The following is a 57,671-nucleotide window of genomic DNA, read 5'->3' as shown; positions in this document are numbered from 1 at the left end:
ACTGCAGCTTTCATATGTATGAGCCCCCTGATAATTGGAATAGATTGCTACTATTTATTATAATTTAAAAATATTAAAAAAGATAGTTAGAAAGTTCTGATTTTTGATTCTGACGAAATAAAAAGAAGCAGTACTCTACCTCCATAGAGTACTGCTTCTTTACTATTCATTGTCGTTAGACGATGTTTCTGTATCTTCACTGCTATTTTTGTTCTTATTTTTCACTTCATTGTTACTTGATTCGCGTTCACTTGAATTTTCAGACTTAGATTCTTTTGTCTTTTTCGAATCAGAGTCTGAGTCAGACTTTGTATATGCAGGTAGCCCAAGATGAGTACGAAGTTCATTTGTAACATTAGCTAATTCTTTTTTATCTGGATTGTAGTAGTAAGTTCGACCACCACCAGCAGATTTGCTACATGTATCGTCACCTTTTGCCATATAGCAATCATCACCTTGGATTTGTAATTTCTCAATTTCCGAATCCGATCCGTACTTATAGAATGAAAGCATATCATCAAATGTTAAGTTTGTAACGAATTGTCCGTTAATATCATCAATGATGTTGCCAACTTTTGTTACAGAACCAGCATTTGTTAGTTTCTTTAAAATAGCTTCGATAACGAGTTGTTGACGTTGTCCACGCATTGCATCACTATCGATGTGTCTTGTTCTAGCAAGAGCAAGAGCTTCTTCGCCATTTAACTTTTGAACACCTTTTTCTAGGTGAATTGCCTCAGCATTATCATTGCTATCTTGCTCAGTAAATTCAACTGGTACATCAACTTCAACACCGCCCAAGTCATCGACGATTTTTATAAATGATTTAAAGTTAAATTTGACAAAATAATCGACAGGAACATTCATTAATTTTTCAACTGCATCAATGCTTGCTTGTGGTCCACCATTTTTTCCGTTTTTAGCAGAACCGAATGCATGAGCATGTGTAATTTTATCTTTTTTCTTTTCTATTGGAATATAAGTATATGTGTCACGTGGGATACTTAATAGTTTAACAGTTTTGCTATCTTTATTAAATGTTGCAAGTAAAAGCGCGTCTGTTCTTATAGCTTCACCATATTCTTTTCCTCGGACATCGCTTTCATCAACACCCATTATTAAAACAGAGACGTTATTTGTAATAGGTTTAACAGCTTTATCTCGTAAATCTGATTTATCACCGCGTGCTAAATCGTGTGCGGCATTTCGAACAGCAGAAGATGCTTTATTTACTAAAAACCAAGTATAACCGCCACCTATTAATAAAACGAATAGTATAGCGCTTATAATAATTTTTATTTTTTTCTTATTTTTGTTCGGTTTACTGCGTGTATTTTCTTGCAAAGATGGGTTTTGCTCCATTTCCTGTACTCCTTCATTTGGATTGAAATACGACACTCATATCCACTTATTATAATGAAATTTAGCGAAAAAAAACATTACAAATCATTTACATTTCGTAAAAATTCAATTTATTTATAAAAAGTCAGATTTTCTATATATTCTTTTTTAGATGTAGAATAAGTATAAGGGCTTTTGGTAGAAATGAAAATATATATTATGAGAAAGTGATAGGGAAGTAAGATTTGTTGAAATATAGCCAAGAAGAAATGAGTAAGCTTACTTATTTCTTCTATATAATAAAGAAGAATTTGACGGATAAAGGAGAGAGCATAATGAATCATACATCATTCCGAGCAATCGTTGTGAACGAAACGGAAAATCATCAGTTTGTAAGAAAAGTTGTTGAGAGAGAAGTAAGTAGTTTACCTGAGGGAGACGTATTCATACAAGTTCATTATTCTTCATTAAATTACAAAGATGCCCTTTCAGCTACTGGTAATAAAGGTGTTACGAGAACGTATCCTCATACGCCAGGAATTGATGCCGCAGGAGAAGTTATGAGAAGTGAAGATAACTCCTTTAATGTAGGAGATCAAGTTATTGTAACGGGATATGACTTAGGTATGAATACCTCTGGTGGTTTCGGAGAATATATTCGCGTCCCATCATCTTGGGTCGTGCCTTTACCAGAAGGAATGTCATTAAAGGAAAGTATGATGTATGGGACAGCAGGTTTTACTGCTGCTTTGTCGGTATATAAGCTTATTGGAGCAGGAATTAATCCTGGTATGGGAGACGTTCTAGTAACTGGTGCTACAGGCGGCGTAGGGAGTGTAGCTGTTAGTATTTTAAGTAAGTTAGGGTTTAATGTAGTAGGAGCGACAGGGAAAATGGAAGAGGAACAGATGCTACTACGTCTAGGAGCGAAAAAAGTGATTCATCGCGCGGAATTGAATGATGAATCAGGAAGACCAATGTTAAAAGGGATATACGCCGGAGTTATCGATACTGTAGGTGGACATATGTTAGAAACAGCTTTAAAAACAGTAAAGTATGGTGGTTGTGTAACGACATGCGGTAATGTGGCAGGACAGGAATTACATACAACGGTATATCCGTTTATTTTACGAGGCATAAGCCTTTTAGGGATAGATTCCGTGCAATGCCCGGTGGATGTGAGAAGAGATGTGTGGACATTGTTAGCGGATGAATGGGAAAGTTCAAAGTTAGCGTCTTATACAGAAGAATGTACATTAGAAGAATTAGATGAGAAGTTTGCACTTATATTGCAAGGAAAGTTAAAAGGAAGAACAGTTGTTAAAATAAAGTGAAAAAAGAGACGCTTAATGTAGCGTCTCTTTTCTTCATTATAATGATTGTTTTAAATTGATTTTTCCTTGTTCACCTAAAACACCGTCAGCGATATTTACAGCGTGATCGCCAATGCGTTCTAAGTTACTTACCATATCGACGAAGATGATACTTGCATCACCTGAACAGCTACGCTCGTTTAGACGTAATACGTGACGTTTACGAAGAACACGTTCCATTTGGTCGATTTTGCGTTCTTTTGCAATAACAGTTTGAGCTAGTTCGGTATCGAAGTTTGTTAAAGCTTCAACTGAGTCTTGCAGTGTTGAAATCGTTAATTCCAGCATTTCGTTTAATTCACCTAATGCTTCGTCTGATAGTGAAACACGATTTGAAATTTGGAAATCTACAAGTTCTACAAGGTTTTCTACATGATCACCAACACGTTCAATATCTCCAACAACACCTGCTAAAACGGAATGTTTTTCAGAATCCGTAGGTGAAAGCGGCTTTTCAGATAGTAGAACTAAATACTCGGTAATTTTTTTATCTAAATTGTTAATAGCTCCTTCTAATTGAGTAGCCATGTCAGCGTGTTTTTTGTCTTGTGTATTTAAAAATTGATTTGCTTCTTTTAATCCATGTAATGAAAACTCAGCCATACGGATAATTTCTTTTTGAGCTTCTGTTAAAGCGATAGCTGGAGATTGCTCAATAAAGATTGGGTTTAAATGTTGCGGTTTGAAATCAATAGCAGAGTCTTCGCCGCGAATAAGTTTTGTTACAATCCATGCTAATACAGCGATGAATGGGAATTGAATAACTGCATTTGTTACGTTAAATGTTCCGTGTGCAAATGCAATTGTCATTTCTGGATTTAAGTTTAATGATGTTTGGAAATATTGAATTAAGCTTGTAAATGGTACTAATAAAATCGTAAATATAATTGTACCGACGATATTAAAGATAACGTGAACTAATGCTGCACGTCTTGCGGCAATAGAAGTACCGATTGCTGCTAATACAGCTGTAATTGTTGTACCGATGTTATCACCGAATAATACAGGAAGGGCAGCTTGTAAATCGATTGCACCTTGACCGAATAATTCTTGCAAAATACCGATTGTTGCGCTTGAGCTTTGTACAATTAAAGTGAAGACTGTACCGACAACAACTCCTAAAATTGGGTTATCACTCATACTAACCGTTAATTCTTGGAATGATTCTAAAGAGCGAAGAGGTTTCATACCTGCGCTCATTAATTCCAAACCGAAGAATAACATACCAAAGCCGAATATAACTTGACCTAAAGAATGTACTTTTTTATTTTTAAAGAAGAATAATAAGATAGCTCCAACTGCCATAATTGGGAGAGCGTATTCTCCGATTTTAATTCCGATAATAAATGCAGTAACTGTCGTACCGATGTTTGCACCCATAATAACACCGATTGCTTGTCTTAATGTCATAAATCCTGCGCTTACAAGTCCGACTGTTAAAGCGGTTGTTCCTGAGCTTGATTGGATTAATACCGTAACTAACATACCTGCTAGTACACCCATGAGTGGGTTTGTTGTAAAACGATCTAGAATATCACGAAGACGATCTCCAGCTGCTTGTTGCAGTCCATCGCCCATGTATTTAATCCCGAATAAGAAAATACCTAATCCACCAATGAACTGGAAGATCATATCTTGAACATTATATTCCACGCATTCCACTCCTTAAATTTCATGTACGATGTAATTATTAACTGAACCTTGAGTCACTGTAAACGGTTTGCTAGTAAAATTTACACTAAATTTACAAAGGGTAGAAAAGTTTACAATACCTTAAAGAAACAGCTGTATTTTATTGGTTTTCATCTTGTATAAATCTTAATTTTGTAAAGAAATCATACTTTTTAGAATAGTATTGTTCAGTTGAATATCAAGGAAAGCGTCTGCGAGTTCATCGTATATTTTTTGATGAAAGTTAAAAAAATATGTAGGAAAATGCATGTAGTTTTATAACAGCAAAACGAGAGAAAACAATTTTTTTAACACGATAAAAAAGCCACTGAATTATCCAGCAGCTTTTTCCGTGTTTTTATCGCCATACTTTTGTTTTCTTATGCTTGTAATGTAAATGAAGAGAAAAGCAATAAGTAATAGAGAGGAGTAACGATATACAGTTGCATAGTTTGTAAAATGAGCAATAAATCCAAATATAATCGCTCCAGCGCCGATTCCAAGGTCAAATGCGGAGAAGAATGTAGCTGTTGCTACGCCGCGTCGATGCGGTGCTACGCGGTCAATCATCCATGCTTGTAGTGCAGGTTGGATCGCTCCAAAACCACTTCCGTAACATGCTGCAGCAATAATTAAGCTCGGAATTGTCGTCGTATACGACAATAAAATAATGCCTGTAAACGTTATAATAACTCCCGGAATGATGACGAATGTATGGCCTTTCGCATCATATAGCCTTCCAGAGAATGGACGAGTTACAGCAATTGCTAGTGCATTACATAAAAAGAAGAGGCTAATATCAGCTATGCCGACTTCTGTAGCAAATAGTGTGATAAAACTTCCGATTCCTCCGTACATTAATGTAATACATAATATTAATAATGAAGGAAGTAAAGCTTTACGCTCAATAAATCCATCGAGAAAAGTACTAGATGATTGTTGTGGCGGCTGTTTCGTTTTTTGGATTTGAAGTAGTTTCGTTAATATTAATGAAACAATTGTGCACGATAGTGCACATAAAAAAAGAATTGTGAAGTTATATGTTTGCATGAGCCATAGTCCTATAAGTGGACCGAGGGCCATTGCAATTGTTCCAGAAAGGCCAAAATATCCCATGCCTTCTCCGCGGCGAGCTGAGGGAATTAAATCAGAAACGACAGTTCCATATGTAGTCGTTGTAATACCGAAACCAGCTCCGTGTAAAATACGAACAGCAAGCAAGAGAAAGATAGTTGAGGCGAAAAGGTAACTGCCCATAGCGAGTAAACAGATAGCAGTACCGATCATTAAAATGATTTTTTTATTAAATTTTTGCAAGGCGTTCCCAGTTAGCGGTCTAACAAAAAGTGCCGCAACGGTAAACATACCGACAACAAATCCGATATTGGAACTTGTGCCACCAATTTCTTTCACATAAACAGGTAAGGTTGGAATTAACATTTGAAACCCTAAAAACATACATAAGTTTGCAAAAATTAAAGCAACAAACTCTTTTGTCCATAACGGTTCTCGTTTTACGAGTATTGCTTCTCCCATATATTCATCCCCGATATAAAATTTTCCCGCTATTCACGGGCAGTAAAACTCCCACCTCAAAATCGGACTGGAGCAAAGAAGTTAGGTGGGAGATCAACTGCCCGTAAATGCCCGATTGGTTCAACTAATAATCAGTGGGGGATGAACACCCCCCTCACTGATTAAAGTTTCACTTTATCTCTTTTCTTTCGAGTATATGTATTGGCCAATGCAACAGTCAAGGAAGGTGTCTTGAAAACGGATAACAATTTTTAAGGCGAAAAAATGACAAATTTGTGTAAAAGCTACACAACTATGAAAAAAAGATGTAAAGTATAGATGTATAGACTTGTAGGTGTTAAGAATGATAGAAATTGTTTTTTCTTTAAAGAAAGCGGATTCAAAAGAGTAGTGAACAAGAAGGGGAGATATACTTTTTCACTACATATATTTGAAAAGGTTTACAATATGATGAAGAAAGAGGCGTGTACATATGAGACGATTAGGTATTTCTATTTATCCAGAACATTCAACAGTAGAGAAAGATAAGGAGTATTTAACATTAGCAAGTAAATATGGATTTACACGTGTGTTCACATGTTTATTATCTGTGGATGGAGAAAAAGAGAAAATTATTGAAGAATTTAAAGAAACGATCTCACATGCGAATGCATTAGGGTTCCAAGTATTAGTTGATATTAGTCCATCTGTTTTTGAACAATTAGGTATTTCGTATAATGATTTATCATTCTTCCATGAATTAGGTGCGTACGGTATTCGTTTAGATGTTGGTTTCTCAGGATTAGAAGAATCAATTATGACTTATAATCCGTATGGTTTGAAAATTGAGATTAATATGAGTAATGGTACGAAGTATGTAGATAACATTATGAGTCATAGACCAAATCGTGAAAATTTAATTGGTTGTCATAATTTTTATCCGCATCGTTATTCAGGGTTATCATACGATCATTTCATTAAATGCTCGAAACAATTTAAAGATTACGGTATGAGAACGGCTGCTTTTATTTCATCATTTGATGCAACATACGGACCTTGGCCAGTAACAGAAGGGTTATGTACATTAGAGCAGCATCGTGAATTATCGATGACAACACAGGCGAAGCATTTATTTGCGACGGAATTAATTGATGATGTTATTATTGCAAACGCATATGCGTCAGAAGAAGAATTACAAGCACTAGGTGCATTAAATAAAGAGAAACAAACATTTGATATAGAACTATATGATACAACGACAGAACTAGAAAGAATTATCGTATTAGACGAACCACATTTTTATCGCGGAGATGTATCTGAATATATGATTCGTTCTACACAAAGTCGTGTGAAATATAAAAAAGAAGAGTTTAAACCTCATAATACGCGTGAAATTAAGCGTGGAGATTTATTAATTGATAATGAACAATATGGCCAGTATAAGGGCGAATTACAAATTGCATTAAAAGATATGGTGAATACAGGAAAAACAAATGTAGTTGGTCGAATTATAGAAGAAGAAATTTTCTTATTAGATTATTTACAAGCATGGGATAAATTCGGATTCATATTAAAGAAATAGAGAGAATATAAAGGGGAAAAACTACTGATTTCAGCAGCTTTTCCCCCTTTATATATAAAGAGCGAGAGGAAGAGCTATGACAAAGGTGCAGCAGCGATTAATTTCTATTTTAGAGGAGTTTTTAGAAGAGAAATCGATGTTAAATCGAGCTTTTTTAGCGGGCCGTTTACATGTATCAACGAAGACGATTCAAAAGGATATAAAATTATTAAATGATATATTGGAAGAAAACGGAGCGAAAATCGAATCGCAAAGAGGGACTGGGTACGAATTAGAAATTATACAAACGAAGAAATTTGAAGACTTTTGTGTGAGTCTATTTCAAAAACAGACGGAAAAGATTCCAACTTCTTATGAAGAAAGAATAGCGTACATTCTGCAGCGTGTTTTAACGGCAGAGGGATATGTGAAGCTTTCAGAATTAGCGGAAGAGATTTATGTGAGCAAATCAACGGTTAATTTAATTATGAAAGATGTTACAGATATATGTGGTCGCTATAAATTACAAATTGAGAAGAGACCGTATTATGGTATACGTATTGTTGGAGAGGAATTTAATATTCGTTCTTGTTTATCACAATATGGTTTACCGCGTTATGACCATACTCCGTTTCATGAGCAATTTGAGCAGACGGAGACATATTTATCGCTACCTTATATATCACACATCCGTTCAATTATATTAAAGTATATTGAAGGTGGAACAATATATTTATCTGATATAGAAATTGATAATTTAGTCATTCATATTGCAATCGCATTAAAGCGTTGTCAAAGTCAACATTATATGAAAGAACTGCATACGGAGCAATCAGAACTTATAATAAAGAAAGAATATACAATTGCGAAGCAGATTTTAGGAGATTTAGAGAAAGAGTTGAAATTTTCATTTCCAGAAGAAGAAGTATTATATGTGACGATGCATTTATTAAGTACTGCTGTTACAACGAGAGATCGCTATGAAAATGTAGAAGAGCTATTAGGAAAAGATATATATGCATTTATGCAACATATTCTTTTTAAAGTAGCGGAAGAACGGAATCTTATTTTTTATTATGATGAAGAATTATTATTTGGATTTGGTATTCATTTAAAAACGTTATTAAATCGTTTGAAGTATAAGTTAAATACGAGAAATCCTCTTTTGGCAGAAGTGAAAAAGAATTATCCGTATGCTTTTGAAATTGCGGTTCTTGTTGGAGATATCATTGGTGAATATACGGGTGAATCGATCCCTGAAAGTGAAATTGGCTATATTGCAATTCACTTCGGCGGAGCGATGAGCCGTTTGCAGGAGCAAAATCAAAAGAAAAGATGCTTATTAGTTTGTGCGACTGGTCAAGGAAGTGCACAACTATTAAAATATAAAATTTTATCACAGTTCCGAGATAAATTAGAGATTGTAGGTATTACAGGCTATTATCAATTGAAAGTAGAAGATCTTTATAAAGAAAAAATAGATTGTATTATTAGTACGATTCATATACCGAGTGGCTTGCCTGTTCCAGTTATAAAAGTGAATTCAATATTTGATGATAAAGAGATTAAATTGATTGGTCAGCGGTTGTTTACGCATGTGAATAATAGTGTGCAGCCTTATATTAAGGAAGATTTAATTTTTTTAAATCATAGTGCTTCTACGAAAGAGGATGTTATTCAGTTTTTATGTGAGAAAGCTGCTGAGAAACATTATGTACAAGAAAACTTTTATGCTTCTGTTATGGAAAGAGAAAATACGTCTCCGACAGCGGTTGGGAATTCAGTTGCAATCCCGCATCCGATGCAGTTATTAAGTGAGGAAACTTTTTTGATGTTTTGCACACTTGAAAAGGCTGTTGATTGGGGAGATAAAAAAGTACAAGTAATTATTTTATTTAGTGTAAAGCGCAATAATAATGAAGATTTGCAAAGGCTTTATGATTTTTTATATGATATTATGTCTAGTCAAACTACGATAGAGAAACTTACTCAGACCGAGGTAATTGAAGATTTTCAAGAGATTTTATTATCATTTTGAAAAAGTATATAAAAACTTCCGTTACATAACGGAAGTTTTTTATGTTTAATTGTATGCGTTTTCATAATAAGATAAAAATATAGAAAACATATAGCTTGGGGGAATTTAAAATGGCTGATATGCAAACTCCATTTGCATTAATTTTACATGGTGGCAATGCGAGAAGTGCAGCGCTTGAAGCAATCGCTTTTGCAAGACAAGGAGATTTTGAGAATGCGGGTGAAAAGATGAAACTTGCTAGTGAGGAAATTTCAGCAGCACATCGTATTCAAACGGATTTAATTCAAGAAGAGGCAAGAGGAAATCATACAGAAATCAGTTTACTGTTAGTGCACGCACAAGACCATTTAATGAATGCAATTACAGTGAAAGAACTAGCTGAAGAATTTATTACTCTTCATAAACGAGTAGAAGAGAAAGTGACAGTATAAGATGTATATTTTATTATGTTGTGCAGCAGGCATGTCAACGAGTATGGTCGTAAGAAAAATGCAAGAAGAGGCAAAGAAACAGGGGAAGAATTATAAAATTAAGGCGGTTGATTCAGAACTTGTGAAACTTGAAATAAAAGAAGCCGATGTCGTTTTAATCGGTCCACAAGTGAAATATTTATTTCCAGCTGTAGAGTTTCTTGCAAACTCATACAACATACCAGTTGCAATTATAGACCAACGAGATTATGGCATGTGTGATGGTTTGAAAGTGCTTAGGCAAGCAGAACAATTAGTTTTAGCATAATTATATCTTTTTAAATATAAACATTATAATGTTATAAAGTTTATTTCATTCTTTTATAGTAGAGAGAAAGAGGAGGGCTATTGATGAATGTGTTTATGAGTTTTATGGAACAAAAGATTATGCCAACAACGCAAAAGATTGCAGGACAACGACATTTATTGGCAATTCGAAATGGGGTTATTTCTACATTACCGTTAACGATCGTCGGGTCATTTTTCGTTATCTTTTTAAATTTACCAATTGATGCATATATGGAATGGATTGCACCGTTTCGCCATATTTTAGATATTCCATTCCGATTTACAGTAGGACTAATGGCCTTATACGCAGCGTTTGGAGTAGGGGCTTCGCTCGCGAACTTTTATCAGCTCAATCAATTAAGTGCAGGGCTACTATCTGTACTCGCCTTTTTACTAGCATCAGTTGAACCAATTCAAATTACGAAAGCTGTACCAGGTGTTATTGATGCAGGTCGATATATTTCAGTAGGAACACTAAGTGCAACGTCTTTATTCGGCGCAATTGTGACAGCATTAATTGCAGTGGAAATTTATCATTTTATGATTAAGCATAATATCTCAATAAAATTACCAGACAGTGTACCACCAGCAGTTTCAAATTCGTTTGCAGCATTAATTCCAACATTAGTAGTTATTCTTTTATTCTGGGGCATTCGCTACGGTTTGAAATTCGATGTAAATACAACAATTACATACTTAATCGCACCATTAAAATCAGTACTAGTAGGAAATAACTTATTCGGTGGTTTATTAACAGTATTCTTAATCGTGTTCTTCTGGTCATTTGGTATACATGGACCGGCAATTTTAGGACCAATCATTCGTCCGATGTGGGATTCCGCAATTCTTGAAAATATGGAAGTGTTCACGGCTACAGGAAATGCACATCAGTTACCAAACTTATTTACAGAGCAGTTCATTCAATGGTTCGTATGGATTGGCGGATCTGGCTCAACGTTAGCTTTAGTAATTATGTTTATGTTCTCTAAATCTAAGTTCCTAAAAGAGTTAGGTAGATTATCATTCGTACCAGGTTTATTCAATATTAACGAGCCAATTATTTTCGGGGCACCAATTGTAATGAACCCAATCTTAATTATTCCGTTCGTTATTACACCGTTAGTGACAACGACAGTATCATATTTCGCAGTTGTTTCAGGTATGATTCCACTCATGATGGCGAAATTGCCATTTACGATGTTAGCACCAATTGCAGCGGTGATTAGTACGGACTGGACAATTATGGCTGGTGTACTTGTACTTGTTAACTTTGTAATCTCATTCGTTATTTACTATCCATTCTTCAAAATGTATGAGAAACAACAATTAGCAGGAGAGGAGAAAACAGAATGCTCGGAGCAATTATCATCTTAATTACATTTGTGATCGGACAGTGTATTGCCCATTATTCGAAATGGGTACAAAGTAAATCCTTATTAGTGTTACTACTAGTATCAGTTTTATTTATCGGTTGTTCAATGGGTGCATATGTAATGTTAGGTCTACACTCACCGTACGTAATTATTGTACCGACAATTTTATGTGCAACATGTTTATCTGCAAAATATAGATTTACGAGCATGGCATTAATACAACGTGTGAAGGAGATGCAAAAGCATGGAGCGTAAATTAGGGATTTCACTTTATCCAGAACATTCAACGAAAGAAAAAGATATGGCTTATATTTCGTCAGCGGCACGACACGGTTTTTCAAGAATATTTACTTGTTTGTTATCTGTGAATCGTCCGAAAGAAGAAATTATAGCTGAATTTAAAGAGATTATTAATCATGCGAAAGATAACAATATGGAAGTTATTTTAGATGTAGCTCCAGCTGTGTTTGATCAGCTTGGTATTAGTTATAGTGATCTATCATTTTTCGCAGAGTTAGGTGCAGATGGTATTCGATTAGATGTAGGCTTTGACGGATTGACGGAAGCGAAAATGACGAATAATCCGTACGGTTTAAAAATCGAGTTAAATGTAAGTAACGATATTGCGTACTTAGAAAATATTCTTTCGCATCAAGCGAATAAATCAGCTTTAATTGGTTGCCATAATTTTTATCCGCAAAAATTCACTGGTCTTCCGTACGATTATTTCATTCGCTGTAGTGAACGCTTTAAAAAGCATGGTATTCGCAGTGCAGCCTTTATTACATCACATGCCGCAAACATCGGTCCATGGGATATTAACGACGGATTATGTACGTTAGAAGAGCATCGTAATTTACCAATTGAAGTACAAGCGAAGCATTTATGGGCAACAGGGCTAATTGATGATGTCATTATCGGAAATGCTTATGCAAGTGAAGAGGAGTTAGAAAAACTAGGAAATTTAAATCGCTACATGTTACAGCTAAAAGTGCACTTTGTAGACGAAGCGACTGAAGTAGAGAAGAGAGCTACGCTGCAAGAATTACATGTAAGACGCGGCGACATAACAGAGTATATGATACGTTCTACAGAAGTGCGTAAAAAATATAAAGACTATGACTTCCCAGTGCGCGAAAGTGTGCTACAGGAAAGAGGGCAAGTTGTAATTGGTAATAACTCATTCGGAAAGTATAAAGGTGAACTGCAAATCATTTTAAAAGAAATGCCGATAGATGAACGGAAAAATATCGTCGGTACAATTGCGGAAGAGGAGTTATTCTTACTAAATTATGTAGGAGCTTGGACGCAGTTTACTTGTGTGGAATAGAGAAGAGAAGGAGAGGATGCTGTGGCATCCTCTTTTTTCTATTGATATAGTAGTCTATCGTATATAGAATGCAAAGAGATAGATTTCATTTGGACGGGAGAGAAGGAGATGGAAGAGTATATAGATGATTTATTAAGGCGGATGGCTGATGAAGAAACAGAGATTTGGCATCGTGCGTATGATGAAGCAAAAGCGTTAAATGACTTATTAACTTTTCCTTATTTACAGCAGAAGGTAATCAAAGCAAAAAAGGTATCTATGAAGAAAGATATTTATTATTTAATGACGAAACTCGCCATCAATACGAAGGAAATCTATATTGCTGATTATCTTATAGATCGTTTGGAATGTGAACAAATCCCGACTTTGTTAAGTGAACTGCTTAGTAATATTTATACATTGCCAGAAGTAAGTAGTACAAATAAAATCATTCCGTATATTTATCATAAAAACGATAGTGTTCGTTATTGGGCAGTTGCTTCCTTAAAGTTATATAAATCGTTAGAAGCGGAAAGTGCGTTGCTAAAGTTGCTGGATACTGAAGAAAATAAAGATGAGATTACACATATTTGTTATACATTGCTTGAGATTGGAACGAAGCAATCGATTCTGCCGTTAACAAAGCTTTTATATAGTAATAGTGTCTATGTTCGTTCAACCGTTATTGAGGTTTTAGCAAAAATAGGGGGATCGGACTTACAAATAGTTTATATTGAAGCTTTACATGATAGAAATGTGATGGTGAAATATGAAGCTGTTCGAGCTATTTATACGTATGGCGACGAAATGGCAATGAGAGCAATTTGCGAACGTGTGAATAAAATTGTTGCTAGAAGACGTAAAAATGAAGTAGAGCCTACGGATGAAGCAGAGATTATCATTGCTCTTCGTTTCTTACATAAGTTTGCTAATCATGAAGAAGTTTTAAAGATATTTGATAAAGTGTACAAAAAACGTGGAAACTTGTTTATGTCGGAGAGGGAGTGGCTTCGAGATAATATTACTTACTTTCAAGAGAAAGAAAGCATGTAAGAATCATAAAAAAGAGCCAGCCTCAACGATGAGACTGACTCTTTTTTATAACTAGTTTAATACTTTAACTGTAACTGTTTTACGTCCCCAGCTACTTGATGTGCCTTTATCTGGCATTAAAACGTCGATTTTATTACCTTTAATAGCCCCACCAGTATCACCAGCGATTGCTACTCCGTAACCTTCAACCCATACTTTTGAACCTAATGGAATGACACTTGGATCAACTGCAATTAGTTTCATGTTTGGATTAGCTGTTAAGTTATGACCCATAGCTGATTTTACTTGGTCGCCTGCTTTATAACCATTTTCAAGTGGATCTGCTGTGTAAGCTGTTGCTACAACACGTAACTCACGAGAAGATGATGGTGTACTTGTTTCAGTTTCTTTTGCAGCAGGTTGTTGTGCAGCAGGTTGTTGTGTAGCTGGTTTTTGAGCTTTAGCTGCTTCACGAGCTTTAGCTGCTTCTTGAGCCTTAGCCGCTTCACGAGCTTCAGCTGCTTCTTGAGCCTTAGCTGCTTCACGAGCTTCAGCTGCTTCTTGAGCTTTAGCCGCTTCACGAGCTTTAGCTGCTTCTTGAGCCTTAGCCGCTTCACGAGCTTCAGCATCTGCTTGAGCTTTAGCTGCTTCACGAGCTTTAGCTTCTGCTTGAGCTTCAGCATCTGCCTGAGCTTTAGCTGCTTCTTGAGCCTTAGCTGCTTCACGAGCTTTAGCCGCTTCTTGAGCCTTAACTTCTGCTTGAGCTTCAGCTGCTTCGCGAGCTTTAGTTGCTTCCGCGGCCTTAGCTTTTGCTTGAGTTTCAGCTACTTCTTGAGCTTTAACTGCTTCACGAACTTTAGCTGTATCTTGAACTGTAGTTGTTTTTTCAACTTTAACTACTGGCTGAACTTTAATTGGAGCTTTACCTGTTAAGTAAGGAACATGAACATAAGCTGTTTTTCCGTTATATTCAAATTGAATCCAATCATTTTGTACTTGGTGTGTTGTTTCGATTATATCATCTTTTTTCAACTTACCAAGAATCTCTGAATCTGTGTTTGCACCAGCACGTACGTTTAATACGTTTGCTGTTACGTAGTAAGTGTCTTTTGTATAGTCAGCACTTATGAAAGCTTCTTTACCGCTATTCAATTGAACTTTTGACCAACCATTTTCTGTATGTAAAACATTTACTTTATATCCATCTAATAATTTTCCTACAACTTTTGATTCAGTAGTTGGGTTTTCTCGTACGTTTAGTACGTCAGTCGTTACGATTGTTTCTGCTTTAGCAGATGTTGTGAAAATCCCAAGACCAAAAACCGCTGCTGTTGCTATACCCATAAATTTTTTCATAATAGCCTCCATTGCATTTGTTTTCGTTGACCTCATTATAGCAACCATTATTTTCTTATTTGCGAAAAACATATAATTACAAAGCTTTCGTAACGGAGCATTAATATTCTGTAACAATTCCATAAATATCCTGATAGCGCTTCCTTGTTGTTTTTTGGCGTATCAGGGCATATAAAACACAAAATGAGTAGCATTTCAATTACTTTAACATTAATAATATTACAGTAATGTTTCTCTTGAATGTCTGTAGTGTTACAAGAATGATGTATTTTACTGTTTGAATGAAAAATTAGTTATGAAATGATAATGTTTTTAGGTGTGAAAACATATAAACGAGGTGAAATTTAATAAAATATCGATATAATTGTTACAAAATCAGTCGATGTATGGAAAAAATTACGCCTTGATTTTCGTCTGTTACATAGTATTTTTGCAATAATAGGATTAGATAATAGCCTTAGTACCTATAAATAATGAAGAGTAATAGAATGATAGTTGTAACGTGAAACATATATAATAGAAGAAACTCGATTTAATAGGTAAATAAAAAACGCAGGAGTGTAAACTCCTACGTTTTTGTTTATTCATATCGTAAACATTCAATTGGATCAAGTTTTGCAGCTTTGTTAGCTGGTAGTAGTCCGAATGCAATACCGATCAGCATTGAAATACCTACTGCAAGAAGTCCAAGTTCTTTTGAGACAACGAGTGGCCATCCAGCAAAGATTGAGACGATCCAAGCGAAGAAAATACCGAGCATGAATCCGATGAAACCACCAAGTCCTGTTAAAATACAAGATTCGATTAAGAATTGTGTTAATACTTTACCACGTGTTGCACCAAGAGCTTTACGAATACCAATCTCACGTGTACGTTCTGTTACAGATACGAGCATGATGTTCATTACACCGATACCACCAACAAGTAAGGAGATAGCAGCAATACCACCGAATACCATTTTCATCATACCGATTGATTCGTCTAGTTGTTTCGTAAATTCACCTAAGTCTTGTGCTTCGAATTTGTGCTCAAATTTAGGAGCTTTCAGTTCGTTTAAGACAGAAACGGCTTGTTTTTCTACACTTTTACGTTCTGTCGGAGAGGTCATTGTTAATCTTACGGAGTCATACTCATTTACTCCTGAAATTACAGGTGCATTTTCAAGTGATGTATAACCTTCAGGCATAGGCATTCCAAAGTCGTTTTTCGTTTCGTATACACCGACTATTTTATAAGGCTTTCCTTTTATATCTGTGTATTGGTTTGATTCCCAACCACTAAATAATTTGTTGAAAGCTTCTTCATTTAATATAACAGCAGGGATTGCTTGGTTTAGTTCACTGTCATTTAATTCACGACCGTGAACTAATTTTATTTTCGAATCTTTCATAAAGGCGCCTGTTCCACCTTTTAAATCAAGATTTACATCTTTTGAACCAGCAGATGCTTTTACTTTCATACTTACGTCTGGATATACATCTTTAACGCCTGGTACAGTTTGCAGACGGTTTAGCATATCAGGTGTGATTTTGGCACTATCTGTTCCGTAATCAGGATTGTTGTAGTAAATCGTTACTTCGTTATCTTTTCCTTGGCCTAATTCTTTTTTAAACTTTGCGTTTGTACCATCACCCATTGAAATGATAGTAATAATGGCACTAATACCGATAATAATACCTAGCATCGTTAAGATGGAACGCATTTTATGAGCAAAGATAGAGGAAAGGGCCATGCGTATATTTTCACTCGTATTCAAAATTAACCTCTCCAATCTTGGACGACATTTCCGTCACGAATTACAATTTGACGTGCTGCAGCTTCCCCGATTTCACGGTCATGGGTAATCATAATGATTGTTGAGCCTTGTTTATTTAATTCGTAAAAGAGGTCCATAATTTGTGTACTTGTTTTCGTATCAAGTGCTCCCGTCGGTTCATCGGCTAAAATGAATTTTGGGTTATTTACGATTGCGCGGGCAACGGCGACACGTTGCTTTTGACCACCGGATAATTCGTTTGGTAAGTGAGTAGCGCGATCAGCTAAACCGACTTTTGTTAAAGCGGCTAATGAGCGTTCGCGTCTTTCTTTTTTATCAACTCCAGCGTAAATAAGAGGTAGCTCTACATTTTGAAGTGCTGTAAGTCTCGGTAATAACATGAAGTTTTGGAATACGAATCCGATTTCTTTATTACGAACATGTGCAAGTTCTGTTTCAGACATGTTTGAAATGTTTTGTCCAGCTAGTTCGTACGTACCCGTCGTCGGTTTATCTAAGCAACCAATAATGTTCATTAATGTTGATTTACCAGAACCAGAAGGTCCCATAATAGAAGTGAATTCTCCTTGATTCAGTGTTACGTCAATTCCGTGTAATATTTGAACGGATTCTGCACCATTTTGGAAGGATTTCGTGATGCCTTTTAAGTTAATCACTGGGCGACAACCTCCATACCATCTTTTAAGTCTTTTTCAGGTTTAGAGATAACTTCCTCTCCTTTTTTCACTCCAGAAACTTTTGATTCGCTATCAGTCTCGAATTCAACAGTAACTGCTTGTTCTTTCGCTTTACCGTCTTTTACAACGAAGACAACATTTTTGTCACCTTTTTTCACGATACTGCTTTTCGGAACAATTGTACCAGTTGCTTCGCCAGATTTACTTGTTACGTATACGTGGAAGCCGTTTTGTAGTTCGTCACTATTATCTAATGTGACAGTGAATTGATAGTTAGAAACAGTTTTATTTTCATCCATGCTCTTTAATGGTGTAGAACCGATTTCTGTTACTTTTCCTGTCCAAGTCTTACCAGCGACAGTTTTTGAGGAAACAGTTACTTCTTGCCCAACTTTCATACTAGCAAGCTCATATTCAGAAAGTTGACCTTTTACCTTGAATTGACCAGCGTGACGAAGAGTAATTCCGCTCATACCTGTTTTTTCGTCAGCAGTTTTCACGATATCATCAATTACGCCATCAGCAGGACTTGTTACAGAAAGTGTGTTTACTTTTTCTTTTGCTGCTTTAATCATTTCATCAGCTTTTTCAACTTCAAACTTTTTCATTTCAAGTTGTGATTCTAATTGCCCAACTTCAACTTCTGATGCTTTTAATGCTTCAGAAGGAAGGCCTGCATTTTTATCTTTTTGTAATTTTTGTTTCGCTGCATCAATTTGTTTTTGAAACAACGTTACTTCTTTTTGTGCGATTTTCTTTTGCATTTCTGCTTCTGTTACACCTTGTTTAGCAGTAGGGTCATTGTATTTAAACAGAAGCTGACCTTTTTTCACTTCATCGCCTTTTTTTACAGCTAATTCATATGTTCCTTTTGTTGGATCGAATGAAATAGTTTCAATTCCGTTTGGAATAACTTCGCCACCAAATTTTTGCGCGTTTTGGATTTGTTTTTCAGTTACTTTATATCCGCTATATGCCATTGCTACTTCTGAACCGCCACCACCAGCAAATGCAAAGTATGATCCAGCTGCAATTCCAATTGCTACTACACTAGTAATTAACACTTTATTTTTCTTTTTCATCTATTTATCACCTTTTCGTTCGTTTTAGTATCTACATTAAGTATAGAAGAGGTGAAGAATCTGACAAATCGTTTTAGCTTACAATAACCTTACAGTTTTGTAAGGTATGAATATGTAAATGTAAGGTAGAGGTTGTCCTAGTATAAGCAAATGAATTGACTCGTTGTTTCTTTCTTACAATAATATTGTATGAAGGAGAGGAGGAAGGAAGATGGAAGCTTATTTTAGTGCGCATCCATTAAAATCGTTTATTCCATACTCAAGACAACACGTCCTTATATTATTTATTATGTTGGTGGGGATATTTTTTCTGTATCAATACCAAGATTTATTGCGTCAAAGTGAGTGGAATATAACGGTTCGATATGCGATTGCATTTTTATTTATAGGTAGTGAAATTGGGCTCTATATGTGGGAGTGGAAAGCGGGGATTTTTGAGCTAGCTACTTCATTACCGTTTGAGTTATGTACGATTAGTTTATTATTAGCGTCGATTATGATTGTAACGAAAAGTTATCGCATATATGAGATTGTATTTTTTACAGGAATTATTGGTGCATCACAAGCCATTTTAACGCCGAACTTGCAGTATACTTTTCCACATTTTCGTTTCATTGAATATTTCATCGCACATGTATTGCTCATTTGGGCACCGCTCTTTATGACTTGGGTAGAAGGGTATCGTCCTACATTACAATCTATTAAACGTACGATGATATTTTTAAACATATTGATTCCGATTGTTTCGTTTGTAAATTACAAAACAGGCGGTAATTATATGTTTTTAGCTCATAAGCCAGAAACTGCTTCATTACTCGATATGTTAGGGCCGCATCCTTACTATATTATTTCATTAGAAATAGCTGCGCTTATTGGATGTTACACTTTGTATATGCCGTTTGCGAAAAGAGAGAGGCATGCGCATAAAGAATCACTAGGATCATAGCCTAGTGATTTTTTATCTTTAAAATATTTACAATTCTGAAAATTAAGAATAAAATTAGAGGGTAAATTATATATAGAGAGAAGGGAAAACGTGGTCAAAAAAGTTTTTCTAAATGGAATGGAAGTGACGATTCAATTTCTTATTTCGATTTTGGGGATTATTATTTTAGGGGCTTTGCCGAAATTATTTTATGGATTTAAGGTGGATGTATCAAAGTACATACAGACTTTAAAAGAAGTGTTTGTGAACTTAATGGATATTTCCAATTTGCAATATGTGAGAGGTGAATTTTTATTTCCACAGTTGTTCGTCCATTATAAAGAAACGATTATTATTTTTTTGGCTGCTTTTTTCATTTCATTATTTGTAGCATTTTGCATTGTTTATGTAATTATGAGTAGTTCACCGCGTATACAACATCGAATTAAATCATTTCTTATCTTCCTAGAATCCATTCCAGATATTCTTCTTATTTTAGTATCACAAATCTTAGTTGTATGGTTTTTTAAACAAACAGGTTTTTTACCTTTTCAAATTGCGTCAATTGGAGGCGAGTCGATTAGAGGGTTGCCAATATTGTGTTTGAGCATCCCGACTACGATTATGTTTGTAAAAATGGTAGTGATTCGTTTTGAAAATGAACTAGAAAAAGATTATGTACTATTTGCTAAGGCGAAAGGGCTGGGGCGTTTTCATATTTTAAATCGTCATATTTTACGAAATGTGTTGCTTAGTACATTATTCTTTGCGAAAACGAATATCTTTTTTATGTTATCTAATTTATATATTATAGAATGGATTTTTAATACGGGTGGTATTTTTATGTTTTTGAAATCGTATGAGGGTATTAGAGTTGAGGTTTTCATCGTTAGTATGCTGCTTATATATATCCCGATATTTATTTTATTCAAGCTGTTTCATTATTTCATTCCAACTGCGATGAAGGAGAGATTATAATATGTGGATGTATATAAAACGCGATAAAAGATTTTGGATAAGTATTGGGTTTCTTCTCATATTAGTTCTTTTGAGCATCGGAAATACGTTATGGAATGATGGACACATTAGGCAAGTTACATTGCAATATGATGCAGATGAAAATCCACAAGTGCCACCGTTTTCACCTTCATTACAATTTTTACTCGGGACAGACCGGAAAGGATACGACCTGTTACATTTAGTCATTGAAGGTGCGAAGTGGACGATTGGTATATCTATTTTAATTGCGGCACTTAGAATGGTGATAGGTGTGTTTTTTGGTGTTGTGCTTGGAACATATGTAAAAAGAGGTTTTTCAAAAATTGAGGCTTTCTTTGATAGTTTTACAGTTATTCCAACAGTTATGATTGCGTACTTTTTTCTTCACTTTGCAAATGCATTTGGGAGTGGAGAGGAAACAACAACCTTTTTTGAAAGGGCTTCGTTTCAAGTTTTATTACTTGTAATGCTTGTGATGCCAGTTATTGCACTGTATGTTGCGAAGGAAGTCCGTAAGTTGAGAACCGAAGAATTTATTGAAGCTGCGTGCATATTAGGTGGATCGAGAAGGCATATTGTTATAAAGCATATTTTCCCGCATCTCTATATGACGTTTATACTTGTATTTTTTCAGCAGTTTACGCAAACTCTTACTATTTTACTGCACTTAGGGTTACTAGAAATATTCTTTGGCGGAACAGTTCAGTTTTTAGGACCGATAGAAGAAATAGAATCATACACACATGAATGGTCAGGCTTAATTGGAGTCTATTTTAGATCATTAACAGTGAATCCGTGGATCCCTCTCGTTCCGATTACATTTTTTGGACTTACTATTTTTTCAGGAAATATGATTGTAAAAAGTATAGAAGAGGCGATGTTGAAAGTAAGATTAGGAGGAGAGATAAAGAAGGACGTAGTAGAAGCGGAACAATCTGTTGTGCAGTCAAAAGAAGATTTATTTACTTTTAAACATACGATGTGAAGAGAAAAAGAAGCAAGCATGGATTTCATGCTTGCTTCTTTTTTTTATTTTGTAGAAACTTCACCTGCAGCTTCTGTTTGCGGAATAAAGTATCCAATTATACCACCGATTATTGCTGGAATGATCCAGCCAATTCCTAAGTTATAAAAAGGAATGGTGTGTACGATATTAGCGATAAAATCTGGTATCATTTCCACATTATCAAGTGCATGAATACAGCTAATAATAAACGCTGCGATCATCGCTCCAATGTAGACAGAAGGTTTATGTTTCGTATATTTATCGATAAATGATACGAAAACTAAAATGATCGTAATTGGGTACAAAATAATTAATACAGGTAATGTGATTTTAATTAATAAGCTTAATCCTAAGTTTGAAATAACGAAACTAAAGATACAAACGTATAGTACAAGCTTTTTGTATGAAACATTTGTTAGCACTGTTGTGAAGTAATTTGCAAATGCACTCACAACACCAATTGCCGTTGTTAAACAAGCGAAGATAATGGCGATACTTAATAAAATATTACCGCTTGTCCCAAAGAATTGATACATAACAGTAGCTAATAGCTGCCCACCGTTTTCGAATTGTCCTAAGTTTCCGTTTGAAGCTCCAATATAACCGAGTAAGAAGTAAACAATTGTTAAGAATAGAGCAGCGATACTTCCGCAAATGATTGTATATTTTGCGATAGATTTCTTCTCTTGTATACCATTTTGACGAATTGCATTTACAACAATTGTTGATAGTACGAGAGCCCCAATTGCATCTAACGTTAAAAATCCTTCAAGAAATCCTTTGAAAAACGGGATGTCTTTATAGTCACCGATAGGTTCTGCAAACGTCCCTGGTGAAAGAATCGCTTTTGTTGCCATAATTGCAATAATTACAAGTAAAATTGGCGTTAATATTTTACCGATATGATCTACTAGCTTGGATGGATTTAATGATAAGAAGTAAACGACTGTGAAGAAAATCGCACTAAAAACTAACATAGAATACCATTGATCTGGGAAAAGTGGTGCAATCCCGATTTCATAAGATACAGATCCAGTTCGTGGAATAACAAATAGTGGGCCGATTGAAAGATAAATAATGATAGCGAATACTGCTGCGAATTTTGGATGAACACGGCTCGCTAAAGTGTTAAAACTACCACCAGCAAGGGCAACAGCAACGATAGCAAGTAAAGATAAACCGACGTCTGTAATAATAAACCCTGTAATGGAAACCCACATATTTTCTCCGGAAGAAAGACCAAGAAGGGGCGGGAAAATCATATTACCAGCACCGAAGAAAACTGCGAATAGTAATAAACTAATCGAAAGTATTTGCGCTGGTTTTAAAGTTGTACGCATATAAAGAAAATCCTCCTAATGAGTATTTTTTGTCGAAAATTCAAATAATTTGTCGAGTAACTGTTATTATTTTAAAGGTCTGATGATTAGAAAGCAATAGGGAATTTTGAAAATATTAAAAAATAATGCATTAAATCGAATAAATATACTATTTATATGTTTAATAGGAAGGATTTAACTTTTAACATAAAAAAACACATACCGCTAGGATACATGTTTTAAAAAAATATTTTTTTATCACGTTCTTCTTTTAAAATTTCAACTGCTTCTCGGAAACGTTGTGAATGGACAATTTCTCGTTCACGTAAAAAGCGTAGGCTGTCATTTATATCTGGATCATCTGATAAGTTAATGAGCCATTGATATGTTGCGCGTGCTTTTTCTTCAGCTGCAATATCCTCGTATAGATCGGCAATTGGATCACCTTTAGCCTGTATATAGGTTGCAGTAAATGGAACACCAGCAGCGTTATGGTAATGAAGAGCGCTGTCATGGTCGACGTAATGAGGGTCAAGACCAGCTGCCTTCATCTGTTCAGGAGTCGCATCTTTCGTCAGCTTATAAACCATCGTAGCAATCATTTCAAGGTGAGCAAATTCTTCTGTGCCAATATCAGTAAGAAGGCCAATGACTTTATCAGGAATTGTATAACGTTGATTTAAGTAACGTAGTGCAGCAGCTAACTCGCCATCTGCACCGCCGTATTGCTCAATTAATAATTTTGCAAGTGCTGGATTGCAAGTTCCCACTTTAACTGGGTATTGTAATTTCTTTTCATAAATCCACATAGTTTCTCTCCTTTATATTTGCCATGGCCAAGGACCTTTGCTCCATTCCCAAGGGGCATTAGAATAGCTGTTTCCAAACTGTTGGAGTGGTCCGTATTTTTCTTCCATCTTTTGTTTTAATACTCTCCGTTTATAGGAAAAATCATTAAATTGATTAATCGCAGCGGTGTCATCTGGATGTGTATCTAAATAAAGAGTGAGTTCAACTAGTACAAAGTCCAGTTCTTGAAGCTCCAGTAAAAGCTGATAGTATTCTTCTGGTAGCGATTGAGTCACGTCAGTAGTCACCGCCCTTTTTTATAAGGATTTTCATAATAGTCATAAAAAACAGGCCATAAAGTCCCTTTTTGTAGTGCTTCTTTTGGCGTGAATTGCGGTAAGTTTGGCGGTTGAAAGCCTAAAAATAAATTAGGAGGAGTAGAATAATATTTTTTTCCGATAGGAGGACAAGGATCGAGAGGACTATGATAGGGCACGAATGATCTCATATATTTATTCACGAATAAACCTCCTTAAATGTTCATTACTACGTATTATATTCAGACATAATAGGCCTTTATGACACATATAAAAAAGTAATAAGTGCAGGGGGAATGAATGTGGAGAATGTAAAAAATTTAATTGTGTTAGAAGTAAAGAACTTAAAGGAAACTCTGTATTTTTACGAAGGAATTTTAGGAATAACACCTAGTTCAGAAAGACCACAATTAGATATTACAGGTGTTTGGTATGATGCCGATTCAACGAGAATTAGTTTTGTTATGAATCGCATGTTAGGAGGAAGAGAGAAGAGTGTTACGAATTCATGCGATGGTTTAACATTTTCGATTTCTAACATAGAGAAGTTAAAAAAGAAGCTAGCGTTTTATGAAATTTTATATATGGAAAACAAAAGTGAGAAGAGTATTGTAGTACAAGACCCAGATGGATACAAACTTCAAGTGATAGAGAAGGCCGAATAAAAGGAGGGGATTTAGTGGAGAGAAATTATGAAGAAAGTGCGTTGTTTGAGCATCAATTTTGGCTAAAGGTGCTTACTGATCATTCGCAATTTTTACTTGATGCATTAGCTCCGAAGGAAAAAGAGGATATAAAGAAGGCCGCTTATTTTCTTGAAACATTTACGAATCTTTTAAATAAAGTACATAATGTGAATCTCATTACATTTTCAAAAGAGGCAGAACGAGCCGCAAAGGAAATAAGAATGTTTAAATTAAGTATTATACAGAAACAACTCGAGGGAAAAATCACTATTCATTTTACGCCAACTTTCATCAATCATATGGTAAACGAAGTAGAAGAGTATATAACAGTGTTAGAATTTTTAAAGAAAGGAGAAGTTCCGCCTGTTTTTCATGAATTACATTATCACCTCGTTTGGTTAACAGATGCGGCTGGTCATGCAGGATCTATTTCTGGTGGACTAGATCTTGTTGAAAAAAGATTAAAAGAGAAAAGTGAAGAATTCACGAAGCACTTTGAAAAATTTTACTTAAAGGCAGTTGAGATGACAGGGTATTTACGGACAGAGCTTCATCATTTTCCTGCATTAAAGAAGTTTACAAAAGATGTTTCACTTGAGTTAAAATTATTTTCACATTTTCTCCATGAAGTTGAAGAGCTAGAGTTATCGAATGAAATATTAAGTACATTATCTGCTAGAATGGCGGATCATATGGCAAGAGAAGAATGTTATTACTTATTAAAATTAGCGCAATCATCTGGACTTGAGATACCAAAATGTAATCCGCTTTAAAGAAAAAAGAGGCCAATTTTATTTGGCCTCTTTTTCTGTTTTATTTTCTCTTTTTATTTTCGCTTGTTCAATACTTGCCTGTAATGTCTCCATAATATTGATGATGTTTGGAGTTGGAGAGATTGTTTCGGTTTTTTCCTGTTGTTCAATTTTGTTTTCGATTAGTTCGGTAAGTGCTTCTTTATACTCATCTGTATACATTTCTTGTTCAAAAGGATTTGTAAGGTGGTGGATTAAATTAATTGCTGCTGTGAGTTCTTGTTTTTGAATAGGATAATTTTCATTACTTGGTAAGTTAGGTGTATTTGTTATATCGCGAATTTCATTAGGATAGTGAATAGTTTGTAACATAAGCCCATCTTCAAAGTTACGGATAATAGCTAAATGTTGTTTTTTTCTAATAGAAATATGAATAAGCCCAAGTTTATTTGTACGTTCAAGAGCCTCTTTTAATAATAAATATGATTTTTCATGTCCTGGGGTAGGGCCTATAAAATAAGAACGGTCATAAAGAACAGAATCGATTTCGTTATTTTGGACAAAAGATATAATACGAATGGAGCGTGGTTCGTGAGCTTTTTGTAATTCAGCCAATTCTTTTTCATCTATAATAATGTATTTATGAGGTGCGTATTCATAGGCTTTTACAATATCTGTATCATCGATTTCTTCATCCGTGCAATCGGGAGCAAATTTTTTATATTTAATAGGTGTTAAGCATTCTTTATGGAGACTTAAAAATTTTATATCGTTTTCTTCTACAGCACTATATAGTTTAATTCCTATATTTAATAATCCAAGTGAGAGTGCACCTTTCCATACGGTATGCAAATGAAGTCTCTCCTTTCCTTACAAATGATTATGTATATTATGAGATAGTAAGAAATTTCCTATACGTTTATTTGCTTTTTTAGTGAAGAGTAAGCGGGAGAGCCTGAGATATAAAATATATTGACAAGCCCTTCGAAATATTTTAATGTGAGTGTATAAAATTGTCTATAAAGGGGAGTAACTTATTACAGTAAAGTCGTCATTACAGGGAGAAACCCTCGGCTTTATTGGCAACGTTCCGTTGTTAGTGAGACCTTTACCAGCAATGGTAAAGGCCCCTTATTGTCTTTTTTAGGACCCTTACCATGTTTGGTAGGGTCCTTTTTGTATACAAAGAGAGGAGATATAAAAATGAAAAAACTTATTAGTAGATTAAGAGTTGTATTTCATGTTCGCCGATTTGTTCCATTTCTATTTGACTTTTTCACTTCAAAAGAGGTTTCAATAAAGAAGAAAATTTTATCTATTGCGTTTTTAGTTGGTTATGTTGCGATGCCGCTCGATTTAATTCCAGACTTCTTACCGTTTATCGGTATTTTAGATGATATTGGAATTGTGTTATTTATTTTGAACCGAATTGTAAAAATGGCGCCAGTTCAATTACAAGAAAAGCATAACGTAAACGTAGGATAGGAGTTAAAAATATGGAGCAAATTATTTTAGATATAATCGAGTTTTTAAAGCAGTTTTCTTATTTTGGAGTTGTGTTAGCATTAACGTTTGAATTTATTCCAGCAGAAGTAGTTTTGCCCATGGTTGGTTATTGGGTGTACGAGGGAGATATGAATTTTTGGCTTGCTGTACTAGCCGGAACCCTTGGCGGAACGACAGGACCTTTAACGTTATATGCACTCGGTTATTACGGCGGTCGTCCTCTATTAATAAAATACGGGAAATACTTCTTCATTAAAGAAGAACAAATTCAAAAAGCAGATGATTTCTTTGAGAAATATGGACCGGTTGTAGCATTTGTTGGACGCTTTGTGCCAGGAGTTCGAACGCTTATTTCTGTTCCGTGTGGTATGGCGAAAATGAACATATGGAAATTTAGTATATATACATTTGTAGCAATGTTCCCATTAACGACTTTATATGTTTATTTTGGAATGAAATTAGGTCCTCATTGGGAAAAAGCAGCGGACGTTGTTGGGCAATATATGCTACCGATATTAGGAGGCGTTATTCTTATCGTTGCTAGTATCTTTGTCTATAAATATATGAAGAAAAGAAATAAAACGGAATCTATCTAGTCATTTGAATATTTTTTGAAAATAGATGAATAGTACAGGCAAAAGACTCTGAGGGACATACACATATAGGGAATATAAAAGAGAGAGGGGAAACAACTATGTCTTGTGAGTGCTCAGGGTCAGCATTAACTTGTTGTCCAGATAAAAATTATGTGCAAGATAAAGTGTGTAGTCCGTGGTCTGCTACTGTAGTTGCAACAGCAATTGATAATGTTCTCTATACAAATAATATTAACCAAAACGTAGTTGGTACTGGTTTTGTTAAATATGATGTTGGACCAGGCCCAATTACTGTAGAGGTACTTGATTCTGCTGGGGGTACAATTGATACACAAACATTAAACCCAGGAACGAGTATTGCTTTTACGTATCGCCGCTTTGATAGTATACAAGTTGTGTTACCTGCAACACCTGCTGGAACGTATCAGGGAGAATTTTGTATTACAACACGTTATCCACTTTCATAGCAGAATAGGAGAGGTTCAAAATGGGAATGAGAAGTTCCAGTTTGTCTTGTTGTTCTAATAAAACACTTGTGCAAGACCAAGTATGTACAGACTGGTCTATTACAGGTGCTGGTACTCAAATTGTATATACAAATAATATCACGCAAGAAGTATATGGTTCAGGTTACGTGAAATACGATGTGGGAGCCAACCCGATTACAGTTGATTTTTTAGTAGGGGCAACAGTAGTTGATACAATTACTGTACAACCACAAAGTAGTGGTACTTTCACTGTCCGATATTTTACTACTGTCCGAATTACTACGACAGGAACGACTGTTAATCAAGGTGAGTTTTGTATTACAGTACGTTATCCAATCTCATAAAAAGCATACCGTGAACGGTATGCTTTTTTTGAGAAAGTAATGAAATTGGTATTCTATAAGCAACATGTAAATTCGCAACAGTACTTGCCTTCTAAATATAGTGAAGGATTACTTGTTATATTGATAATACTGACTGACTGTAAGTTTTTTCCTGTGTACGATATTGTATTACCAGGAAACACAGTGAAAATATTGGTTGTGGCTCCAACGATTTGAATTGTAATTGATTCTGTGCTGCTAGTACTATTGTAAACCGAAACAGTACCTGATATAAGTAGTATCCCATCACTTTGCCACAGTATCATTGATTGTGATGCATCTTTGGTAGAAGGAATGGTGTTATTAGTTATAAGGAAATTCCCTGCAAATTCATTTGTTACTCGCTCGCAATTTGGATTTGGAGGAGGGGGCGGTGGACAAGGGGCTGGACAAATAATAGATAAAGGAGCGAAACAGCCGATATTTTTTTTATTCTTCAATACAACCCCTCCTTTTAAGTGGTCTTTTACTACTATTAAATGTAAAAGCATGGCCGATGTGTTAAAAAAAGAAGGAAATATTAAAAATTAAGATTGTCTAATAGGCTTAAACCTTAACTTATCATTAGTGTTATAGAAAAGATTATATGTGAATAGTCATAGGAAAAGAATGATCAGACTCTTTTAGACAAAAGGTGGTTGTATACAATAGTACGAGGAATGTTGGACTTAATTTCTAATTAACTGTATATTTACAAAAATCTAATAAACTTCATTTTTTATTTAAACGACATTAACATGTATTAGATAAAATAGCCCTTGTAATGAATCAATTATTATGAGGAGGATTCACGTGGAAAGAATTGCTTTACGAAAAGTAAAAGGTCTTATTGGATTATTGATGGTTTTTGTATTAGCATTTGTATCATTTCCGTGGAGTACATCAGTCAAAGCGGAAGAGAAAAAGCAAGAAAAGGCACCAAGTGAGAAGAAAATAGTTTTCCCCGTTGTAAGTGATGTTCATATTAAAAATAGTGGAACAGATGATATGTTTCGCTGGAAAAGAGCGATTGAACAGTTCAATACGCTTGCACCAAAGCAAGATGCGTTCGTAATTGTAGGAGATTTTACTGATTCAGGGTCTGTGCAGCAATATGATCGTTTCATGCAAGTGTATAATGACAATGCAAATAAAGATGCGGTACGAATGAATTCTCTAGGTAATCATGATTATTGGAACGGTTTATCAGTAGAGGGAGCACAGAAGCGTTTCTTAGAAAAAACAGGAATGGAATCAATTTATTATCATAAAGTGGTAAAAGGGTATCATTTTATCGTAATGTCTCCAGAAAATGAAACGACACATGGGTATTATTCGGACAAACAAATTAATTGGTTAAAAGAAGAAATGGCAAAGGCGCAAAAAGATGATCCAGAAAAACCGATTTTTGTATTTTTACATCAACATATTAAAGATACAGTGTACGGTAGCCAAGAATGGGGAACGAAGGATAGTGCAAAAATTAATGCAGTATTAAAAGAATATCCACAAGTCATTACGTTTTCAGGTCATTCGCATTATCCATTAGATGATCCAAGATCGATTCATCAAAAGGACTTTACATCTGTTGGTACCTCTTCTGTAAGCTATATGGAGGTAGAGGGTGGCAAAGTGCAAGGGAATATTCCTTCAGAATCGCGTGCATTAAGCCAAGGTTTATTAGTAGAAGTAGACGATAAAGAAGTAACGATTAATCGACGCGATTTCCATACGAATTCTTGGACAGGCGAGCCATGGAAAATTCAGTTGCCATCAAAGAAAGAAACTTTTACACATGTAGAAGATCGTGATAAAGAAAAGCCATCTTTTGCAAAAGATGCAAAGTTATCAGTATCGAATGTAACAGAAAATGCAGCAACAGTAACATTCATGCAAGCATTGGACAACCTTCTTGTTCATTCTTATCGCGTACAAGCTAGAGATAAGCAAACTGGAGAAATAAAAAATAAATTACTAGCATTTTCAGAGTTTTATCGTGACCCAGTGCCGAAAGAACTGACATTTACACTTGCAGGATTAGATGGCGGGAGAACATATACGTTTGAAGTAGTCGCGATTGATTCATTTGGTAATGAAAGTGTGCAACCGTTAACGGCAGAAATTACTACGAAAAAAGATAACATTGATCCGAATGTGAAAGTACCAAAGGCTGATATTTTTGATGTGAATTTCTCAGATGGTACATTTAAAGACAATTCACCATTTGGTACAAAAGGTGAATTGAAGGGTAATGTGACTATTGAATATGATAAAGCATTGAAAAAGAATGTTATGAAGTTAAATGGAAAAGCTAATACATTTGGATATATTCCATTTTCAGCAGCACAAAAAGAGAAAATAGCAAATACGTTTACGTTAGAAACTGTGTTTTCAATGAATGAAATTCGCGGACAAGGTATTTTGCAAAATACAGAGAGCGGCGGAATTGGTTTTGAGTCTATAGGAAGTGGATATGTTGAATTATGGGCTCACATTGGCGGTAGCTACAAACGTGTTGGCGTTCAATTGGAAGCGAACAAAACGTATCATTTAACAGGAACATATAACGGAAGCGAAGTGGCAATTTACGTAGATGGTAAAAAAGTAAATAGTCAGTTAGCTCAAGGAAAAGTTTATAGCCCGAACGTACCATTTGCATTTGGAGCGGATCCTGATAGCAATGGAAATGGCGGCATTCCATTAAACGGTCAAATCGCGCTTGCAAAATTATATAGTAAAGCGTTAAGTTCTTCAGAAGTATTAGCAGCGTACAATGAATTTTCTAACCGTACGAAGTTAGAGCAAGTCAACGCATTATATGAGGAGCTAGGAAAAGTAAAGGAAGTGTTAGATGGTACGTATGAGTTTGGTGGTAAGCCAGGTCAATATTCAAAGGAAGCATTTCAAGAACTAGAAAAAAGCTATAACACTGCTAAGCAAGCATTTGAAAATGTAGGAAGTACTGGGGAACAAATTATTCAAACATATAACGAATTAAAAACAGCTAATGTAACATTCGTACAATCAAAAGTGGCAGAAGAACAACCAAAAACACCGAAAGAAAAATTACAGATCAATATTGAATCTGCAAAAGCAGTAGTGAAGAAAGCGCAAGCTGTAAATGTAACAGATGGTTCAGTGAAATCATTGCAACAAAAAATTACAGTTGCAGAAGCTGTATTAAAAGATGCGAAGGTAAAAGATGCACAGGTAGAAACGATGAATCGTACATTAGAATATGCGATTTCACTCGTTGAAAAAAGTATGAACAAATAAGAGAGAAGAAAAGAAGCTTATCATGATAGGCTTCTTTTTTGTTATACTAAAAGTAGCATAGAAAGAAGGAGCGAATAATTTGGAACAGAAAAAGCTAAAAAGAATTCTTGAATATGTATGGATCGCGGTTGTGCTCCTTGTAGGATATTATTTCTTAAAAGAGAAAAGTATTTGGGTTTTATTTTTAATGACTTTCTTATTAGCAGGACTAGGAACGTTATTTATTAACTTTTTCTTTGATAGTTTGAATGCCTGGAAGAATAAAAAGAAGGGAACGAAGTAAAGGAGGGAATATATGCAAAAGTGGAAGCTCATATATCAAGTAATCATTTTCATAGTGCTTGTAGGTATTGGCGTTTTTAAATATTCTACACCAATAGGAAATTGGGCGTGGTTTACAGCTTGCATCGGCATATTTTTCATTTTACAATCGTTAACGAAAAAATATAATTGTACAGAAAGATAGCTCGCCGCTAAAACGGCGAGCTATTTTGTTATGCTTTTTTCTGTTCATCATTCGTTTTTTCGGTAGCTAAATGGCTATGCTTTCTAGAGTAGAAGAAATAGAAGCATAAACCGACTATAAGCCAAGCTATAAAGCTAATCCATGTCGTTTTAGATAAATTAGCCATCAAATATAAACAGCAAAGAATCGCGACAACTGGTAATACAGGTACGAAAGGTGTACGGAATCCACGTTTTAAATCAGGATGTGTTTTTCGTAAAATAAGTACCGCGCAGCAAACGAATGTAAAGGCTGTTAACGTACCGATGTTTACTAAATTTGCTAGCAAATGTAAATCTAAAAGTCCTGCTAATAAAGCGGCAATAACGCCAGTAATCCACGTATTTAATAAAGGGATTTTTACTCTTTTATTTACACGTGCTAACGCTTTTGGAAGTAGACCGTCACGGCTCATCGCATACGAAACTCGAACTTGTCCATACATAACGACTAAGAGAACGGTTGTCATTCCAGTCATCGCTCCAACAGCGAGTAGTCCTGCAATTGCATCCTCACCAACGAAATGCAATGCAAATGCAACTGGATCAGAAACGTCTAATTGCGTATAAGGAACCATACCTGTTAAAACGAAAGATACGATCATATATAAAACAGTACAAATAAGAAGAGAACCGATAATACCAATTGGTAAGTCACGCTGCGGTTTTTTCGTTTCTTCTGCAGCGGTTGCGATTGCATCAAAACCTAAAAAGGCGAAGAATACAGTGGCAGCTCCGGTAATAATACCGTCGTATCCGAATGGAATGAACGGTGTCCAGTTTTCAGGTTTTACATATTTTGCGCCTGCTACGATAAAGGCAATGATAACAGCTAGTTTAATAAGAACCATAATATTATTAATGCGTGCACTTTCACGTATACCAAAACTTAAAAGACCAGTAATAAGAAGTAAAATGCAGACAGCTGGTAAATCGATGAGACCACCTTTTCCTACGCCGGGGGCCGAGGCGATTATGGCGGGTAGGTGTATATTGAACCCTTGTAGTAATGATTGCAAATAACCAGACCAACCGACAGCTACTGCTGCAACGGCAAGTAAATATTCGAGCATTAAACACCATCCGACGATGAAGGCGACGACTTCTCCGACTGTCATGTATGCGTAAGTATACACACTTCCTGAGACAGGAATAGAAGAAGCAAATTCAGCATAACAAAAGGCTACACAAGCACAAGTAAATGCAGCAATAAGGAATGATAGCATAATACCAGGACCAGAATGTTTTGCTGCAACAATACCTGTTAATACAAAGATCCCTGTCCCAATTACGGCGCCGATCCCTAAAAACGTTAAATCGAGTGCAGTTAATGTTCTATCTAGCTGCTTTGGTGATTCAGTACTAAGCGCTTTTTTTCGTAATAATGACTTCACTTTGGACTCTCCCCCGTTTTTTCATTTCCATAACTGCGACTATAGTATGAGCCCATTAAAAAAGAGTATGTAAGGAAATGGAGGTACAGTTATGGTATGTAGTTTTTTAAAATTGCTGGATTAATCTTAATATAATTCAGAATATTTTGTCAAATAAAAATATGAAAAATAAAATTCGGATCAATAGGGGAAACTACTTGCAGAAATGAACGGGGGTTAACGACCCACTGATTAAAGTTAAAGTAGGAGCAGATGCTATGTTATTTTATTTTGAACTTGTCGTCATTTTACTTTGTACGAAATTAGCTGGTGACATTAGCGTGAGACTTGGTCAGCCTTCTGTACTTGGTAAGTTAATTGTCGGTATTATTATCGGTCCAGCTGTACTCGGTATTATTAATAGTTCTGAACTAATTGATGAACTGAGTGAGATTGGTGTTTTGTTACTTATGTTTATGGCGGGACTTGAAACAGATTTAGAAGAGTTAAATCGGAATTTGAAATCGTCATTTGCAGTAGCGGCTGGTGGAATTATTTTTCCTTTCATCGGTGGTTATGTAACAGGATTGCTGTTTGGATTAATGCAGTCCCATGCCATTTTTTTAGGATTATTACTTTGCGCAACATCGGTTAGTATTACGGTGCAGACGCTACGTGATTTAGGAAAAATGAATACGAGAGAAAGTACAACAATTTTAGGTGCTGCCGTATTTGATGATGTCATTGTCGTTATTTTATTGGCATTTGTAATGAGTTTTTTAGGAACACAAGATGTAAATATAACACTTGTCATTGCAAAGAAAATTATTTTCTTTGTAAGTATTGTTTTTATTGCTTGGAAAGTCGTTCCTTGGATTATGAAAATGCTTGTCCCGCTTCGTGTAACAGAAGCGTTAATTAGCGCGGCTCTTATTATTTGCTTCTCTTTTTCTTATTACAGTGAAATGATGGGAATTGCAGGCATTATTGGAGCATTTGCAGCAGGAATTGCTATTTCTCAAACAGAGTATAAGCATGAAGTGGAACATAAAATTGAACCGATTGCTTATGCAATATTTGTTCCAGTATTCTTCGTAAGTATCGGAATGGAAATTACATTTCAAGGCATTGGAAGCCAGCTTTGGTTCATTATTATTATGACCCTCATTGCGATTTTCACAAAGTTAATTGGATCAGGTTTAGGAGCGAGATTGACAGGTTTTAATCTCCAATCTTCTATTAGTATTGGCGCGGGGATGGTATCACGTGGTGAAGTAGCACTTATCATCGCAGCAAATGGACTTACGGCGAATTTATTAGCGAAAGAAAATTTCACAGCGATTGTTATTGTTGTTATATTGACGACGATTATTACACCGCCACTTTTGAAGAAATATTTTGTATAGAGAGGAAGGGCTTATCTGATGTAGGTAAGCTCTTTTTTTATTCCAAAAAGCAATGGTCATATAGCATGAAGGGTTTGTAATTATGGTAAAATCTATGTATGTGATATGACAAGGAGAGGGAAGTGTGAAGATTACGAAGGAGAAGGTTATCGGTGTAATCGTACTTATTGCAGTATGTATACCATTTACTGCATGGAAAGAATCAAAAGTGAAAGATTTTCCGGTTTCTATTTTTTCGGAAGAAGCAGATGGTGAGTACGGTCAGAAGCTGAAATATACTGCCTTTTTACCTGATGTTGCGATTTGGATGAACGGTTGGAAAGAGAAGTGGACAGAAGGAGAAAGAACTGTTTATCAAAAAGGGAATCGCATTGTAAATGTGTTTCATCCTCCTGGCGATGATGGTTTTTACCTTCTTGAAGCAAGAGAAAATAAGTGAACGCAACCGTAAGAAGTGGAGGTTAAATAGTGAAAGCTTCAACATTACTATTTAAAATTGAAAGTAATATGGATCAATTTTCACCAGCTGAAAAGAAGGTTGCCATGTACATAATGGAGAATGCAGAGATTGTTCCGAACTTAACGACGAAAGAAGTGTCAACGAATGCAGGCGCAAGTGAGGCGAGTGTCGTTCGTTTTTGTAAGTCGATTGGGATCGGAAGTTTTAAAGCATTTAAGATAGCACTCGTTCGTGAATTAACGATTGCTGATTATAATATTAACGATTTTTCAGTGATGAATACGGAAGATGGACCGTACGATTTGTTTAATAAAGTCACTTATGTGAATAAAGCTGCAATTGAGGCGAGCGTTACTGCGATAGATAAGAAGGAACTTGAGAAAGCTGCAGATCGTATTGTCAATGCGGGCAAAATTATATTTTACGGCGTAGGTGGATCAGCTACGCCAGCAATGGATGGGGCGTATAAATTTACACGGCTTGGATTTACAGCGATGATGCTATCTGATTTTCATATGATGTTGCCGCTTGTGACGAATTTAAAAGAAGGCGATATATTTGTTGCGATTTCAACATCTGGTCGAACGAGAGATGTGCTTGAAATGGCGCAGTATGCAAAGAGACAAGGTGCAACTGTTATTGGAATTACGAAGCTAGATCAATCATCCCCCTTATATAAAGAAGCGGACATTCGTCTTTGTATGCCAGATGTAGAACAAGATCATCGTATTGCAAGTATTGCGTCGAGAATGACGCAACTGAATATGATTGATGCTTTATATGTGATTACTTTCAACCGAATTGGTAATAAAGTATTGGATCAATTTATGGAGACGCGAGAAGAAGCGTTGCGGTTACGGAAGTTAAAGTAGAAGAAAAGATGAGGAGACTCATCTTTTTTATTATCTTTGACACAAATATGTCATGTTGTGAAATTTTATTTCGTAAAATAAGAAAGGGATATTGATTTTTAGTTTCTTAAAGTTATAATAAAAGTGTGAAATATAATTTCAAAGAGGGTGACAATATGTTAGAAAATTTATCGACAGAACATCGTAATGAGAAAACAATGAATCTGGATGAAATGAGTATAAAAGAAGTGTTGCAAAGTATGAATGAAGAAGATCGAACTGTTGCGTTAGCAGTTGAAAAAGAGATAGAACAAATTGAAAAGGTTGTACAGACTGTTATTAAATCTTTTGAAGAAGAGGGACGTTTAATTTACATTGGTGCTGGTACGAGTGGTCGTTTAGGTATTCTAGATGCAGTGGAATGTCCGCCGACATTTGGCACGGATGATAAAATGGTGCAAGGATATATAGCAGGTGGGTTGAAAGCGTTTACTAAAGCGGTGGAAGGTGCCGAAGATCGCGAAGAGTTAGCAGAAGAAGATTTAAAAAGTATTGGATTAAATGAGAAAGATACAGTGATTGGAATTGCTGCAAGTGGCAGAACTCCTTACGTAATTGGCGGCTTGAAATACGCACAGAGCGTAGGAGCGAGTACAGCGAGTATTTCTTGTAATAAAAATGCTGAAATAAGTAAATATGCAAAGTTAAATGTAGAAGTAGAGACAGGTGCAGAAATATTAACAGGATCAACGCGTTTAAAAGCTGGTACAGCACAAAAATTAGTGCTGAATATGATTTCAACAGCTTCGATGATTGGTGTAGGAAAAGTATATAAAAACTTAATGGTAGATGTTCAATCCACAAATGAAAAGTTAGTAGAACGGTCAAAACGAATTATTGTGGAAGCAACAGGCGCTAGTTATGAAGTAGCGGCAGAGTATTATGAAAAGGCAGAACGTAACGTAAAAGCTGCCATTGTTATGGTGTTGTTGCAGTGTGAGTATGGGGAAGCACTGGAGAAACTAAAATACGCAAAAGGGTTTGTGAAGAAAGCACTATAAAGTAATAGGAAGGGGGATTCTATTATGAAGAAAGAAGAGAGAATGGCCAAGGAAATTTCGGAGCAACTTGGGGGAATAAAAAATATTCGTAGTATTGCTCATTGTATGACGAGACTACGTTTAACGCTTCATGATGAAAGTAAAGTAAATATGGACCTTTTGAAAAAAGTTGAAGGCGTTATGGGTGTTATAGAAGATGAGACGCTTCAAGTTGTCGTTGGTCCAGGAACAGTAAATAAAGTAGCAGCTGAAATGGAAGGTTTGACAGGACTACGAATTGGTGAGGTAGCAGATCATCACCTTGAAGATATTGGGCAAGAGATGAAATCAGAGATTAAGAAGAAAAATAATACACCGGTGAAAAACTTTTTACGAAAAATAGGAAGTATTTTCATCCCATTAATTCCGGGGCTTGTTGCGTCAGGAATTATAAACGGGGTTGCTAACTTTGCGAAAAATGCTGGTGCTGATCCAAATGCAACGTGGTTACAAATGTTACTACTCATTGGCGGCGGTATCTTTACATTCTTAGGAATTTTAGTCGGCTGGAATACAGCGAAAGAATTTGGCGGGACACCGGTTCTTGGGGCAATTGCTGGTATTTTAATTTTCAACCCGGCGATGGCAAACGTAAAATTGTTTGGTGAAGCATTAGTGCCCGGACGGGGCGGATTGTTTGCAGTTATTTTTGCAGCATGGCTTATGGTTGTAGTGGAAAGACAAGTTCGAAAAGCAGTGCCAAATGCAGTTGATATTATCGTGACACCACTCATTACTGTATTAGTTGTAAGTATCGTAACGATGTTAGCCATTCAGCCATTAGCAGGTTTCTTATCAGATGGTATTACGAGCGGAATTAATGCTATTTTAAATATTGGCGGAGCATTTGCTGGCGCAGTACTTGCGGGAACATTTTTACCTCTCGTTATGGTCGGATTGCATCACGGTTTAACACCAATTCATATGGAATTTATTAATCAAACACACGTAACACCTTTATTACCAGTGCTCGCAATGGCTGGTGCTGGCCAAGTGGGCGCAGCAATTGCGATTTATGTGAAAACAAAAAACAAACGACTTCGTAACGTAATTAAAGGTGGATTGCCAGTTGGCTTTTTAGGAATTGGTGAGCCGTTATTATACGGGGTTACATTACCACTTGGGAAACCGTTTATTACTGCTTGTTTAGGAGCAGCTGTCGGTGGTGCATTCCAAGCAGTTATGCAAACAGCTTCTCTTGGGATTGGCGTATCAGGGCTATCTTTAATTCCGTTAATTGCTGACAATAAATATTTACTCTATTTCTTAGGTTTAGTAATTGCATATGCTTTCGGATTTATCTTTACGTACTTCCTCGGATTTAAAGAAGAAATGGCAGAAAACATATAGAGAAAGGGATTCCTTTCTCTTTTTCTATTAATAGAAAGGGAGATTTATATGATCGGAGTTTCCATTTATCTTTCAAAAGAACGAGTAGAGAAACAAGAAGAGTGGCTAAAAGTGGCGAAGGAAAATGGATTTTTGTCTATTTTTACATCACTTCATATACCAGAGGATGATCCTGGTACGTATAAAGAGTTAATTCAGATACTTGGGAAGCAGGCTCTTGAAAATGAAATGGAGTTAATGGTTGATGTTTCTCCAAAATCGTTACACCATTTAGGGCTAACATATGAAAATGTGGAAGAGTTATTGAACTGGGGCATTACCGGTTTAAGAATGGACTATGGCATCACGCCAAAAGAAATCGCCCGCGTATCTCACAAGATGAAAGTAGCTTTAAATGCGAGTACGATTACAAAGTCATTTTGGAAAGAGTTACTTGCAGAACATATAAGAGTAGAGAATGTAGAAGCGTGGCATAATTTTTACCCACGTCCAGAGACGGGACTAGCAAAGTCCTTCTTACAAAAACAAAATCAATATTTACAGAAGTGCGGAATAAAGACGATGGCATTTATTCCAGGAGATACGGAAAAACGTGGCCCGTTATATGAAGGGTTACCAACGTTAGAAAAACATCGCAATATGCGCCCGCTTGAAGCGTACGTAGAACTTGTTCAAGATTGTGGTGTTGATAAAGTGTTGATTGGAGATATAAGCGCGAGTTTGGAAAGTATGCAAGAAGTAGCTAGTGCAAGTAGAGGGATTATTCCATTGCGTTACAAATCATTTATAACTGATAAAGAAGTATTAAAAGTGGTGGAGCAAGTGCATACAAATAGACTAGATCCGGCTCGTGATGTTATTCGATCTGTAGAATCAAGGGAAGGAAATAGAGTGGTTTTACAGCCGATGCATACAATTGTAAGAAAGAAAGGCAGCATTACAATTGATAATGAATTGTACGGTAGATATGCAGGGGAGATGCAAGTTGCTACACATGATTTACCTGTAGATGAGAAAGTGAATGTTGTGGGAATGGTTGTGGAAGAGGACGTGTCTTTACTGCCTTATATTGGCGCTGGAAAAATGTTTCAACTTTTTCTATGCGATAGAATAAAAGCTTGAATTAGCGCTATTTTGTAGGAAAACATTATCCGTAAAACGGATAATGTTTTTTGTTTTCTTTAAAAAAGTATTTGACGAATGAAATAAAATACCGTATTGTTTTGACTTGTAAATAAAAGTTCACCATAACAAAACAAAAAGGAGAGTTCAAAATGAATCAATATATTGGGAATTTAATTATTCGTATCGTGTTAGGAGTTACGTTCTTTGCACACGGTTTAGCAAAGTTTCAATCAGGTATCGATAATGTAGCAGGATGGTTTACAAGCATCGGTTTACCAGGTGGCCTTGCATACGGCGTAGCAACTGTAGAATTAGTTGGTGGTATATTATTAATTATCGGTTTAGGTGTACGATATGTAGGATTGTTATTCGCTCTTATTTTAGCTGGAGCTATCGTAAAGGTAAATGGAGCAGCAGGTTTATTAGGAGATGGAAAGAATCCAGGATATGAATTAGATCTTGCATTATTATCAATGGGTGCGTATTTATTCGTAGTAAAAGCAGAAGGATATGTAGATCGTTTCTTAAAAGAGAAAGTAATGAAAACGAAGTAAATTTTATTTATAAATTGTTGACTTGAAGAATTATTGTAACTATAATGATTACAACTAATGAATTACGAATGAAACAATTTAAATATTTTTTTACACAAGGCGTAACTACGTTGGTTACGTCTTGTGTAAAAATAAATAAACGGGAGGAAGTAATATGCCTAAATCAAATTTAGAAATTATTCAAAGCACGTATGAAGGATCAGCTTCTTCGAATGCAAAGCATTTAGCAGAAGCCCTCTCTGAAAAAGTGGAATGGACAGAGGCAGAAGGTTTCCCGTACGGCGGAACATATAAAGGCGTGGAAGCTATAATGAAAAATGTATTTAGCCGTTTAGGATCAGAATGGGATGATTATAAAGCAAGTGTAAATACATATCATGAAGTAAACGGAAAAGATGTAATTGTTGCTGAAGGTATGTATTCTGGAGTTTATAAAGAAACAGGAAAATCATTTGAAGCAGAATTTGTTCATGTATGGCAGCTTGAGAATGGAAAAATCGTGAAGTTTAAGCAGTATGTAGATAGTCATATTGTTAGGGGAGCGATGAAGAGCTAATGCTTTTTAAATGGATTGTAGGTATATGTATTACCATTATGGTAATCATCTCTTCTATAGTTGGCGGAAAGAAATTGCTTGCATATGTGGAAAAAGAAAATACAAATATTCAAACCGAGCGAGCGGCAAACGAAAAAGAGAAAAAAGCTGCAGAAGAAGCCCCGCAAATTAGTGAAGGTGAAATTATTTCTACTATGCATAAAATGGTGCATCAAAAGGTAAAATCCTCTGAAAAATGGGGATTTGTAGAGATGACAAAAAAGGAAATTTCTAATGTAAAAAGAGATATTGAAAATAGTACAGGTTTTCAATATAAAATGAAGTTATTTTCTATTATAAACAGATGGGAAAAAGGAGATTTTTCTCAAACTGTTGAGGAGCATAACTTTTTATGGAACCTCGAAGGTGGAGATACTGGCAAGGCGACGGAACGTTTATCGCCAGAAGAGGAAAAGCAGTATATAAAAGAAATGAAGAGTAAATAAAAACATCGCCAACCCAGATGACGATGTTTTTTCATTAAGGATGTTTTCGCATTAAAGGTCTAACAGGCTGAACAGCGACAGTTTTGAAATGAGAAAATAAATAACATCCTGTTACAACGACAATTGTTCCTAAAATTTGTATCCACGTTAATTCTTCTCCGAGGAATATGAATGCTAAAATGGCTGTGAAAATTGGATTGAAGTTTAGAAAAATACCTGATGTAGTTGCGCCTAATTTTTGTACGCCAATATTCCAAAATACCATACAAAGAACTGTCGAAATAAGCCCAGTATATAAAAGTGATGTGATGAAAGAAGTATTTATATTTGAAACAGTGAAGCTACCTATGTTAAACGGTAGTAATAAAATAACGCCGAAAATACCAGAGTACAACGTTGCCATAAGTGGTGTAGTTGTTTTTGTTGCCCATTTACTACAAACAGAATAGATTCCCCAAATACAAACTGCTGCAATCATCCATAAATCGCCGCTATTAAAATGTAGTGAAAATAAAAGCGAGAAATCACCTTTTAATAGGACGAGGATAACCCCGAAGAATGAAAGAATCATGGATAGGATTTGAAGTGTATTTACTTTTTCTTTTAGAAATAATACTGAAAATAATGCGATTGAAATTGCATTCAATGTAGAGATAAGACCTACATTCGTAGCGGATGTTTTTTCTAATGCTAAAAATTGAAAGATGTTAAAAAGAGCGACCCCTGAAATTCCCATCAATATTAACGGAAGTATTGCGGTACGTGGTGGAAGGATTTTCTTTTCTTTAAACCATACCATTGGTAATAAACAAACAATCGCAATCATCCATCTTAAATTTGTCAGTGTCATCGGCGATGCATGATCGACGAGTGATTTTCCAACGACAAAATTTCCTCCCCATAATAAGCTCGTTAGTAATAGTAAAAAGACGTAAAAATAAGGCATGATAAAATCCCCTTTTTTGTAATCAATACTTATTGTAAATAATTTTAGCATTTTTCTTTATTGTGTAATATATTCTTTTGTATAATGGTGAAAACTCGATAAAATCTTTAGTGATGAGTGATATTTACGGAATGATATTCAGTTTCGTGTAAGGTATAAGGTGTTTTTTCGAATAATCATCGGTAAGAAAAAAGGGGGAATTGTAATGGAGTCGTCTGTTATTAAAGTGTTGGATGATTTGGATGTACAAATTTTAGATATATTGCAGAAGGAGTCACAAGTAAGTAATGCAGAGCTGGCACGTCGCGTTAATTTATCACCGGCTGCGATGCATGCAAGAATAAAAAGATTGGATGGGGAAGGTTTCATCGATAAGCAAGTCGCGATTTTAAATCAAGAAAAGCTTGGGTTTGATTTATTATGTTTTATTTTTATGAGTACGAATATTCATCAATTTGACAAGTTGGAAGTGTTGGAGAAAGAATTAGAATCGATGCCGGAAGTGTTAGAATGTCACTGTTTAACAGGAGAGTACGATTATTTATTAAAGGTTGCAAATCGTGATCGTAAAGAACTAGAGCAGTTTATTAGAAAGCTGAATAAGCTTGGTATTACAAGGATACAGACAAGTTTAGCACTTCGTGAAATTAAATATTCGACAGTATTGCCGATACGAAATGAGGAACCGAGCATCGATTAGATTGCTTGGTTTTTTGTTTGTATAAATTGATTGACGAGGAGAAAAGAGAGATGTATTATTATATAAAATTATGAATTAAAATTCATTTGAAGTTATAAATATTAATATCGAGGGCAAGGGGATGTAATATGAAAATCTGTAATGCGGTGACGAGTGATGTGAAAGAAATTTATAGTCTTATTGAGGTTTATGCAAAAGAGGGAGTTGTTTTACCGCGATCTCTTTTGTCTCTTTATCAATATTTGCAATGTTTATATGTTATGAAAGAGGACGAGAAAATTGTTGGAGTTGCTGGATTGCATGTATTGGGGGAAGATCTTGCAGAAATACGATCGTTAGTAGTTTCGCATACATATGCAGGAAAAGGGATAGGGCGTATGTTAGTGAACCATGTAATAAATGAAGCAGCGAAAATAAAAGTGAATAGAGTCATTTCTTTAACATATGAAACGGAATTTTTTCAAAAGTGCGGGTTTGATTTTGTGAATAGAGAGGCGTTACCAGAGAAAGTATGGATTGATTGTAGACATTGTCCAAAGGTTGATTATTGTGATGAAGTGGCGATGGTTCGGTATGTTGGGTGAAAGTTTCAGAGAGAGAAAAGTCCCACTATTATTTATGTAATAGTGGGCATCTATATTTTAGGGGAATTAAGAACTTGAATTCGTTTTTCGTACTGCAAAATTAAAAATGGGATTTTTAAGCTCATAGTTATAAGTAGAACCATCGACAAGCCCTACAACTTTATCATTATCATAAAGATCGAGCATAAATTGTGCCATTTGTTTTGCAGTGTGGAATTTTGGTACAACATTATCGTATTGGAATTCATCAATATCAAATGAACGTTTCGCAAATTCTGTTTCAGTTGCAGCAGGAGCTAAAACTTTTGCTTGCAGTTTTGCGCCTTGTTCTTTCAGTTCGTGAGACAGCCCTTCTGTAAAGGCACTTACATAAAATTTCGTAGCGCAATACGTAACAGCATCAGCAACAATCGTGTATCCGCCGCCAGATGAAACGTTAATAAGCTGTGTTCCATCAACCATTGAATAATCTCGAACGAAAAGAGAAGAGAGTATTGTTAGTGCTTCTATATTGACATGCAACATCGTCTCTATTTTATTTAAATTTTGTTCAGCAATTGAGGCGAAATTACCAAAACCTGCGTTGTTAATCCACGTTTCAATTTGAAAAGCTTGTAGGCTTTCATAAAGTTTATAAACATCTTCAGTCACAGATAAATCAGTTTTTCGAATGACAACATCCAACTCAGGATGCATTTCGTTAATTTTCAATTTTAATCCGTTTAATTCTTCTTGTCTTCGAGCTACAAGTACTAAATTTTTTCCGCGAGATGCAAATGCTAAAGCTGCTTCATAACCAATTCCGGAACTTGCGCCAGTAATAACCGTGTATTTCATATAAAATCCCCCTAAATTCAAATTCATTTATGGTTAGATTGTATTTGTTAGAGTATACTCTAAGTCAAATGTTTTTTATAAATTTGATTCGGTCATAAGATATATGAGGGTAAGCATGTGAAGGGAGTTTGAGTATGTACACAATTAGCGAGGTAGCAAAATTATTAGGAGTGAGCACACATACACTACGCTATTATGAAAAGGAAAGTATATTAATTGCAAATCGTGATACAAATGGAAATCGACTTTACGAAGAGTCACATATAAAGTGGTTGCAGTTTGTAATGAAATTAAAACAAACGCAAATGCCAATAGCGAAAATAAGAGAATACGCTAGACTATATACAGAAGGGGAGCATACAACAGAAGCTCGTTTACAGCTTCTAGAAGATCATAGGAAATCTATTCAGATTCAAAGAGAAAACTTAGAAGTTACAGAGAAGATGCTCGAGAATAAAATTAGTGCATACAAAGGCTCATTGGAAAATAAATAGATGTTGTTATGTGATGAAAAATGGATTTGATCTATGAGTATTTCATCATAGTGTGCGGATAAATAAAAAAGAGCAGCTAGCAAAAGCTAACTGCTCCATTCAAGGGATCTCTCCAAGGGGGAGTGGAGAAAATATTATGTTACTAGCATTATTGACAGATTATTAGGAAATATACAAATCTGATGATAGAAATTTTAAATAAACTTTCGGCATTGACAATTTTTAAAATGTTCATGTACAATACATATGAATGACATTCAGTCATTTTTATGTGACAGGATGCATTTAGCTTAGAAATGGAACAAATACAATGGTAAATGAGGATGATAGTTGTTTTTATATAGTATTGATGAAAGAGTATATTTTTTTAAAACAAAAATGACTGATAGTCAGTCATAAGAGGTGAGAGGTATGAAAAATAGAGCTTGGTTATATGTCATATTAACATGTATCTTTGAAATTTTTTGGGTGTTTGGTTTTAATACGGCTAATACTTGGTGGCATTGGATTATTATTTTAGGAGTTATCGCTGTTGATTTTCACTTCCTTTCTAAAGCGTGTGAACATCTTGCAACAGGAACTGTATATGCTATTTTCGCTGGAGCTGGTACGGTAGGTACTTTCTTAATGGATGTATTTCTTTTCGGTGGAAGTTTCAGCGCAGGCAAACTATTCTTCATTCTTATGGTAGTAGCCGGCGTTATCGGTTTAAAGTTAGCTGACAATAAAGAAGAAACTGTGGAAGGAGTTGCTTAAAAATGGGTTGGTTTTTCGTATTTTGTGCTGCAATTAGTGAAATAGTCGGTGTGATCGGTCTTAAAATGTATAGTAAAGATAAAACTTTAGCCAATGGTGCGATTTATATAGGTGGGTTTGCTACATCCTTCGCATTTTTATATACTTCCTTCTTATTTTTACAAGTAAGTGTCGCGTATGCGGTTTGGATTGGTATCGGAACAGCAGGTGCAGTTTTGTTAAACATGTTCTTGTTTGGGGAGTCGAAAAGTAAAGCGCGTATTATTAGTGTGTTTCTTATTGTATGTGGAGTGACAGGATTAAAGGCACTTTCGTAAAGATATACTGTATCTCCTAACAAGTCGTTAGGAGATTTTTATTATAAAAAGTGCACGATAATTGACAGTACAGCTAGTTATTTTATAAAATGAGTGACAGTCATTCAATACGCGTGTGAAAGGGTTTAGATGATGAATAAAAAAGAGAAAATTGTCTATGCAGCTATTGAAGTGTTTCAGGAAAAGGGCGTCGAAAAAACGAAGATTTCTGATATCGTGAAATTAGCTGGCATTGCGCAAGGAACTTTCTATTTATATTTTCCTTCTAAGCTATCTGTTATGCCTGCAATAGCAGAAGTGATGGTTGAAAAGATGATACTTGCAGTGAAAGAAAAAGTACAAAAAGATGTACCTTTTTCAAATAAAGTGGCACAAGTAATCGATGCGGTGTTTCACTTTATAGAGGAATATCGTGAAATACAAGCTTTAATGTATGCAGGTCTTGCATCTACGGAACATATAAAAGAATGGGAAGCTGTGTATGAGCCTCTTTATATGTGGCTAAGTGAATTTTTAAGTGGGGCGAAAGAAGCCGGTGAAATTCGTGATTCGGTTCACGCAGAGCGAACAGCGAAGTTATTTATTGCTCTTGTTGAATCAGCAGCGGAACAAGTTTATTTATATGATCATAAAGATGATGAGCAGGTCGAGCTACAAAAGGCAGAAGTACTAGATTTTTTAACACATGCACTACATATAAAGAAATAGTGAGATGAACCTGTCTGAAAAGGTAGGTTTATTTTTGAGGGGAAATGAATGATAGTCATTCACCTAATATTTATGTATGTGTGGAAGGATAGAGTGAAATTCTAATGAGTGGAGGCATCTCTACTCATGATTAGCCCACAAATAGCAGGATAAAGAAAAAGCTTCTTGGGCATTATTTTTTGAGAGGAGCTTACGGGAAGAGGTGTTAAAAGTGAAGAAACCGATAAAAGAACAAAAGATGGTATTGGTCATTCTTTTGAGTAATATATTTATCGCTTTTTTAGGGATTGGATTAATCATTCCGGTTATGCCGTCCTTTATGAATGACATGCATTTAACAGGGAAGACGATGGGATATCTCGTTGCAGTATTTGCAATGGCCCAGCTCATTACTTCACCTATTACAGGCCGATGGGTTGACCTTTACGGTAGGAAGAAAATGATCATCATTGGATTATTTATTTTTGGTGTTTCAGAACTTCTTTTTGGATTAGGAAAAGATGTATGGATGCTTTATGTAGCAAGGGTATTAGGCGGAATTAGTGCTGCGTTTATTATGCCTGGTGTTACGGCATATGTTGCGGATATTACATCTATTCAGGAACGTCCAAAGGCGATGGGATACTTATCTGCGGCTATTAGTACTGGATTCATTATAGGGCCTGGAATCGGCGGATTTATTGCAGAATACGGTATACGTGTGCCGTTTTTCGTTGCAGCAGTGATTGCTTTTATAGCATGTGTGATTTCGATTTTTATTTTAAAAGAACCGTTAACGAAAGAAGAACTTGCAGAGATTTCTTCTAATACGAAGGAATCAAGTTTTATTGGTGATTTAAAAAAATCATTACATCCAATGTATGCAATTGCATTTATTATTGTATTTGTACTCGCATTCGGATTATCAGCGTATGAAACAGTGTTTAGCTTGTTCTCTGATCATAAATTTGGTTTCTCGCCGAAAGATATTGCAGCGATTATTACAATTAGTTCAATCTTTGGGGTAGTTGTACAGGTATTTATGTTTGGCAAATTGGTAGACATGTTCGGTGAGAAAGTATTAATCCAAATATGTTTAATTGTAGGGGCAGTATTAGCATTCGTCTCGACTGTAGTCTTTAATTATTGGATTGTACTTCTCGTTACTTGCTTCATTTTCTTAGCATTTGATTTACTTCGTCCAGCTTTAACGACGTTTTTATCAAAAGCAGCTGGAAAAGAGCAAGGATTCGTTGCTGGTATGAACTCGACTTATACGAGTTTAGGAAATATCGCAGGACCGGCGATGGGCGGAATATTATTTGATATGAATATTCATTATCCATATGCATTTTCAGGCGTTGTTTTAATAGTTGGTCTCGGCATTACATTTATGTGGAGAGAGAAACAGTTGGCTGAAAGTTTTGCGAAGTAATAAAACCCCTTACGACGGTAAGGGGTTTTTGTTTTATCCTGATTAAAGTTTCATTTTATAAACTTAACCCAAACCGTTTTAATTCAATAAAAATCCCCTCTAATTGCTTTCCTTTATCCGTTAATGTGTACTCTACACGAGGCGGAACTTCTGGATATACTTTTCTCGTTATAATGCCTTGGGATTCTAATTCTTTTAGTCGAAGCGATAATGTTTTTGGACTAATCCCATCCATTGATTTTTGTAAATCACTAAAGCGTAATGTTCCTTCGATAAGAAGATCACGAATGATTAAAAATGTCCATTTTGTACTAATTACATCAAGCGTTTTAGCGATAGGACAAGGTATGCCAGGTAAACCTTTCGTTAATTCAACTGGATCTATATTGTTCATGGAACTAGCCTCCATAAAATTTTTTTGGATGAATTTGCTTTATAGTATCACAAAACTATACTTTTGGTAACTATATGAAAAAAATATCACTACTTCCATAAAGGAAGTTAGTGTATATACAATAGTAATACGAAGCAAAAAGGATTTATATAAGGAGGTGGTGATTTCCATGGGGATAAAAAAGTTATTTGGATTTCTTAGTTTGTTTGTTATTTGTATTGTGCTTGTAGCATGTGGTGTGGAACAAAAAACTGAAGTTCAATTATTAAAAGAAATGCCAAAGCCAAAAGCAATGACAATTGATCCCTCACTAAGTAAAAAAGAAGCGACAGAAATGGTTCATGCGGCGCAGCGTTTTTATGCATTTTGGGATACAGGTAAGGAGGAACTTATTCCGCAGACTGTTACTAAAGATTTCTTCGATAATACATTGCCGAAAGGGCGACCACAAGGCATTGAAGGATTAAAGTTTGCAGCGCAAAATTTTCGTAAAGTTGTGCCTGATATACATTGCGAGATTGAAGACTTATTAGTTGTTGGTGATAAAGTAACAGCCCGTCTTTCTTTTACAGGAACACATAATGGTAAGAAAATTAATTTTTTTGCAATTGATATTTTACATGTGAAAGACGGAAAGATAACGGAAGATTGGCATTTAGAAGATAATCTTACACTACAGCAGCAACTCGGCTTAATAGCTGAAGAGTAGATCATATAGGGGAGAGGAAAGCGATGAAAAATATATTTATTATAAATGGACATGAAAAATACGGTACAAAGGAAGGACGATTAAATAAAACGTTAGTAGATTATATGGTTACTGTATTAGGCGAGAATCATCATGTGAAAACAACAACGATTCAAGATGGTTACAATATTAAAGAAGAACAAGATAAGTTTTTATGGGCTGATGTTGTGATTTATCAAACGCCGATTTACTGGTTTAGTGTACCGGGCTTATTTAAAACGTATATGGATGAAGTATATGAATACGGTTTGTTCTTTAAAGGTGCTGATGAATATGGAACAGGTGGTTTATTAAAAGAGAAAGAGTATATGTTCTCTACAACTTGGAATGCACCTGAAAAAGCATTTGGAGATAAGACGAAGTTCTTTGAAGGAGAAAGTTTAGAATCAGCGCTTAGTCATTTACACCGCGTGCAGAAGTTTCTCGGTATGAGTCCGTTAAAGAGTTTTGCTTGTTATGATGTGGTGAAGAATCCGGATATAGAGAAGTATTTAGGGAACTTGAAGAATCATTTAGAAGAAGTCATTCAATAATTAGAGTCATCCCCGTATTTAATGCGGGGATGACTCTATCCATAACTTCGCAAAATTTGCCCAGCCGAATGAATCAGTTGTTACGTTTTTTTAGGAAGGGTGATATGTTATTCTTTTTAAAACGGATCAACTTCAGCTAAATCAGGATTGCTATTTGGGTTTGTTAATAAGACTTTCAGCTCACCTACTTCAGAGAGCGCAACGAGGATATAACCACTAATAAGGACGACGAGTCCGATGACCCTTAATGTTTGCAGTGTGATATCACGGCTATTGTTTTCGGAGTTGTCTTGGGGCGTTGAAGGTGGATTGTTATTCATAAATAGGGCTCCCATCTTTTGTATTTATATATGTGCGAAATCATTATTTAACTTATGGATAGGAATTATATAGTCATTTTCACTATATGAGAACTGCCTATGAAAAGTGATAAGGAATTTTTGGGCGAGAAAAGAGGGGAATCCAAAAGATTATTAAAACTGAACTTTTGGATTCCCCTCTTTTTATTTATCTTGCTATTTGTGGTGGTCGGATTTCCTGTAAACGACCAGTTGGTGAGGGCTAATGAATCAGTGGGGGGATGAATAAAACCCCACTGATTCATTATTTTCATGTAAATAAAAGGAGGTTAGTTAACCAAAGTAGTTATCCTAATATACGCAATGATTCTTTAATAAACGCCGGTATATCTTCTGGTTGTCTACTTGTGACTAGCTGGTTTTGGCATACGACAACCTCTGTGTCATGAAAGTTTCCGCCGGCGTTTTTTAAATCGACTTCAATAGATTTATATCCAGTGACATCACGTCCTTCAAGTGTTTGTGCAGTGATGAGTAGCTGAGGTCCGTGACAAATAGCGAAAACAGGTTTTTTTGCATCCATAAATGCTTTACTAAAGCGAACGAAACGCTCATCTGCACGAAGTATATCTGGAGAAAATCCACCGGGTATGAAGAGTGCATCAAAGTTTTCTGGAGAAACACCATCAATATTTTTATCAATTACGACTTCGCTTTTTTCTTGTTTACCGTGTACCGTTTTACCTTTTTCCATTTCAATAGTTGTTAATTCATATCCCTTCTGTTTAAAAGCTTCTACTGGCTCTGTGTATTCTGTGTCCTCGAAATAATCCGTTATTAAAATAGCAATTTTTTTACTCATTCTAATCCGCTCCTTACATTATATTATCGGTTCCAGAATCGTCCTTGGGCAATGCCTTCTATAAATGACTCAATTGAAGTGTTTGTTAAGTTGTAAACTCCTGCTCCATCCAGTTTAATCTTACTATGGTCCAAAGCATGAGGATTACTAAGAACATGAGCTATCGGTTTAAAATGTTTAAAAGTAGTTTCTGCAAATTCTAAAACAGGGGGGTGAATGACAGACTCACTACTAAACACTAATACTGCATCAAAAAGGGAGGAGTCTGTTGTTGTATAAGTATCAGTTACTTTAATGGAATCATTGAACTGATAAATTTTATTATCTATGATGCTATAGTTAATTCGGTGTTGTACAAAAGCTTGAATCCATTCGGACAGAAGTGAGACGCTTGGGTCACCATTTAATAGAATTGCAACATTTTTGGAATCAGATTTAAAAATAGTATTGGACATACTTAGTGCAGGTGATTTTGCATCTGAATTTACTTCGTGATTTTCCTTAGGTAAAGGAGCTCCAATAATGTTAGCGACTTCTTGTGCTAATTGACGATCGACGTGGTTTAAGAGAGCAATTACATTTGCCTTCACCATGTCTGATTTACACTTCCCAACTTCAAAGCAAAAAGCTTCTTTTATGTGCTGCTTTTCAATAGGGCTCATACTATTGTAGAAAAGTTTAGCCTGAGAATAAAAGTTAAGAAAGCTTTTACTGCGACCTCTAATTTTATGCCCATCAATCTTTTCTTGATAATGTTCATATCCTCCTTGTTCGGCTTGGACGGTTGCAGGTTGATTGTTATTTAATCCATTAGGATGATAGCTTGTTTGACCGCGATGAATCTGCATTTGATGCATACCATCACGTTGATTATTATGAAAAGGACATACGGGCTGATTGATAGGGATTTGATGGAAATTAGGGCCCCCTAAACGAGATAATTGTGTATCTGTATAGGAGAATAATCTTCCTTGCAGAAGAGGGTCATTTGAAAAATCAATACCTGGTACGACATGACCAGGGTGAAAAGCTACCTGCTCTGTTTCAGCAAAGAAGTTATCAACATTTTTGTTCAATGTCATTTTACCAACTAATTTTACGGGAACTTTTTCTTCTGGCCATAATTTCGTTGGATCTAAAATATCAAAATCAAATTTATGTTCATCTTCTTCTGGAATTAACTGTAATCCAAGTTCCCATTCAGGATAATCCCCTTTTTCAATTGCTTCGTATAAATCTTGACGATGAAAATCAGGATTTTTCCCAGCAATCTTTTGAGCTTCATCCCATACTAATGAATGAACCCCGAGGGTAGGTTTCCAGTGAAACTTTACGAAATGGGCTTTTCCTTCTGCGTTAATGAGTCGAAATGTGTGAACTCCAAAACCTTCCATCATTCGTAAACTACGCGGAATAGCTCGGTCGCTCATTTGCCACATGACCATATGAGTGGACTCAGGATTATGCGCAACAAAGTCCCAAAAGGTATCATGAGCGCTAGCTCCTTGAGGAATATCATTATGTGGTTCTGGTTTAACTGCATGGACAAAATCAGGAAATTTAATAGCATCTTGGATAAAGAATACTGGCATATTATTACCCACTAAATCATAGTTTCCTTCATCTGTATAAAATTTTGTGGCGAATCCGCGTACATCTCTTACTGTGTCGTTGGATCCTTTAGAACCTTGAACGGTTGAGAACCGTACAAATACAGGTGTTTTCTTTGAAGGATTAGTAAGAAAATCTGCTTTCGTATATGTTTCTAAAGATTCATAAAGCTGAAAATAACCATGAGCGCCAACCCCGCGTGCATGAACAATCCTTTCGGGAATTCGTTCGTGATCAAAATGAGTCATTTTCTCGCGAAAGTGGAAATCCTCCATTAAGGTTGGGCCTCTTAAGCCCATCTTTAAAGAAAATTCATCTTCAGCTATTTTTACCCCTTGATTTGTTGTTAAAGCATGTTTGCATTGATTGTCAGTAACGTGATGCTTCAATTGTTCCGTTTTTTTATTCACAATATAGGCCCCTCCTTTACTCTGTTAATTAATAGATACCCTTTTTATTAGTATGTAAACATGTATTATCGTTTTTGTATGTAAAAATCATAAAATATCGGTTGTTTCAGTGATTCTTGTTTGAGGAAGCAAAATAAAAAAGCCAAGGATAATTTATTTTCTCCTTGGCTTTTAAGATATTTCTTTTTGTTAAAACGAAGAAACGCGTTGCTTCGTTTTTGGTACAATAATAAATTTGATCCAGAGTAACCCGATAATCATAATGATAAGGCTATGTAAAAATTGACCTGTAGCAATGAGTATAACACTCGAAAATACAATGAGTTGAATACTTAGCAATATAAAGATTAAGCTAAGAAATTGTTTCATTCTTTCTTCAGTATGGATTGGATATAATGCTGCAATAATATTTCCCGAAAAATATTTCCATAGTGAACGAAGCTGCATAGAGATCATATATAGAACGATATAAGCGATAGCACCTTTTACGTATATGTTTGGTATAAAATATAAGGCGAAAGCACCGATCAATCCTAAGCGAATATATATACCGAAATAATCATTTCCACGTAAAAATGCTAGTGTATGTAAGTAGAAGAAAGTTGCTCGTTTTTTATGTAATAAAGGTTCAATCCAAGTTGTAAGCCATTTTCTTTTATTTACTTGCTTATTTAGTTGCGGAACATCGGTGAAGATGCTAGCAAATTGATAAAAACGAACGTTCATTTTTTCTTCTTGCTCGATTATGTAATCCCACGGTATTCGCTTTGTAGGCTGTTTTTTCGTATATAGAATTAGGAAAGCAAGTAGTAAGAGTAGTCCGCCCAATATGAGAACATTTGCGGAATAAAACAGCATGTAAATGATTAGGGCGTTACAAGTAATACGAATGATCAGCCATATATTTTTTTCGTGACTATCACGCCACATCCAATGTATGTACATGTTCCAAGCTTTCGTAATCATTAACGCGATAAAGATTGTACATAAAAAAGGTACAGTTAATTGCAATGATTGCATAGCAAGTGGTACGAGAATAAGGAACGTAAATAATAATGGAAAAAGTTGAATGATGTAATTGTATAGAAGAGATTTTTTGAAATAGGATGTTAATTTCTCTTCTAATGCAAGCAAATAGACAGCATCAGGTTTTTGAATAAATGTACGGATAGGGCATCTCGTTATAATGAACGTAAGTACAATCGTTATAATTATTAAAGATATTCCTTTAGAAGGAGATGCTTTTAGAAACTGAGCATAGTAGTATGCGCCAACGCATGAAATAAAGATAAAGCTATATAGTAAACCGTTAATCATACGTGCAAAGTATGTAATGATATTTTGAATATGTTGTTGGAAGCGACTGCTCCATAGCGATTCGATTGACATGTTTTTCACCTCTTTGTTCTATTATATATGTTTTACAAAAGAAAAAACGAGCAAATTGCGTTATGCAACTTGCCCGTTTTTCTTTTCGTTATTTTTTTTCTGATCACGATTCATTAATGGATAGAAAGCAAATCCAATTACGAATAAACCAATTCCGAGAAGGAACGTTTTTATATCGGATGCGCCGGTTTTAATAACCCATAGTGCGTAGCAAAGTGCGATCACTGCGACTATACCATCTGTAATTCTTGCCCGCATTTCATTTTTATATGTTTCACCAGTTGCGACTAGTTTTAACTGGAAGATTGGTGAAACGAGATATGGAATGAGGTAGGCCAGTGTTGATACGGTAATAACGAATGTATAAGCTTCCGCAATAGTTCCTGATAATGTTGAGAATAGGAATACTTGCGACATAATGTTTGTTAATCGTAATGAGTAAATTGGACTTCCTTTTTTATTTGTTTTCGTGAAGAAGGAAGGGAAGAAACCTTCTTTTGCTGCTTGATAAGGTACTTCTGAGCTTAATAAAATCCAGCCTAAGATAGAACCGAACAGGGAAGTAAGAGCAAGTAATGCCATCAGTTTCCCGCCGCCATGACCCATTGCAGCGTTTAGTGCATCTGCTAATGGACGTTCAGAAGTTTGTAATTTATCAACGTGAAGTACACCCATTGTTAAAATTGTAATTCCTAAGTAAATCGCAACTGTAATAAGTAATCCCGCAACTGTTGCACGTTTTACCGTTTTTGGAGAAACAGCACGGTTTGATAAAAGAACGGCTGATTCAATTCCGATAAACGCCCAAAGCGTTGTAAGAGCAGCTAAATTTACTTGTGAAAGAAGACCGTGTGATGCACCTGATTTATCAATCATCGGTGTGTACCATTGTCCAAACTTAGAAGCTTCGAATGCAAATAACGTAACGACGATGAATAAAAGGAATCCAGTTACTTTCGTTGTTGTTGCTAAGAAGTTTAGTTTTCCAGCTCCGCTTACACCGTTCGTTAATATAATATGAGTTCCCCAAAGTAAGATGGAACAAATCGTAAATGTAATTAGTTTTCCGACTTCTACGTTAAACGAGCCGATTGAAAATAGTAGTCGCGTATCTTTCATAATTGGGAAGAAGAGTGATAAATATCCCGCAAATGATGTAATGATGGCAACGTTACTTGCCCAGTTTGCAACCCAATATCCCCATACCATACTGAAACCAGCCATTTTTTTCTTTTTTGGTGTTGAGAATAAAGCATATGCATGACTTTGTGGCCCTGTCGTTAAATCAGGACGACGAATTGCTAAATTACCGAAAACAAGAGCTAGCATTAAAACACCAAACCCTGTAGTTAACCAAGCTAAAGTGACACCGAGTGGGCTTGCTGTTTGTGCCAACGTACTTGGCACCATGAAAATACCAGCGCCAACCATGTTACCGACAACGAAAGCTGTTAGTACCCAAAAGCCCCATTTTTTTTGTTGCATAGAAAAATACCTCCAAAGTTAGTATAACCAAGTCAAGCGAGGAGATATGTATGTCTTCCTGAGTCAGGAAGAGAAGTCCCAAACAAAACAAAAAAAGCACGTAATCTGCCGCTACATGCTTTCTATCTTATAAGAAACCCACGACATACCTCTCGATAGCTCTCCACAAACGAAACGTTTGTGACAGTTCTGCACTTATTAAATGCAGACCCAGCAAGCGTGCATGGTGGACACGACTTACTTCGGCAACCATTCCTTTCTCATTCCTTCATCAATGCCACTACATCTCCTGAAATGATACTCTTAATGATTGCAACCTCTACCTCACCGAGATACGAATGAGGATTTAAATATTAAATTAACGTCTTTAAGAGTAACAAATGAATTTTTATACGTCAATGGATATAGTAATAATCAGATTATAGAGAAGAGTTTGTGATTAGGAATGAATAATTATTTGATATAAAAAGAAGCCGATCTAAACTAGATCAGCTTCTACATATAAAATTAAACTAAGTTTAATACTGTTACTTTTTCACGTGTCATAGACTCAAGGCTCTTACGAATACCTTGTGCGCCCATACCTGAACCTTTTACACCAATGAATGGGAAGTGGTCAGGGCCGCGCTCTGTGCGTCCGTTAATTTGAACAGAACCAGTTTCGATTTTGTTAGCAATTGCAAATGCTTTGTTAATGTCTTTTGTGAAGACACTTGCTTGCAGACCGAACTCTGATTTGTTAGCAATCTCAATTGCTTGCTCATCTGAAGAAACACGGATGATTGGAAGGATTGGGCCGAATGGCTCTTCCCAAGCAACTTTCATTTCTTCTGTTACGTGGTCGATTAATGTTGGGTAAATTAAGTTACGCTCACGTTTGTTACCGATAACGATTGTTGCACCTTTTTCTACAGCGTCGTCAACTAAACCTTGAACGAAGTCAGCAGACTTGTCGTCGATTAATGGAACGATTGTGCTGTCTTGTTCTGGAGATCCAACTGATAGTTCAGCTACTTGTGCTTTTAATAAGTCAACAAGCTCGTCCGCTACGTTTTCGTGTACAAGTACACGTTTAATAGCTGTACAACGTTGACCAGAGTAAGAGAATGCACCGCTTACGATATGGTTTGCAGCATCTTGTAAGTCAGCATCTTCACGAACGATACCAGGATCTTTACCACCAAGTTCTAATACAAGTGGAATCATTGAAGCTTTTTTCGCTAAATGTTTACCTGTGTTTGTACCACCTGTGAACGATACCATATTGATGCCTTCGTGTTCTACTAAGTAGTCACCAATTACAGAACCGCGTCCTGTAGCTACGTTTACAAGACCTTTTGGAAGGCCAGCTTTGTGAAGTGCTTCCACCATTTTAATACCACTAATTGCACCTTGAGTTGCTGGTTTGAAAATAACAGCGTTACCCATAATTAATGCTGGTGCAAGTTTTGCAGCAGATAAGTTTACTGGGTAGTTAAATGGTGCGATTGCTAATACAATACCAAGTGGTGCGCGTTGGATAATCGCAAGTTTAGA

Annotated in this window: 65 protein-coding genes and 1 riboswitch (2 of these 66 cut by a window edge); of the genes, 41 read left to right on the top strand and 24 right to left on the bottom strand. The window is 35.7% G+C overall.

What is annotated here, in order from left to right:
* Positions 1 to 14 carry the 5' portion of a hypothetical protein gene (locus tag ASE54_RS32935; RefSeq protein WP_000642361.1) on the bottom strand. The gene continues 427 nt to the left of window position 1, outside the view, so only the first 14 of its 441 coding nucleotides appear in the window; its start codon is at positions 12 to 14; the stop codon falls past the left edge of the window.
* A 148-nt stretch (positions 15 to 162) separates the two neighbouring features.
* Positions 163 to 1,362 (bottom strand): LCP family protein, encoded by a 1,200-nt coding sequence (locus ASE54_RS32930; protein ID WP_000437427.1) that lies wholly within the window; start codon positions 1,360 to 1,362, stop codon positions 163 to 165.
* A gap of 227 nt (positions 1,363 to 1,589) precedes the next feature.
* On the opposite strand from ASE54_RS32930, the gene ASE54_RS32925 reads away from it, so the two are divergent.
* Positions 1,590 to 2,675 (top strand): YhdH/YhfP family quinone oxidoreductase, encoded by a 1,086-nt coding sequence (locus ASE54_RS32925; RefSeq protein ID WP_003309114.1) that lies wholly within the window; start codon positions 1,590 to 1,592, stop codon positions 2,673 to 2,675.
* Between the two features lie 36 nt (positions 2,676 to 2,711).
* Here the strand turns inward: ASE54_RS32925 and ASE54_RS32920 are convergent, their stop codons facing one another.
* Positions 2,712 to 4,367 (bottom strand): Na/Pi cotransporter family protein, encoded by a 1,656-nt coding sequence (locus ASE54_RS32920; RefSeq protein WP_000456251.1) that lies wholly within the window; start codon positions 4,365 to 4,367, stop codon positions 2,712 to 2,714.
* A gap of 351 nt (positions 4,368 to 4,718) precedes the next feature.
* The gene (locus ASE54_RS32915) at positions 4,719 to 5,921 is read right to left on the bottom strand and encodes an MFS transporter (RefSeq protein WP_000503241.1); all 1,203 of its coding nucleotides are present in this window, start codon (positions 5,919 to 5,921) and stop codon (positions 4,719 to 4,721) included.
* Positions 5,922 to 6,393: 472 nt separating this feature from the next.
* On the opposite strand from ASE54_RS32915, the gene ASE54_RS32910 reads away from it, so the two are divergent.
* From ASE54_RS32910 to ASE54_RS32875, 8 genes are all read left to right on the top strand, one after another.
* Positions 6,394 to 7,482: a DUF871 domain-containing protein gene (locus tag ASE54_RS32910; protein WP_001253355.1), complete on the top strand. Its 1,089-nt coding sequence runs from the start codon at positions 6,394 to 6,396 to the stop codon at positions 7,480 to 7,482.
* Between the two features lie 76 nt (positions 7,483 to 7,558).
* Entirely contained in the window at positions 7,559 to 9,499 is a 1,941-nt protein-coding gene (locus ASE54_RS32905) for a BglG family transcription antiterminator (RefSeq protein ID WP_000170099.1), read from the top strand.
* 110 nt (positions 9,500 to 9,609) lie between these two features.
* Entirely contained in the window at positions 9,610 to 9,930 is a 321-nt protein-coding gene (locus ASE54_RS32900; RefSeq protein WP_000774625.1) for a PTS lactose/cellobiose transporter subunit IIA, read from the top strand.
* 1 nt (position 9,931) lies between these two features.
* Positions 9,932 to 10,237 (top strand): PTS sugar transporter subunit IIB, encoded by a 306-nt coding sequence (locus ASE54_RS32895; protein ID WP_000275645.1) that lies wholly within the window; start codon positions 9,932 to 9,934, stop codon positions 10,235 to 10,237.
* A gap of 83 nt (positions 10,238 to 10,320) precedes the next feature.
* Positions 10,321 to 11,631: a PTS sugar transporter subunit IIC gene (locus ASE54_RS32890; protein ID WP_001100450.1), complete on the top strand. Its 1,311-nt coding sequence runs from the start codon at positions 10,321 to 10,323 to the stop codon at positions 11,629 to 11,631.
* Positions 11,607 to 11,885, top strand: coding sequence for a hypothetical protein (locus tag ASE54_RS32885; RefSeq protein WP_000900039.1), 279 nt, complete (start codon positions 11,607 to 11,609; stop codon positions 11,883 to 11,885). The genes ASE54_RS32890 and ASE54_RS32885 overlap by 25 nt, the downstream gene beginning before the upstream one ends.
* Positions 11,875 to 12,960 carry a MupG family TIM beta-alpha barrel fold protein gene (locus ASE54_RS32880; protein WP_000440072.1) on the top strand — a complete coding sequence of 362 codons (1,086 nt, stop codon included), beginning with the start codon at positions 11,875 to 11,877 and terminating at the stop codon, positions 12,958 to 12,960. The genes ASE54_RS32885 and ASE54_RS32880 overlap by 11 nt, the downstream gene beginning before the upstream one ends.
* Before the next feature lie 108 nt (positions 12,961 to 13,068).
* On the top strand, positions 13,069 to 13,992 hold the full coding sequence (locus ASE54_RS32875; protein WP_000393376.1) for a HEAT repeat domain-containing protein: 924 nt from the start codon (positions 13,069 to 13,071) through the stop codon (positions 13,990 to 13,992).
* Between the two features lie 51 nt (positions 13,993 to 14,043).
* Here the strand turns inward: ASE54_RS32875 and entC are convergent, their stop codons facing one another.
* From entC to ASE54_RS32855, 4 genes are all read right to left on the bottom strand, one after another.
* Complete coding sequence (entC, locus tag ASE54_RS32870; RefSeq protein ID WP_003257398.1) at positions 14,044 to 15,450, bottom strand: cell wall-binding protein EntC; 1,407 nt, start codon at positions 15,448 to 15,450, stop codon at positions 14,044 to 14,046.
* A gap of 457 nt (positions 15,451 to 15,907) precedes the next feature.
* Entirely contained in the window at positions 15,908 to 17,083 is a 1,176-nt protein-coding gene (locus ASE54_RS32865; RefSeq protein ID WP_001097714.1) for an ABC transporter permease, read from the bottom strand.
* A 2-nt stretch (positions 17,084 to 17,085) separates the two neighbouring features.
* Positions 17,086 to 17,760 (bottom strand): ABC transporter ATP-binding protein, encoded by a 675-nt coding sequence (locus ASE54_RS32860; RefSeq protein ID WP_000609101.1) that lies wholly within the window; start codon positions 17,758 to 17,760, stop codon positions 17,086 to 17,088.
* The gene (locus ASE54_RS32855; RefSeq protein WP_000728803.1) at positions 17,757 to 18,863 is read right to left on the bottom strand and encodes an efflux RND transporter periplasmic adaptor subunit; all 1,107 of its coding nucleotides are present in this window, start codon (positions 18,861 to 18,863) and stop codon (positions 17,757 to 17,759) included. Before ASE54_RS32855 ends, ASE54_RS32860 begins: the two co-directional genes overlap by 4 nt.
* A 211-nt stretch (positions 18,864 to 19,074) precedes the next feature.
* Here ASE54_RS32855 and ASE54_RS32850 point away from each other — a divergent pair, with 211 nt between their 5' ends.
* The 3 genes from ASE54_RS32850 to ASE54_RS32840 all read left to right on the top strand — a co-directional run bounded on the left by ASE54_RS32850 (position 19,075) and on the right by ASE54_RS32840 (position 21,772).
* Complete coding sequence (locus ASE54_RS32850) at positions 19,075 to 19,809, top strand: TIGR02206 family membrane protein (protein ID WP_000388717.1); 735 nt, start codon at positions 19,075 to 19,077, stop codon at positions 19,807 to 19,809.
* Between the two features lie 90 nt (positions 19,810 to 19,899).
* Positions 19,900 to 20,766: an ABC transporter permease subunit gene (locus ASE54_RS32845; protein WP_000239688.1), complete on the top strand. Its 867-nt coding sequence runs from the start codon at positions 19,900 to 19,902 to the stop codon at positions 20,764 to 20,766.
* 1 nt (position 20,767) lies between these two features.
* A complete protein-coding gene (locus tag ASE54_RS32840; RefSeq protein WP_000266973.1) occupies positions 20,768 to 21,772 on the top strand; it encodes an ABC transporter permease subunit in 1,005 nt (334 codons plus the stop codon).
* Positions 21,773 to 21,816: 44 nt separating this feature from the next.
* Here ASE54_RS32840 and brnQ read toward each other — a convergent pair whose 3' ends face one another.
* The 4 genes from brnQ to ASE54_RS32820 form a co-directional block, all read right to left on the bottom strand.
* Entirely contained in the window at positions 21,817 to 23,133 is a 1,317-nt protein-coding gene (gene brnQ, locus ASE54_RS32835; protein WP_001260932.1) for a branched-chain amino acid transport system II carrier protein, read from the bottom strand.
* 218 nt (positions 23,134 to 23,351) lie between these two features.
* Complete coding sequence (gene cotJC, locus ASE54_RS32830) at positions 23,352 to 23,921, bottom strand: spore coat protein CotJC (RefSeq protein ID WP_000265275.1); 570 nt, start codon at positions 23,919 to 23,921, stop codon at positions 23,352 to 23,354.
* A 12-nt stretch (positions 23,922 to 23,933) separates the two neighbouring features.
* A complete protein-coding gene (locus ASE54_RS32825) occupies positions 23,934 to 24,197 on the bottom strand; it encodes a spore coat protein CotJB (RefSeq protein ID WP_000194492.1) in 264 nt (87 codons plus the stop codon).
* A gap of 8 nt (positions 24,198 to 24,205) precedes the next feature.
* The gene (locus ASE54_RS32820) at positions 24,206 to 24,421 is read right to left on the bottom strand and encodes a spore coat associated protein CotJA (protein WP_001046257.1); all 216 of its coding nucleotides are present in this window, start codon (positions 24,419 to 24,421) and stop codon (positions 24,206 to 24,208) included.
* A 93-nt stretch (positions 24,422 to 24,514) separates the two neighbouring features.
* Between ASE54_RS32820 and ASE54_RS32815 the strand changes: the two genes are divergently transcribed.
* Positions 24,515 to 24,883: a hypothetical protein gene (locus tag ASE54_RS32815; protein WP_003257386.1), complete on the top strand. Its 369-nt coding sequence runs from the start codon at positions 24,515 to 24,517 to the stop codon at positions 24,881 to 24,883.
* Between the two features lie 14 nt (positions 24,884 to 24,897).
* Positions 24,898 to 25,677: a DUF2935 domain-containing protein gene (locus ASE54_RS32810; RefSeq protein ID WP_000440984.1), complete on the top strand. Its 780-nt coding sequence runs from the start codon at positions 24,898 to 24,900 to the stop codon at positions 25,675 to 25,677.
* Between the two features lie 18 nt (positions 25,678 to 25,695).
* On the opposite strand, the gene ASE54_RS32805 is transcribed toward ASE54_RS32810, so the two are convergent.
* Complete coding sequence (locus ASE54_RS32805; protein ID WP_000557750.1) at positions 25,696 to 26,508, bottom strand: Ku protein; 813 nt, start codon at positions 26,506 to 26,508, stop codon at positions 25,696 to 25,698.
* Between the two features lie 351 nt (positions 26,509 to 26,859).
* Between ASE54_RS32805 and ASE54_RS32800 the strand changes: the two genes are divergently transcribed.
* From ASE54_RS32800 to ASE54_RS32785, 4 genes are all read left to right on the top strand, one after another.
* The gene (locus ASE54_RS32800) at positions 26,860 to 27,141 is read left to right on the top strand and encodes a DUF1232 domain-containing protein (protein WP_000733844.1); all 282 of its coding nucleotides are present in this window, start codon (positions 26,860 to 26,862) and stop codon (positions 27,139 to 27,141) included.
* Positions 27,142 to 27,152: 11 nt separating this feature from the next.
* Complete coding sequence (locus ASE54_RS32795) at positions 27,153 to 27,758, top strand: DedA family protein (protein ID WP_000435017.1); 606 nt, start codon at positions 27,153 to 27,155, stop codon at positions 27,756 to 27,758.
* Positions 27,759 to 27,856: 98 nt separating this feature from the next.
* Complete coding sequence (locus ASE54_RS32790) at positions 27,857 to 28,225, top strand: DUF3992 domain-containing protein (protein WP_001277542.1); 369 nt, start codon at positions 27,857 to 27,859, stop codon at positions 28,223 to 28,225.
* A 20-nt stretch (positions 28,226 to 28,245) separates the two neighbouring features.
* On the top strand, positions 28,246 to 28,590 hold the full coding sequence (locus ASE54_RS32785) for an S-Ena type endospore appendage (protein ID WP_000525819.1): 345 nt from the start codon (positions 28,246 to 28,248) through the stop codon (positions 28,588 to 28,590).
* A gap of 53 nt (positions 28,591 to 28,643) precedes the next feature.
* Here ASE54_RS32785 and ASE54_RS35570 read toward each other — a convergent pair whose 3' ends face one another.
* A complete protein-coding gene (locus tag ASE54_RS35570; protein ID WP_223308658.1) occupies positions 28,644 to 29,024 on the bottom strand; it encodes an S-Ena type endospore appendage in 381 nt (126 codons plus the stop codon).
* On the opposite strand from ASE54_RS35570, the gene ASE54_RS37340 reads away from it, so the two are divergent.
* The 4 genes from ASE54_RS37340 (at position 28,912) to ASE54_RS36645 (ending at position 32,350) form a co-directional block, all read left to right on the top strand.
* Positions 28,912 to 29,160: a hypothetical protein gene (locus ASE54_RS37340; RefSeq protein WP_003276823.1), complete on the top strand. Its 249-nt coding sequence runs from the start codon at positions 28,912 to 28,914 to the stop codon at positions 29,158 to 29,160. The genes ASE54_RS35570 and ASE54_RS37340 overlap by 113 nt on opposite strands.
* 261 nt (positions 29,161 to 29,421) lie before the next feature.
* Positions 29,422 to 31,884 (top strand): FN3 and LamG domain-containing metallophosphoesterase family protein, encoded by a 2,463-nt coding sequence (locus ASE54_RS32775; RefSeq protein WP_000439562.1) that lies wholly within the window; start codon positions 29,422 to 29,424, stop codon positions 31,882 to 31,884.
* A gap of 79 nt (positions 31,885 to 31,963) precedes the next feature.
* A complete protein-coding gene (locus tag ASE54_RS32770; RefSeq protein WP_000435797.1) occupies positions 31,964 to 32,167 on the top strand; it encodes a hypothetical protein in 204 nt (67 codons plus the stop codon).
* 12 nt (positions 32,168 to 32,179) lie between these two features.
* Positions 32,180 to 32,350 carry a hypothetical protein gene (locus ASE54_RS36645; RefSeq protein ID WP_001174833.1) on the top strand — a complete coding sequence of 57 codons (171 nt, stop codon included), beginning with the start codon at positions 32,180 to 32,182 and terminating at the stop codon, positions 32,348 to 32,350.
* Between the two features lie 28 nt (positions 32,351 to 32,378).
* Here the strand turns inward: ASE54_RS36645 and ASE54_RS32760 are convergent, their stop codons facing one another.
* A complete protein-coding gene (locus tag ASE54_RS32760) occupies positions 32,379 to 33,782 on the bottom strand; it encodes an amino acid permease (protein ID WP_000838713.1) in 1,404 nt (467 codons plus the stop codon).
* A 257-nt stretch (positions 33,783 to 34,039) separates the two neighbouring features.
* Between ASE54_RS32760 and ASE54_RS32755 the strand changes: the two genes are divergently transcribed.
* From ASE54_RS32755 to ASE54_RS32715, 9 genes are all read left to right on the top strand, one after another.
* Positions 34,040 to 35,167 carry a cation:proton antiporter gene (locus tag ASE54_RS32755; RefSeq protein WP_000899807.1) on the top strand — a complete coding sequence of 376 codons (1,128 nt, stop codon included), beginning with the start codon at positions 34,040 to 34,042 and terminating at the stop codon, positions 35,165 to 35,167.
* A gap of 124 nt (positions 35,168 to 35,291) precedes the next feature.
* Positions 35,292 to 35,606: a hypothetical protein gene (locus ASE54_RS32750; RefSeq protein ID WP_000704960.1), complete on the top strand. Its 315-nt coding sequence runs from the start codon at positions 35,292 to 35,294 to the stop codon at positions 35,604 to 35,606.
* Positions 35,607 to 35,635: 29 nt separating this feature from the next.
* A complete protein-coding gene (locus tag ASE54_RS32745) occupies positions 35,636 to 36,499 on the top strand; it encodes a MurR/RpiR family transcriptional regulator (protein WP_000648168.1) in 864 nt (287 codons plus the stop codon).
* A 155-nt stretch (positions 36,500 to 36,654) separates the two neighbouring features.
* Entirely contained in the window at positions 36,655 to 37,539 is an 885-nt protein-coding gene (gene murQ, locus ASE54_RS32740) for an N-acetylmuramic acid 6-phosphate etherase (RefSeq protein ID WP_000892355.1), read from the top strand.
* Positions 37,540 to 37,563: 24 nt separating this feature from the next.
* Entirely contained in the window at positions 37,564 to 38,928 is a 1,365-nt protein-coding gene (locus ASE54_RS32735) for a PTS transporter subunit EIIC (protein WP_000711294.1), read from the top strand.
* A 48-nt stretch (positions 38,929 to 38,976) separates the two neighbouring features.
* Positions 38,977 to 40,050, top strand: a complete 1,074-nt coding sequence (locus tag ASE54_RS32730; RefSeq protein WP_000580616.1) for a MupG family TIM beta-alpha barrel fold protein — start codon at positions 38,977 to 38,979, stop codon at positions 40,048 to 40,050.
* 152 nt (positions 40,051 to 40,202) lie between these two features.
* The gene (locus tag ASE54_RS32725; protein ID WP_001077751.1) at positions 40,203 to 40,607 is read left to right on the top strand and encodes a DoxX family protein; all 405 of its coding nucleotides are present in this window, start codon (positions 40,203 to 40,205) and stop codon (positions 40,605 to 40,607) included.
* A 154-nt stretch (positions 40,608 to 40,761) separates the two neighbouring features.
* Entirely contained in the window at positions 40,762 to 41,163 is a 402-nt protein-coding gene (locus ASE54_RS32720) for a nuclear transport factor 2 family protein (protein WP_001126705.1), read from the top strand.
* The gene (locus tag ASE54_RS32715) at positions 41,163 to 41,648 is read left to right on the top strand and encodes a PRK06770 family protein (RefSeq protein ID WP_000897993.1); all 486 of its coding nucleotides are present in this window, start codon (positions 41,163 to 41,165) and stop codon (positions 41,646 to 41,648) included. Before ASE54_RS32720 ends, ASE54_RS32715 begins: the two co-directional genes overlap by 1 nt.
* 34 nt (positions 41,649 to 41,682) lie before the next feature.
* On the opposite strand, the gene ASE54_RS32710 is transcribed toward ASE54_RS32715, so the two are convergent.
* The gene (locus ASE54_RS32710) at positions 41,683 to 42,594 is read right to left on the bottom strand and encodes a DMT family transporter (RefSeq protein ID WP_001146241.1); all 912 of its coding nucleotides are present in this window, start codon (positions 42,592 to 42,594) and stop codon (positions 41,683 to 41,685) included.
* A 205-nt stretch (positions 42,595 to 42,799) separates the two neighbouring features.
* Here ASE54_RS32710 and ASE54_RS32705 point away from each other — a divergent pair, with 205 nt between their 5' ends.
* Together ASE54_RS32705 and ASE54_RS32700 are read left to right on the top strand one after the other, a co-directional pair.
* On the top strand, positions 42,800 to 43,294 hold the full coding sequence (locus tag ASE54_RS32705; RefSeq protein WP_000446097.1) for an Lrp/AsnC family transcriptional regulator: 495 nt from the start codon (positions 42,800 to 42,802) through the stop codon (positions 43,292 to 43,294).
* Between the two features lie 128 nt (positions 43,295 to 43,422).
* Positions 43,423 to 43,878: an N-acetyltransferase gene (locus tag ASE54_RS32700; protein ID WP_000686659.1), complete on the top strand. Its 456-nt coding sequence runs from the start codon at positions 43,423 to 43,425 to the stop codon at positions 43,876 to 43,878.
* Positions 43,879 to 43,944: 66 nt separating this feature from the next.
* Here the strand turns inward: ASE54_RS32700 and ASE54_RS32695 are convergent, their stop codons facing one another.
* A complete protein-coding gene (locus ASE54_RS32695; RefSeq protein ID WP_000878080.1) occupies positions 43,945 to 44,715 on the bottom strand; it encodes an SDR family NAD(P)-dependent oxidoreductase in 771 nt (256 codons plus the stop codon).
* A gap of 134 nt (positions 44,716 to 44,849) precedes the next feature.
* On the opposite strand from ASE54_RS32695, the gene ASE54_RS32690 reads away from it, so the two are divergent.
* The 5 genes from ASE54_RS32690 to ASE54_RS32670 all read left to right on the top strand — a co-directional run bounded on the left by ASE54_RS32690 (position 44,850) and on the right by ASE54_RS32670 (position 48,404).
* Positions 44,850 to 45,209, top strand: a complete 360-nt coding sequence (locus ASE54_RS32690) for a MerR family transcriptional regulator (RefSeq protein ID WP_000288075.1) — start codon at positions 44,850 to 44,852, stop codon at positions 45,207 to 45,209.
* Positions 45,210 to 45,620: 411 nt separating this feature from the next.
* Positions 45,621 to 45,965, top strand: coding sequence for an SMR family transporter (locus tag ASE54_RS32685; RefSeq protein WP_000796019.1), 345 nt, complete (start codon positions 45,621 to 45,623; stop codon positions 45,963 to 45,965).
* A gap of 2 nt (positions 45,966 to 45,967) precedes the next feature.
* Positions 45,968 to 46,282 carry a multidrug efflux SMR transporter gene (locus ASE54_RS32680; RefSeq protein WP_000539671.1) on the top strand — a complete coding sequence of 105 codons (315 nt, stop codon included), beginning with the start codon at positions 45,968 to 45,970 and terminating at the stop codon, positions 46,280 to 46,282.
* Positions 46,283 to 46,411: 129 nt separating this feature from the next.
* Positions 46,412 to 46,990 (top strand): TetR family transcriptional regulator, encoded by a 579-nt coding sequence (locus ASE54_RS32675; protein WP_002162922.1) that lies wholly within the window; start codon positions 46,412 to 46,414, stop codon positions 46,988 to 46,990.
* Positions 46,991 to 47,201: 211 nt separating this feature from the next.
* On the top strand, positions 47,202 to 48,404 hold the full coding sequence (locus ASE54_RS32670) for a tetracycline resistance MFS efflux pump (protein WP_000742956.1): 1,203 nt from the start codon (positions 47,202 to 47,204) through the stop codon (positions 48,402 to 48,404).
* Positions 48,405 to 48,459: 55 nt separating this feature from the next.
* Here the strand turns inward: ASE54_RS32670 and ASE54_RS32665 are convergent, their stop codons facing one another.
* Positions 48,460 to 48,798, bottom strand: coding sequence for a helix-turn-helix domain-containing protein (locus ASE54_RS32665; protein WP_001059470.1), 339 nt, complete (start codon positions 48,796 to 48,798; stop codon positions 48,460 to 48,462).
* Positions 48,799 to 48,967: 169 nt separating this feature from the next.
* Here ASE54_RS32665 and ASE54_RS32660 point away from each other — a divergent pair, with 169 nt between their 5' ends.
* Together ASE54_RS32660 and ASE54_RS32655 are read left to right on the top strand one after the other, a co-directional pair.
* The gene (locus ASE54_RS32660; RefSeq protein ID WP_000511560.1) at positions 48,968 to 49,507 is read left to right on the top strand and encodes an ester cyclase; all 540 of its coding nucleotides are present in this window, start codon (positions 48,968 to 48,970) and stop codon (positions 49,505 to 49,507) included.
* A gap of 23 nt (positions 49,508 to 49,530) precedes the next feature.
* The gene (locus tag ASE54_RS32655; protein ID WP_000789180.1) at positions 49,531 to 50,079 is read left to right on the top strand and encodes an NAD(P)H-dependent oxidoreductase; all 549 of its coding nucleotides are present in this window, start codon (positions 49,531 to 49,533) and stop codon (positions 50,077 to 50,079) included.
* Between the two features lie 116 nt (positions 50,080 to 50,195).
* Here ASE54_RS32655 and ASE54_RS32650 read toward each other — a convergent pair whose 3' ends face one another.
* The gene (locus tag ASE54_RS32650) at positions 50,196 to 50,399 is read right to left on the bottom strand and encodes a hypothetical protein (protein ID WP_001063872.1); all 204 of its coding nucleotides are present in this window, start codon (positions 50,397 to 50,399) and stop codon (positions 50,196 to 50,198) included.
* Between the two features lie 99 nt (positions 50,400 to 50,498).
* On the opposite strand from ASE54_RS32650, the gene ASE54_RS36640 reads away from it, so the two are divergent.
* Positions 50,499 to 50,663, top strand: coding sequence for a hypothetical protein (locus tag ASE54_RS36640; RefSeq protein WP_163115714.1), 165 nt, complete (start codon positions 50,499 to 50,501; stop codon positions 50,661 to 50,663).
* Positions 50,664 to 50,724: 61 nt separating this feature from the next.
* Here ASE54_RS36640 and ASE54_RS32645 read toward each other — a convergent pair whose 3' ends face one another.
* The 5 genes from ASE54_RS32645 to gapN form a co-directional block, all read right to left on the bottom strand.
* Positions 50,725 to 51,240 carry a type 1 glutamine amidotransferase domain-containing protein gene (locus ASE54_RS32645; RefSeq protein WP_000037536.1) on the bottom strand — a complete coding sequence of 172 codons (516 nt, stop codon included), beginning with the start codon at positions 51,238 to 51,240 and terminating at the stop codon, positions 50,725 to 50,727.
* Positions 51,241 to 51,263: 23 nt separating this feature from the next.
* Positions 51,264 to 53,261 carry a catalase gene (locus ASE54_RS32640; protein ID WP_001036539.1) on the bottom strand — a complete coding sequence of 666 codons (1,998 nt, stop codon included), beginning with the start codon at positions 53,259 to 53,261 and terminating at the stop codon, positions 51,264 to 51,266.
* Between the two features lie 189 nt (positions 53,262 to 53,450).
* Complete coding sequence (locus tag ASE54_RS32635; RefSeq protein WP_000021356.1) at positions 53,451 to 54,650, bottom strand: ABC transporter permease; 1,200 nt, start codon at positions 54,648 to 54,650, stop codon at positions 53,451 to 53,453.
* Between the two features lie 60 nt (positions 54,651 to 54,710).
* Entirely contained in the window at positions 54,711 to 56,135 is a 1,425-nt protein-coding gene (locus ASE54_RS32630; RefSeq protein WP_001186305.1) for an amino acid permease, read from the bottom strand.
* A gap of 148 nt (positions 56,136 to 56,283) precedes the next feature.
* Positions 56,284 to 56,465, bottom strand: a riboswitch (Lysine riboswitch).
* A gap of 177 nt (positions 56,466 to 56,642) precedes the next feature.
* Positions 56,643 to 57,671, bottom strand: partial view of an NADP-dependent glyceraldehyde-3-phosphate dehydrogenase gene (gene gapN / locus ASE54_RS32625; protein WP_000213618.1) — the 3' portion only. 411 nt of this gene lie beyond the right edge of the window; only the last 1,029 of its 1,440 coding nucleotides appear in the window; the start codon falls outside the window, past its right edge; it ends in the stop codon at positions 56,643 to 56,645.

Source organism: Bacillus sp. Root131 (genome assembly GCF_001429475.1).
GTDB classification, from domain to species: Bacteria; Bacillota; Bacilli; order Bacillales; family Bacillaceae_G; genus Bacillus_A; species Bacillus_A thuringiensis_S.
Note: the sequence above shows the minus strand (reverse complement) of the source record. Positions and strands in the feature narration are given on the sequence as shown.

Coding starts and splice junctions, on each gene's coding strand:
- ASE54_RS32930 (WP_000437427.1), bottom strand. CDS start 1,362: ATGGAGCAAAACCCATCTTTGCAAGAAAATACACGCAGTAAACCGAAC.
- ASE54_RS32915 (WP_000503241.1), bottom strand. CDS start 5,921: ATGGGAGAAGCAATACTCGTAAAACGAGAACCGTTATGGACAAAAGAG.
- ASE54_RS32910 (WP_001253355.1), top strand. CDS start 6,394: ATGAGACGATTAGGTATTTCTATTTATCCAGAACATTCAACAGTAGAG.
- ASE54_RS32905 (WP_000170099.1), top strand. CDS start 7,559: ATGACAAAGGTGCAGCAGCGATTAATTTCTATTTTAGAGGAGTTTTTA.
- ASE54_RS32900 (WP_000774625.1), top strand. CDS start 9,610: ATGGCTGATATGCAAACTCCATTTGCATTAATTTTACATGGTGGCAAT.
- ASE54_RS32895 (WP_000275645.1), top strand. CDS start 9,932: ATGTATATTTTATTATGTTGTGCAGCAGGCATGTCAACGAGTATGGTC.
- ASE54_RS32890 (WP_001100450.1), top strand. CDS start 10,321: ATGAATGTGTTTATGAGTTTTATGGAACAAAAGATTATGCCAACAACG.
- ASE54_RS32885 (WP_000900039.1), top strand. CDS start 11,607: ATGCTCGGAGCAATTATCATCTTAATTACATTTGTGATCGGACAGTGT.
- ASE54_RS32880 (WP_000440072.1), top strand. CDS start 11,875: ATGGAGCGTAAATTAGGGATTTCACTTTATCCAGAACATTCAACGAAA.
- ASE54_RS32875 (WP_000393376.1), top strand. CDS start 13,069: ATGGAAGAGTATATAGATGATTTATTAAGGCGGATGGCTGATGAAGAA.
- entC (WP_003257398.1), bottom strand. CDS start 15,450: ATGGAATTGTTACAGAATATTAATGCTCCGTTACGAAAGCTTTGTAAT.
- ASE54_RS32855 (WP_000728803.1), bottom strand. CDS start 18,863: ATGAAAAAGAAAAATAAAGTGTTAATTACTAGTGTAGTAGCAATTGGA.
- ASE54_RS32850 (WP_000388717.1), top strand. CDS start 19,075: ATGGAAGCTTATTTTAGTGCGCATCCATTAAAATCGTTTATTCCATAC.
- ASE54_RS32840 (WP_000266973.1), top strand. CDS start 20,768: ATGTGGATGTATATAAAACGCGATAAAAGATTTTGGATAAGTATTGGG.
- brnQ (WP_001260932.1), bottom strand. CDS start 23,133: ATGCGTACAACTTTAAAACCAGCGCAAATACTTTCGATTAGTTTATTA.
- cotJC (WP_000265275.1), bottom strand. CDS start 23,921: ATGTGGATTTATGAAAAGAAATTACAATACCCAGTTAAAGTGGGAACT.
- ASE54_RS32815 (WP_003257386.1), top strand. CDS start 24,515: ATGAATGTGGAGAATGTAAAAAATTTAATTGTGTTAGAAGTAAAGAAC.
- ASE54_RS32800 (WP_000733844.1), top strand. CDS start 26,860: ATGAAAAAACTTATTAGTAGATTAAGAGTTGTATTTCATGTTCGCCGA.
- ASE54_RS32795 (WP_000435017.1), top strand. CDS start 27,153: ATGGAGCAAATTATTTTAGATATAATCGAGTTTTTAAAGCAGTTTTCT.
- ASE54_RS32790 (WP_001277542.1), top strand. CDS start 27,857: ATGTCTTGTGAGTGCTCAGGGTCAGCATTAACTTGTTGTCCAGATAAA.
- ASE54_RS32785 (WP_000525819.1), top strand. CDS start 28,246: ATGGGAATGAGAAGTTCCAGTTTGTCTTGTTGTTCTAATAAAACACTT.
- ASE54_RS36645 (WP_001174833.1), top strand. CDS start 32,180: ATGCAAAAGTGGAAGCTCATATATCAAGTAATCATTTTCATAGTGCTT.
- ASE54_RS32755 (WP_000899807.1), top strand. CDS start 34,040: ATGTTATTTTATTTTGAACTTGTCGTCATTTTACTTTGTACGAAATTA.
- murQ (WP_000892355.1), top strand. CDS start 36,655: ATGTTAGAAAATTTATCGACAGAACATCGTAATGAGAAAACAATGAAT.
- ASE54_RS32735 (WP_000711294.1), top strand. CDS start 37,564: ATGAAGAAAGAAGAGAGAATGGCCAAGGAAATTTCGGAGCAACTTGGG.
- ASE54_RS32730 (WP_000580616.1), top strand. CDS start 38,977: ATGATCGGAGTTTCCATTTATCTTTCAAAAGAACGAGTAGAGAAACAA.
- ASE54_RS32725 (WP_001077751.1), top strand. CDS start 40,203: ATGAATCAATATATTGGGAATTTAATTATTCGTATCGTGTTAGGAGTT.
- ASE54_RS32720 (WP_001126705.1), top strand. CDS start 40,762: ATGCCTAAATCAAATTTAGAAATTATTCAAAGCACGTATGAAGGATCA.
- ASE54_RS32715 (WP_000897993.1), top strand. CDS start 41,163: ATGCTTTTTAAATGGATTGTAGGTATATGTATTACCATTATGGTAATC.
- ASE54_RS32710 (WP_001146241.1), bottom strand. CDS start 42,594: ATGCCTTATTTTTACGTCTTTTTACTATTACTAACGAGCTTATTATGG.
- ASE54_RS32705 (WP_000446097.1), top strand. CDS start 42,800: ATGGAGTCGTCTGTTATTAAAGTGTTGGATGATTTGGATGTACAAATT.
- ASE54_RS32700 (WP_000686659.1), top strand. CDS start 43,423: ATGAAAATCTGTAATGCGGTGACGAGTGATGTGAAAGAAATTTATAGT.
- ASE54_RS32695 (WP_000878080.1), bottom strand. CDS start 44,715: ATGAAATACACGGTTATTACTGGCGCAAGTTCCGGAATTGGTTATGAA.
- ASE54_RS32690 (WP_000288075.1), top strand. CDS start 44,850: ATGTACACAATTAGCGAGGTAGCAAAATTATTAGGAGTGAGCACACAT.
- ASE54_RS32685 (WP_000796019.1), top strand. CDS start 45,621: ATGAAAAATAGAGCTTGGTTATATGTCATATTAACATGTATCTTTGAA.
- ASE54_RS32680 (WP_000539671.1), top strand. CDS start 45,968: ATGGGTTGGTTTTTCGTATTTTGTGCTGCAATTAGTGAAATAGTCGGT.
- ASE54_RS32675 (WP_002162922.1), top strand. CDS start 46,412: ATGATGAATAAAAAAGAGAAAATTGTCTATGCAGCTATTGAAGTGTTT.
- ASE54_RS32665 (WP_001059470.1), bottom strand. CDS start 48,798: ATGAACAATATAGATCCAGTTGAATTAACGAAAGGTTTACCTGGCATA.
- ASE54_RS32660 (WP_000511560.1), top strand. CDS start 48,968: ATGGGGATAAAAAAGTTATTTGGATTTCTTAGTTTGTTTGTTATTTGT.
- ASE54_RS32655 (WP_000789180.1), top strand. CDS start 49,531: ATGAAAAATATATTTATTATAAATGGACATGAAAAATACGGTACAAAG.
- ASE54_RS32650 (WP_001063872.1), bottom strand. CDS start 50,399: ATGAATAACAATCCACCTTCAACGCCCCAAGACAACTCCGAAAACAAT.
- ASE54_RS36640 (WP_163115714.1), top strand. CDS start 50,499: ATGAAAAGTGATAAGGAATTTTTGGGCGAGAAAAGAGGGGAATCCAAA.
- ASE54_RS32645 (WP_000037536.1), bottom strand. CDS start 51,240: ATGAGTAAAAAAATTGCTATTTTAATAACGGATTATTTCGAGGACACA.
- ASE54_RS32635 (WP_000021356.1), bottom strand. CDS start 54,650: ATGTCAATCGAATCGCTATGGAGCAGTCGCTTCCAACAACATATTCAA.
- ASE54_RS32630 (WP_001186305.1), bottom strand. CDS start 56,135: ATGCAACAAAAAAAATGGGGCTTTTGGGTACTAACAGCTTTCGTTGTC.